Here is a 57,671-nt window from a genome sequence, read left to right on the forward strand (position 1 = left end):
CATATTTTGTGCATTTGTTGCTTTTATTAGACTTGAATTAAGGAGGTTTAAAGATGGCATTACTTGGTATCAACAAAAATGGGATATCGTTAGAGACTCAGTAAGAAATCATCTTGCTATGTCAACTGCGTAAGATATCTAGGTGTAAACCTTAAGCTGCAATAGCCAGTTCTGGGATATAAATCTGTCCTTTATGGCTTTACAATCTTTTGTCGAACGTTATCCCAGATTCTCCGAATGTTTACTTTAGAACCTCAGAAAATCCTAATGTGTCAATAATGTTTTCAGAAACCTTGTGCAGTATCTCTTCATTAATAATTCCAACTTTCTTTATAAGGTTTAATTTATCAACGGTATAAACATGCCACCATACCACATAACTTTCTTTTATTAAATTATTATTCTTGTTTGGAATTATTTTAATTTCAAGTTCAGACTTCTGTCTTTTTGAAGACAATGGAACAATTACAATTGTAGGTAATATTTTATTTGCTTCATTGGCTTGAATAACTATACATGGTCTATTATTTTTGCCTAATTCTCCCCTTCTGGAAGGGTTTAAATTAACTAGCCAAATATCCCCTTTTTCAATATTTTTTTTAATCAAGCTCTTTGTTTAACTCCAATTGAGCTTTTTCAAATTCTAGAAATTCGTTTGCATCATAATTTTCAGCTATTTTTTTATAAGCATTAATTAAAGCTTCTTTTCTTTTAATGAGAGATTCCTTTTTTCTTTGAGAAGCTAATGCAAAAGAAACAACTTTGCTAATAGGGGCATTTAAAAGTTTTGCTTTCTTTTTTACATAGGAAGCAAGCTCCGGAACTAATGTTATTGAAAACTTTTCTGCTGTATTTTTTTTCATGTCCTTATCCTACCATAATCCTACTGCTATCCTACCGTAAATTATACCCATTTTAATTAAGATTATGTAAATGCCGAGAAAACCAGTTAAATAATAAAATTAAGATTCTTTATTTGTCATTGTAATTTTAGTTGACGCTCTTAACTTTAAGATTAAATCATTATAAATGTTTTTTATATGCCGCAAGACAAGCTTGCGGCTCTCGCTGCTAACCCTTACAGGGGACCGGTTTTGGTGAATAAATCACACAAAGCCTATATTTGTTTTACAAAATTAACAATCTTTTTATTTTTAGCTTAAATAGATTTAATGTAAGTGCCTTGACTTTGACGTAATGAATTTGATATATAAATAGTATACTTTAGAAAGTTGAGATATGTGATGTTCATTGGAAGAAGTGGAATGCTCGGATTAAATAAAGATAGTAAACAACCAAGAACACTTATTGGAGAAATATCAGAAATTGGCAGATTAGCAGGACCAAAACCTAATGGAGTTGAACTAAATGATTGGATGTTTAACTTTACACCTGATAAAAAGAGATATGGAGATTTTCTTAGAGGGCTTTTTCATCTCGCGGTTTCGTATCCAATTAAATTTTATATTGACATCACCGAAAGATAAACATGTCCTTTATGGTTTATAATCTTTTGTCGAACTCGTTGTCCACGATTTTCATGGTATTATTTAATCTAATTATATCTAAAAATATTCTTGGAGGAAAATTATGAGCTTAAGAACTACTTTCTATACAATTATGGCTGGAGCTTTGGTTGGTACTGGAAGTATGCCTTTTATTGCTAAGGCTGATCAAGCTGAAAGACCTGCACAAGTACATAAAGAACTAACAGAAAAAGAAAAGATAAATGAAGAGATTGAAAGAGCAAGAAAAATTGTTGAAGAGATGCAAAAAGGAGGACTTTCACATGAAGAGATTCAGGAAAGAGCAAGATTATTAGTTCATATCTTTGACAAAAACTTAGCCAAATTAGAAAAAGGAGAAGAGATAAAGGTGCTTACTAGAAAAGAGGTAGAAGAACTTACTAACAAAATGAAACAAATTTATTTAGCACTTGGAACTCTTGCTTTAGGAGCATTTGGTGTCTATGGCATAACATGGTATAAACGCATGAAAAGATTGACAACAGGAAACAATGTAAGTTAGTTTTACACCACTTGCATACTACTCAAACCAATTAGTATAATAAAATCTTGTGTTAATTTAATCTCTATCAAATCATGAAAAAGAATTTATTTATAATTTTAATTTTGCTAACTATAGTTTCTTTTGTTTGCCCTGCTAAAGCTACAATAATTGATAAAGAAACTATTGAAACAACTTCTAAACAAATTACAGGAATTACTACTGGCTGTGTTTTAGGTCCAGTATTTGCTATACCAAGAGGACTTATTAGTGGAATTGATAAAGGTTCAAAATCATTTGCCACCTTTCTTGGTGGAGAAGAAGTTTTAACTTATAGAATATTAGGCGCTCTGACTTATGGTGTAATTGAAGGTACAGCAGGTGGAATTATAAGTATTTTTAAGTCAGAAAAAGATGCAATTCAATATGGAATCAGCGATCCTTGGACTAAAGAAAACTTTAGTTTATCTGGTAATAGTTTTATAGATTATGATCCATTTACTTGGGATTAGCAAAACATTAGCTAAGTAGATATAAGTAAAGTAATGGATCAAATATTAATAAAAAAATTAAACGATATAGAAAAAACTTACAATGAGCTTGGCAAAAAGCTCGCAGACCCTGCTATTTATGGAGACCAGGAACAACTTAAAAAAACATCTAAAGCAAAAAAATCATTACAGGAAACTTATGACTTATATCAGAAATTTAAATCTTTTAATAAAGAATTAGAAGGTGCAAAGGAAATTATAAAAAATGAAGTGGATGCTTCATTAATAGAGCTTGCACAAAGTGAGATTAATGAAATTACAAAAGAACTAATAAATATAGAAAATCGTTTAAGAATTTTACTTTTACCAAAAGATCCAAATGATGAAAAAAATATTATGCTTGAAATTCGTGCTGCAGCTGGCGGTGAAGAATCATCAATATTTGCAGGAGATCTTCTTAGAATGTATACAAAATATGCTGACAAGCAAGCCTGGCATACAAAAATTGTTGATTCAAATCCTGGTGATATTGGAGGTTATAAGATAGTAATTTTTGAAATTACAGGTGAAAATGTTTATAGCAAACTTAAATATGAATCAGGTGTTCATAGAGTTCAAAGAGTACCTGTTACAGAAGCTTCAGGACGGGTACACACAAGCACTGTTACAGTTGCTGTAATGCCTGAAGTAGATGAAGTAGATATAAAAATTGATCCAAACGATCTTGAAATTACAACAGCTCGTTCTGGTGGTGCTGGTGGTCAAAATGTAAATAAAGTAGAAACAGCTGTTCGTATTGTTCACAAACCAACAGGAACTATGGTGCATTGTACTGAAGAGAGAAGCCAAAAACAAAACAGAGAAAGAGCTATGCAAATTCTAAGAGCAAAACTTTATGATATGGAATTACAAAAACAACAAAAAGAAATTTATGAAAAAAGAAAAATGCAAGTTGGTACTGGTGATCGCTCTGAAAAAATAAGGACATATAATTTTAAAGATAATAGAATTACAGATCATAGATTAAATCAAAATTTTAATTTAAATACTGCTTTAGAAGGTGAATTAGAACCTGTTATTGAAGCCTGTATAGCAGAAGATCAAAAACAACAATTGCAAGCCTTGGTTTAAATTCCAAATCTTCTTTGCCTTCTACTAAATTCTTCAATTGCTTTATCCAGCTCATTTTGATTAAAATCAGGCCATAATGTTTCAGTAGAATAAAACTCAGTATAAGCACATTGCCAGAGAAGATAATTACTTATTCTTTGTTCTCCACCTGTTCTAATTAAAAGCTCTGGATCAGGAATATCTTTTGTAAGCAATTTTGAACTTATTAATTCAGGAGTAATATTACCAATTTTAATTTCATTAGCTAACACTTTTTTTGTAATTTCTTTTACTGCATAAGCAATTTCTGCTCTACTTCCATAATTAAGTGCAACATTAAGATTTATTCCTGTATTATTTTTTGTTTTTTCCATTGCATCATTTAAAACTTCTGGAAGTGGAAGTGGAAGTTCATTATAAAATCCAATAAATTTAATTCTTACATTTCTCCTACACAGCTCATCAATTTCTTTTTGAAGTGCATCTTGGACCAAAAACATTAAAAAATCAACTTCATCTTTTTTTCTATTCCAGTTTTCAGTTGAAAAAGCATAAACAGTCAGATACTTCACACCTAAATAATCATTTGCATATCTTGTAATTTTCTTTAAAGCTTGAACACCTTCTCTGTGTCCAAACATTGTTGGTAAATTTTTACTTTTAGCCCAACGCCTGTTGCCATCCATAATAATGGCAATATGCTTAGGAATTATCTTTTGCTTAAACTCTGTGTCTTCTTTTTTTGTAAGAAGATTTTTCATATGCTATATTTTATCAGGTCATGAAAGAAGAAAAATGTAAAAAAGTTGTCCTAGCATATTCAGGTGGACTTGATACATCGGTTGCTATTAGGTGGTTACTTGAAAATAAAGCAGACAAAGTTATTGCACTTGCAATTGATTTAGGGCAAGGAAGAGAACTTAAATCAATCCAGGAAAAAGCCTTAAAAATTGGTGCTTCTGAGTCTCTTGTAATTGATGCTAAAAAAGAATTTATAAGTGAATATATTTGGCCAGCATTATTTGCAAACGCAATCTACGGTGATTATCCTTTAGCAACAGCACTTGCAAGACCACTTATTGCTAAGCTCTTAGTTAAAGTAGCTTTATCAAAAAAAGCAGATGCAATTGCACATGGCAGTACAGGTAAAGGAAATGATCAAGTTCGTTTTGATGTTTCGATCATGGCTCTTGCACCACATTTAAAAATAATTGCACCAGCACGTGAGTGGAAAATGACAAGAGAAAAATCTATTAAATATGCCAAGGAACATTTTATTCCAGTGCCTCTAAATAAAAAATCTATTTATAGTGTTGATTTGAATCTTTGGGGAAGATCAGTGGAATGTGGAATCTTAGAAGATGCCTGGAAAGAACCACCAGAAGATGCTTATGCATTGACAAAAAACATAAACTCTTCACTATCAAAACCTACTTATATAAATATCGGATTTAAAGATGGGATTCCAGTTACTTTAAATAAGAAAAAATACAACGACATAAATTTTATTCAAAGATTAAATCAAATTGCAGGAAATCACGGAGTAGGCAGAATTGATCAAATTGAAAATAGAGTAGTAGGAATTAAAAGTAGAGAAATATATGAAGCTCCAGCAGCAATAGTTTTATTAAAAGCACATAAAGACTTAGAATCACTTGTTCATACAAGAGAAACAATTTTATTTAAATCTTTGTTGGATCAAAAATATTCACAATTAATCTATGATGGTCGCTGGTTTAATCCTTTAAGAGAAGCAATTGATGAGTTTAATAAATATATTCAAAAAAGAGTAACAGGAATAATTAGAGTAAAACTTTTTAAGGGAAATGTAACAATTGTTGGGCGAAAATCCCCATTTTCACTTTATAAACAAAAACTTGCAACTTATGGGAAGGGTGATTTATTTGATCAGAGCTCAGCAGAAGGATTTATAAAATTATTTGGGCTGGATTTAAAATCTATTTAAGCTAAAGCATTTAGTTGACTTTTCAATTTATCATTTTCAATTGCAGTAATTCCTGCACCGCTATGGCAAGAATCAAAAATTGTTACTGCTTCTATGTCCTTTAAATATTTGTTATATAGTTCTTTAATTTGCTCTTCAGTTAAATTATTATTTTTGTTTAAACCAAAAAGAAATCTTTCTGCTCCCTGTTTTTTACTATTTTCAACAGAAACTCCTTCTTGCAATCCATCGCTACCACCATGTCCGTTGTAAACAATATAAAGCTTTCCAATATTATTCTCTTTTAATCTTGTAGAAATTTCTTTTAACTTGTTTTCAAGCTCTTCAAAAGTTGGTGTAGTCAAACTGCTGATTTGCTTACAGTGATTATTAGATGTTTCATTAATTGCTTTAGTTAAAACTTTTTCATTTTTTGCAAATTGCTCCTGCTCTTTGACCGTGTTAGCATCTCCATGAATAAACAGAACTTCAAAGTTAACATTTTTATCCTTTGTTGAGTCTGTACTTAATCTGTGAGTCAATGCTTGTGGGAGCACACCATTACCATGATACTCACTTTCAGATTTTAGGAAAGCATTTTCTATTGAAGAACCGTTGTTGACTTTGTCTGCAATGAATTTGCTTACACCTGGAGGAGCTTCAGATTCTTGAACTGTAGAGGCAAAAAAACTATGTTTTTCAGGATAGCGTTTTGTTCCACTTTCTGAAAGTTGAAGAATGTTTTTACTGGATGTTGCAAGATGCTTTTGTGTTAAAGGATAAATCAAAGGTAGGAGTGTACTGACTAAACGCAATTTTTCAAAAACTGTGTTTGATTTTTTAGAAGCTGTTTCTAGTTCATCAATACTTTTTGCGTTCTTGATTTCATTCGACAAGCTCTTGGTACTCTCAACACCTTGGAGAAATACTTCTTTTAGATCATTTTGGATTTTAATTAAAGATTCTGCTGAATCTCCTTTGTTTAATAGTAACTTATGTAAGCTATTACAAATATTTTTTAACTCACTATCTTTTTCACACTTTTCTGTTAGATTTGATACAGCAAGTAATAATTTCTCTCGAATTTGCTCTTTTGTAGTAGCACCATTAAAAATACTAGCTACTCCACTCTTATTAGCTAGTATTGGTTTATCATCTTTATCTGTAACAGTTTCTCTTCCACTCTTGGCTAGTACTGGTTTATCATCTTTATCTGTAACAGTTTCTCTTCCATTATTGGTTGGTGTTGATCCAAAAGAAGATATCGAAATATTGTTAATTTCTGTCATGTTTTTGAGGCTATTATCTCAGCTTAAAATTATGAGTAGGTTAACGATTTGCAACTTATGGAAAAGGTGATTTATTTGATCAGAGCTCAGCAGAAGGGTTTATAAAATTATTTGGGCTGGATTTAAAGTTAACTAGCCCACTTCACGGTACATCCAATAGCTTGTGTCTCTGAACTTTTAATTTCTTTATTAGCAAGAACTGCTTCAATAGCTTCTTTTAAGTCTTGCTTGGTAACTTTCTTGGGTTCTTTGTAATTATCATCAATTCTGCCATGATACTTTAAAACTTTGTTTTGATCAAAGACAAAAACTTCTGGCGTATAACTTGCACCAAACTTTTTTACAATTTCCTGGGTTTGATCTCTAAGATAAGGAAAGTTATATCCTTTTTCTTTAGCTCTTTTAATCATATTTTCAAAGCTGTCTTCAGGATAATTTATTTCATTGTTAGAATTTATTGCTACAAAAGAAACTAATTTATCTTTAAAAAAACTTTGTAAATCAATAAGTCTTTGTTCATATGCTTGAACATAAGGACAATGATTACAAGTAAACATTACTACTAATACTTTACTGTCTTTAAATAAGCTTGGTGTATAGTTCTTGCCATCAATGCCTGGTAAGTTAAAATCAGGTAATTTAGAACCTATTTTTAAGTGATTTTGTGTAAGCATTTTTAAATCCCCTTTTTATTTTAGTATAACTTTTGGAATTTGATTATTCTGAATAAGCATCAATGCTTCACCTACTAAGTAAAGTGAACCAGTTATAGCAATTAAATCATGACTGGTTTTATAAGCAATTTCCAATGCACTGGATAAATCGTTTGCTATTTCAGAATATGAACTATTAGTTAAGACTGCCTGTTGTAAGAGTTCTTTTCTTGTTGCTCTCTTTGATTTTGGTTCTGTACATATTACATAACTATTTTGAGGAATTAAATTTTTAACAAAATTTAAATAATCTTTATCTAATATTCCTAGAATATAAGTTATTTTTTTATTATGAAATTCTTTGTTTAAAATATTTCTTAGTTCAATTGCACCAGCTACATTATGTGCACCATCTAAAAGTAAATCGTGTTCTTTGATAAATTGAAAACGTCCTTGGAATTGTAATGATTTTAAAAATTCTCTCTTGTTTAAATTAGCTACTTTAACTTTTAGTTGAGAAGAAATTACACTCCAAGCTGCTAGCGTAATTTCTATATCTTTATCTATGTATGTAAGATCTTTTTCATGCTTTACGTGAATAAATTTTGAATTTAAAGTTTTTGCTTGATTTTTTATTATTTCAAATGTGCTGTTAGTTGCTGCAGTAACTATAAAATTATTTTGTTTTATGATTCCTGCTTTTTCATATGATATTTCTTCAATGGTACTACCTAAGTAATCCATATGATCGTATGAGATATTTGTAATAATTGAACATAAAACATTTTCACTTGGTACAACATTTATAGCATCAAATCTTCCTCCCATACCAATTTCTAAAAATGCAATATCAACTTCTTCTTTTGCAAATAATAAAAATGCAATTACTGCATATACTTCAAAAGGGGTTAGTCTTTCACTTACTAATTTTTTATTTTCAAATTTTTCAATTTCATGCAAAACTTCAAAAGCAAATTTGTCAAGTTTTTCTTCACTTATACTTTTTTCATTAATGACATATCTTTCTTTCCATGAAATCAAGTGAGGGCTTATATGTCTGCCAATTTTGTAATTAGTTAACTTGCAAGCTAGGTTTGAAAGGTAATAAGTTACAGAACCTTTTCCATTTGTACCTCCAATTAAAACTGATTTAAATTTATTTTGTGGGCCTCCCAAATAATTTAAACAAGCACTAATTCTTTCTAGGCCAGGCTTTACTACTAGTCCACGTTTTTCTTCTAAGACTTGATTAAACACCGTTTATTTATTATTTATTCACGTTCTTCAGATTCTTTTGGTGTAAGAGTAAAAACACCTGAGACATCATCTGGCTTTACACTGTACTTTGCTTTTTGAGCAAACTTTGAGGAGAAATCATCTTCTTTTTCTTCGTCGTCTTCTGATATTTCAGATTCTAAATTACCTTCTCCTTCAAACTCACTTTCAAATTCACTTTCTAAAACTTCATTGTTATCATCCACAGCTTCTTCCATTTCATTTATTTCTTCAATTTCAGTTTCAGATGTATCTTCAAGTGACTGGATATCTTGTGCCTCACTATCAGGACTTGTTCTTATACTTCGTTCATCCTCAGATACAGATCCTGTTTGTCTTCTTTGCTCATATCTTCTCTGCATGTGGCCTCTACGACCTCTTTGCCCTCGCCAGTCACTACGATCTTGCTTATGTTCTTCTTGCCCTTCTTGTCTTTGCCTTCTTAATTCACCATCCAATACAATGTCAAAAATTAAGCCTGAACCACTGCAACTTTGGCAAGTATGCCCAAATATTTCTTGAAGACTTTGCCCTTGTCGTCTTCTTGTTAATTCCACTAATCCAAGATCGCTTAACTGACCAATTTGTGGTTTAGCTCTGTCAAACATAAGTGCATTTTCAAATGCTTCTAGTACAGTGATTTGATCTTTTCTATCATCCATATCAATAAAATCAACAACAATAACTCCACCAATATTCCTAAGTTTTAATTGTCTGCCTACTTCATGAGCTGCTTCAAGATTGGTTTTTAAAACTGTTTCTTGTAATGTACGGGAACTAGTAAACCTTCCAGAATTTACATCAATAACAGTTAAAGCTTCTGTTGTTTGGATAAATAAATATCCACCACTTGGTAGCTCAACCTTTGTTTGAAGTGAATTTAAAATTTCTCTCTCAACACCACGAGCAGACAAGATATTACTTTCTTTATGAATGGTTACTTCAACGTCCTTCCCCGTCCAGTTTTTTAAGATTTGTTTTGCTCTAACTTGACCTTGCACACTGTCTAACACTACTTCATCAATCTCAGAAGTGTAGGCATCTCTAATTACTCTGTAAATAAAATCTTGATCTCTATATACAAGCCCAGGATATTTATGGTTTTCATGCTTGTCTGCAATTTCTTTCCACAGATCCCATAGCATTTTAAAATCTTCTTCAAGATCATATTCATCCTTACCTTCTGCTTCTGTTCTGACTACAATTCCAATCGATGGTGGTTTTAATAACGAAACCATTGCTTTTAGTCTATTTCTTTCTTGGTAGTCTACTATTTTTCTGCTAACAGAAACATTTGTATTTTCTGTAGTAAGGACTAAAAATCTTCCAGGCAAGCTTATTGCAGTGTTAACTCTTGGACCTTTATTGCTTGTTGGTTCCTTGACTATTTGAATTAAGAGTTTTTGATTTGGTTGCACCCTGTCGTACAAATTACCTTGACCTGGAATATCACTAGCATGTAAAAATCCCATCCTATTGTTTCCTAAATTAACAAACACTGCATCTATGCTTGGCATTATATTTTCAACTCGTGCTGTATAAATATCACCTAACAATAGATCTCCTCTATGTATAAAAAATTCAATAGCTTTATCTTCTTCCATGATTGCTGCTATTTTGTCTTTTTCAGATATAATTAATGATTTCATTTTTCCCTTCCTTTTCTATAACCATTTTTTTTGTTATTTTCCAATTTAATGGCCAATTATTTGGCTCAATTTGAAAATCTTTGATCTTGTAAAGTTGCCCCATAAGATAACTTAAAACTATTTCTGCTCTAGTATTTCCCAAAAGCTCTAACTTAAATTCCAGTGGTTTAAAATTTAAAATTTCTATCAGTTCAACATTTCTTCTAATATCAATTTCTTTTGTAGTCTGAACCAAAGAGTTTTGAGCTTGAAAACTTTCTATTGCAGTTTTTGTCTCACATATATATTTTTCCCATAGATCGGGCTTAGTAGTCAAAACTTTATATAAAAATTTAATATTTGCAACATTAGGCATTTTTTTACTTAAATTTATAGATTTTACAGATTTTAACTGAATTTCAGGAGGTAATTGCTTGTTTAACATAATCTGTAAGTCCAAATCACTTATTTTTTCCACTAACTCAAGATACATAATTTCATAATTACTTTCATAAAAAAGTGGTAAGGGTAGTAACCACTGCATTTTAACCCTTGGATTAAAACCACAAGTATAAGCTACTGGTATGTCATCTCTCCTTAAAGCTCTTTCAAATAATCTTTGAACATCTAAGTGAGAAATAAAACGGAGGTCGCCGGTTTTGGTATGGATTATTTCTACTTTAGAGCTTTGAGCTTGGAGCTTTAAGCTTGGACGTATGAACTCTAAGCCCTGAGTCCTATTTATTGTTCTTACAAATTTATTATTATCTGATTTATTTTCTGTTACTTCATTTACTAGATTTAATTTAAAACAAACTCCACAAGCATGGCATTTGTTTTCTGTACATGGCAATGTCTCAACTGTATTTAAAGCTTTGTTATATTCTTCTATTAAGAATTCTTTTAAAAGTCCGGTGTCTATTATATCCCATGGACATGTTGAACCTACTTCTCTATATTTAGTTGCTTCATAATTTAAATCAAAATTAATTTCTTTTGCTGCTTTATGCCAAGTATCAATATTTAAACATTCATCCCAGGCATCAAACTTTGCACCTTTTTTATATGCTGCATAAATTAGTTTTGAAACTTCTCTATCTCCACGACTCATTACGGCTTCAAGCAAGGCAACTTTTGGATCAGTATAATTTAATTTTACTGTTCTTAGTTTATGTTCTCTTACTTTTTGTTTTAAGTAATTTATTTTTTCTTGAAACTCATTTGTAGAGTTCTGACTAAACCATTGAAATGGAGTAAACGCTTTTGGTACAAATGTAGAAATGGTACATGTAATATTAAGGGGTTTTTTGTTTTTTTCTTTTGAAAGATTTTGTGCCCACTTAAGTAAGTCAATAATTCCATCTAAATCTTTTGTTGTTTCAGTTGGAAGCCCAATCATAAAATAAAGTTTTACATGATGAAAACCACTATCATAAACATTTTCTATTGCTTTTTTAATATCTTCTTCTTTAAGTCCCTTGTTTATTACTTTCCTAAGTCTTTCTGTACCAGCTTCAGGTGCTAAGGTAATTCCTGATTTTCTAATTGTATTTAACTCATTTGCAATTCTTAGATCAAATCTGTCTATCCTTTGTGAAGGCATCGATAATGAAATCCCTTTTGGTGCATGGCAGGAATTTAAACTTATTGTTAACTCATGTAATTTTGTATAATCACTTGCTGATAATGAAAGTAAAGAATACTCATCATAGCCTGAATTTTTCAATGCATCTCTTGAAAGTTTAATTAGTTCATTAAGTGTTCTTTCTCTAACTGGTAAACAAACATATCCTGCTTGACAAAATCTACATCCACGATCACAACCTCTTCTTATTTCTAATACTTGCCTGTCTTGTATTGATGATAAGTATGATACTGGACCTGTGGTTGGTTGATTAGAATTGGTTAGACTTACAGCTCTTTTTTTAATTTTTTCTGAAACAGGATTTAGTAAGGAAACTGGTTTAGGAAGATAATTTTCATTTGGATCTACTTCGTAAAATTTAGGGACATATATGCCTTGGATTTGAGCTAACCTACAGAGTAATTCATCTTTTGGGCGTACCATTGGTACGCCCCTACATTTTGCTTCCCTTATAATTTCTAAAACTTCAATAATTACTTCTTCTCCATCACCAATAATAAAGAAGTCAATAAAATCTGACATTGGCTCTGGATTAAATGTTGCAGGTCCACCAGCAAAAATAAGAGGAAAAATTTCTTTTCTATCTTTTGAAAATACTTTTAAATGTGAAAGTTCAAGAATATTTAATACATTTGTATAAGAAAGTTCATACGATAGTGAAAAACCTAATAAGTCAAAATTATTTAATGGTTCAAAACTTTCCCAACCCCAAAGAGAGAGCTTTTCAGCTCTAAGCAGCTTTTCCATATCTTTCATTGGAGCATAAGCTCTGTCACATAAAAAATCAGGATGACTATTTATGACTTGATATAAAATCTTTGTACCAAAGGTAGACATGCCTAATTCATATAAATCCGGATAAATCAAAGCTGTTCTAACCTTAGCTTCTGCCCACTTTTTTAATTCCTTTTTTTGTTCTCTCCTTCCATTCCCGGCTCCGAGTCTCCCTGTCTCATTTTCTACTAAATGCCCTAACTCAATTCCTAAATACTGCCCTGGTTTTTGGACTCTAAGTAAAAGATTATTAACTAAATTAAAATAAGTATTTGAGCTTGTATTTAGTTCTTCTAGATTGTTTAAAGTTTTTAATTCCATTTTGATATTATGATGTAAGATATAAGCTTAAGGAATTAATTATATGAGTAACTTAAATCTACCAATTGTACTTGCAATTTCAGGAGCTAGTGGAACTATTTACGGACTTAGAACTTTACAAGTTCTTCTAGAGAATAATTATAATGTTGAATTAATTATTTCAGAAAATGCTATTAAAGTGGCTAAAGATGAACTTGACTTAAATCTTTCAACAAATCCAGAATTCTTAAAAGAACAAGTATTATCTTATTTGAAGCTTTCAGCTTTCAGCTCTCAGCTACAAGCTTATTCACATAATGATATCTCAGCATCAATCTCTAGTGGCTCATATAAAACAAATGGAATGATTATTATCCCTGCATCAATGGGAACAATCGGTGCAATTGCATCTTGTACATCTCATAATCTCATAACAAGAGCAGCTGATGTATGTTTAAAGGAGAAAAGAAAATTAGTGCTTGTACCAAGAGAAATGCCTTTAAGTTCAATACACCTAGAAAATCTTTTAAAGTTAAGTAGGGTAGGTGCAGTCGTTGCACCTGCTTGTGGTGCTTTTTATCAAAATCCAAAATCTTTAGATGACATGATTAGTTTTATTGTTGGAAAAGTATTGGATCAATTTGAGGTTAACCATAACATCTTTAAAAGATGGACAAGTAAGTCACTTGTATATGAATAATTTATCATTTATTGATGAAGAGCTTGAGTTACTAGTAAGTGCTGGTTTAAAACGAGAGCTTAAGACTGTTCTAACAGCATCTGGGCCTTGGGTTGAAATTAGTGGTGGAAAAAGAGTTCTACAGTTTGGATCTAATAATTATTTAGGACTTTCTAACCATCCAGAAGTTATAAATGCAAGCAAAGCTGCAGTAAGTAAGTATGGTGCAGGTAGCACTGGTTCAAGATTACTTAGTGGTACTACTGAATTACATACCTTACTTGAAAAAGCACTAGCTCTTTTTGAACATTCAGAAAGTGCTCTTTTTTTTAGTTCTGGTTATTCAGCTAATGTAGGGTTACTTTCAGCTCTTATTGGTAAAGAAGATATTGTTTACTCAGATGAATTAAATCATGCTTCTATTATTGATGGAATAAGGCTTTCAGGAGCTTCTAAGTTTATTTACAATCATAATGATATTAGTCACTTAGAGAAACTCATTAATGAAAGTATGGAAACGTATAATAGAAGAAGTTTTATTGTTACTGATACAGTTTTTAGTATGGATGGAGATATAGCACCATTAAAAGAAATTGGACTTGTTGCTGAAAAATATAACCTTATAACTATTGTTGATGAAGCTCATGCAACAGGAGTTTTTGGAAAAAAAGGAAATGGAGTTATAGAAGAATTAAATCTAGAAAATTATTTTCCTATTAAGATAGGTACATGTTCAAAAGCAATGGGAGTAGAAGGTGGATTTTGTTGTGGCCCAAAGAATTTAATTGAGCTTTTACAGAACAAAGCTAGATCATTTATGTTTTCAACTAGTCCAAGTCCACAAGTTACAGGCGCAGTATTAAAATCACTTGAATTAGTCATAGATAGTGAATGGAGAAGAGAAAGATTATGGAACAATGCTAAATTATTATATTCTGGTTTAAAAAAGATTTATAAACTAAAGCTAGGTAAATTTCAATCTCCAATTATTTCAGTTTATTTCAATAATATTGAAGAAGCCATTTTAATTTCAAATAAACTTTTTAATGAATGTCATATTTGGGCTCCAGTAATTCGCCCACCTACTGTTAAACAACCAAGAATTAGGCTAACTCCAATATCTCCACATAGTGAAGAAGATATTAAATATGTTGTTAAAGCATTTGAATATTTAGCAAAAGACATAAAAGCTGAACCACTTGGAATTCTTAATTAATGACAAATTTGCAGATTAAAAATCTCTCAAAGTCTTTTGGAAGTAGTAAGGTGCTTGATGATATTAATTTAAAAGTTTCTGAGGGTGAATTTGTTGTCTTAGTAGGTCCTTCTGGCTCTGGTAAGTCAACAATACTTAGAACAATTGCAGGTTTAGAACAGCCAGACTCAGGTAATATCGAGATAAATAATATTGTTGTTAATAATTTGCCTCCCAAAGATCGTGACATAGCGATGGTCTTTCAAAATTATGCATTGTATCCACATTTAAATGTCTATGAAAATTTAGCTTTCCCCTTAAAAATGAAAGGTATAAATAAAAATGAAACTAAAATAAGAGTTAAAGATACAGCAGGGTTATTAGGTATAGAAAATTATTTAAAGAAAAAACCAAAAGAACTTTCTGGTGGCGAAAGACAAAGAGTTGCACTTGGTAGAGCAATAATTCGAAAACCAAAATTATTTTTAATGGATGAACCTTTAAGTAATTTAGATGCAAAACTTAGAACACAAATGAGAGCAGAGCTTTTAAAGCTACATAAGACTTTAGCAACTACTGTAATTTATGTTACTCATGATCAAATTGAAGCATTAACAATGGGGAGTAAAATAGTTGTTTTAAATAAAGGCAGGATCCAACAAATTGGCGAACCTCAATATGTTTATAATTTTCCAGCTAATACTTTTGTAGCTGGTTTTATTGGAAGTCCTTCTATGAATTTTTTTAACTTTAGATTTGTAAATAGTTCAAGTGTTTTTCTTGAAGATAAAGAGTATAAGGTTAATTTTAAAAAAGAATTCCTGGAGATGATTAATAAACACTGCTTATACAATAAAAAAATTATTTTAGGAGTCAGGCCAGAAAACTTAAATCTTTTAAATTCTTTTAACCAGGATTTTATAGCTTTTGATGCATTTGTAAACTTTGTTGAAATTTTAGGAAGTGAATGTCTCCTTTATATAAATATTAAAAACACTCAAGTTAAAAATAATTATGTTCTAAGACTTGTTGAAAATTGTGATATTAAAGCAGGTGAACAAATTAAAGTTTCAATTGATTTAAATAAAACTCATTTCTTTGATGTTAATTCAGGAAACAGGTTTAATAATGATTGAGATTTTTGTATTTGTTATTGGAGCATGTTTTGGTAGTTTTTTTAAACTTGTTGTTGACAGATATGGAACAAGTGATTCGTTTATATTTAAACCTTCATTTTGTCTAAAATGCAACACAAATCTATATTGGTGGCAGAACATTCCAATAATTAGTTACTTGCTTTTAGGTGGTAAATGTTATTTTTGTAAAAGTAAGATTAATGTGTATTCTTTTTATGCTGAATTGATTACTGCTTCAATACTACTATTAATTTACTTGTCTCTTATAAAAACAAGTATAAGTTATTTTGAAATTATGCTTTTTGTTTTTTTTGCTTTAATTTTAATTATCCTTTCCATGTTTGATATTAAACATAGAATTGTTCCACATTTAATTACTTATTCAGGAATATTAATCTTAATTTTAATCCAGTTAATTCAAACACAATTTAAATTATTTGTATTTTTAAATTTAGGCATTGCTTTTATTTTTATGGATATTTTATATTTTTTTGTTACTCTTTTAAAAAAGTACAAACCCGAAATAAATAATATTGTTGTTCCTATACTTTTTTGGTTAGGATTTTCATTTTATAGTACAAATATTAAATTTTTAATTTTTGCTTGTGTGTTTTACTTTATATTTTTAGGATTTAAATTTTCGACTAGGCTTTATATTTCTTCTTGGTTTTTTATTTTTATTTTTATTTTAATAAATTTTTACAAAAGTCTTTTAATTGCCTTTAATCAAGCAAGACTTATAAAAATCTTTGAAGGAATTGGAGTAATATATTTTATTTGTGAGATTTTATTTTACTTTCTTGCAGTTTTATTTTTAGAGAGATTTTTTAGCAGCAAGACTAGTCACTTAAAAGAAAATTTAAATATTTCAACAGTCTTAGGAGGCGGAGATATAACGCTTTTTGCTTTAATTAGTGTATTTTTAAGTTTTAAGCTAGCTTTTTTGTCTTTATTTATTGCATCTTTATTAGCCCTAATCAGTCATTTCATTATGAGAGGTATAAAACTTTTTAAGGGTTATAAAACTTCATTGCAAGAAGAAAAAGTTTTAACACAATATATCCCATTTATACCTTATTTAGCAGGTGCTTGTTTAATCGTTATACTGTTTGTCAAATAATCAATGGAAATAAAATTAAAAAAGAATCATAAATATAACAAACTAATTTCAATTGAATTATCAGAAAATAATTTAATTGCTACTGAAGTGCAGTTTGTTAAAAATAAAATTTACATTACAGGTACATTTACTTTAAACATCCCTATACTTCAAGATATCAATCAAACAATAAGTTTAATAAAAGAAGGTATAAAAAAATCAAATATAAAAACTAAAGATACTGTTATTGGTCTTTCAATGCAATATTTTAAACTTTTTCCAGTTCCACTTCCCGCAACAATTCCTCTTGATGAAATTGATCAAATTATTTTACAAGAAGGCAATATTGATTTAAATAATAATTGTGTTTCCTGGTTGCCTTTAAAGAATACTCAGAGACAAGAAACTGATGGCATAACACGTTACGATGTGCTTGGCATCTCAGCTCAAAAAGCAATAATAAATATTGCTTTTAACATAGCTAAAAAATGTGGATTAAAATTAGTTTCTGTCACTCCATCGTTTTTAGGAGTTGGTGCTTTCTTAAGTGAAACTATTACCAGCAATTTAACAGCAACTCTTTGGGTATCTCAAATTAGATCAGAGCTTGTTATATGGACAGGACAAGAACCAATATATGAGCACTTATTTTTAACACATCAATTAAATGAACAAGTTTTTCAATCAATTAATCTTATAGAAACTCAGCTTATTGGTACTAAAGTTGCTGCTGTTTATGTTTATGGCCCTAATTTTTCTGGCATTGATAAAACTAAAGTTCCATATAACTTACAATCGTTTACTTTACCTCCAGATATAGTAGACTCTGGAAAAATTTTACAAAAAAACAATATAAACGAAATCATAGCCTCATTAGGATTAGCATTAGCGGCAAGTAATAATACACCTTATCTTGTCCCTAATTTACTTATTCCTATTAAAAGCAAAACAAAAATTGATACTATTCAGAATTTAAAAAATGTTTTCAAGGATCTTTCTAAATCTCAAAAAAATCCTAAAAAAGGATTTAAACTACCTTTTAAAATTGATTCTAAGTATCTTGATCCTCAGTTAACTAAATATATTACTTGCGCATTTGTTGTTTTCTTCTTTTCTTTTTTGATTAGTTTTTTTATACAAAGTTTCTTAATGCCTGGTGTAGTTGCTACTCAATCTCTTTATGAAAACAAAATTACTCTTGCTCAAATTCATTTAAACAAACTTTTAAATTTTGAAAAAGCAAACAAGATATTTAAAATAAAAAATGATTACTTCTCAAGCTTAATTGATAAAAGAATGCCATGGTCAAGGATATTACAGGAAGTTGCAAAAATGACACCAAAAGAATTGTGGATAGATAGACTTGAAATTAAAAATAATAATATTGATATTTTTGGCAGAGCATTGAATGTTGATGCTGTTGCTAACTTTTCTATTAACTTAAACTACACTGCAATGTTACTTGGCAAAGCTCAAATTATTGCACTAAAGAAATTTGATGAAGAAGGAATTGAAATTATCGAATTTCAGGTTTCAAGCAGAGTTAATGAAAAGGAAAAACCTTACAAGAAAAACAATTCAGATGTTATCTCTGATGCTAGTAAAAAAACATAATTTTTTAAATTTTAATTTAACTATCTTTATGGTGTGTTTGAGTATTTTATTCTTAGCACCTTTACTTTGGATGATTTCAACCTCACTAAAGACACCAGAACAAATTTTTTTACCTTATATAAAATGGATACCAAACCCAATTGCTTGGGATAATTACATTAAAGTATTTGATTCTGTAAATCTCGTTCAAGCAATTCTAAACACAACGTTTATTTCAATTTTAAACGTAATTGGTGTTTTAATTTCATCATCACTGGCTGCTTATGCTTTTAGTGTTTTAAAGTGGAGATTTAGGGATTTATTTTTTTATGTAACTCTTTCAACAATGATGTTGCCTGAAATGGTTACACTAGTTCCTCAATTTATTTTATTTCAAAAGCTTGGGTGGTATGGAACATATTTACCTTTAATTGCACCAAGTTTTTGTGGCAATGCATTTTATATATTTTTACTAAGACAATTTTTTCTGACAATTCCACGTGAGTTACATGAAGCAGCAAGTGTAGATGGTTGTTCAGAATTTAGTATTTATAAAAATATTTATTTAAAACTTTCAATCCCGGCTTTATCAGTAGTAGCACTTTTTCAATTTTTACTTAGCTGGAATGATTTAATGAAACCATCAATATATTTAATTAATCAAAATCAATACACTTTATCATTAGCTCTTCAACAATTTAAAGCTCAACATGGTGGTACTGAATGGGCATTACTTATGGCAGCAAGTACAATTATAGTTCTTCCAATTGTTATTATTTTCTTTTTTGCTCAAAGAACTTTTGTGCAAGGCATTACTATGACAGGAATAAAAGAATAATTGACAATTAATAATTGACAATTGATAATAAGGGGTGTAAGTTTAAGTGGGTTAATGAGTCTCTGATTTTCTAGAAGGCCCTCATCGTCTAGTGGCCTAGGACATCGCCCTTTCACGGCGGTAACACCGGTTCAAATCCGGTTGGGGGTATAATTTGGAGCTTTAGCCATAAACTACATTCCATAACAAACTCCAAGAATTGGAATTCCAAGATTAAATATCATCTGAGCACACATTTAACTCCCGCGCTCTTCTTGCAATGAGTTCTGCATATTGTGAGCCAAAATCTAAAACTGCGACAAAATCATGAAACTCTAAATTGCTATCTTTAGTTTGCTGAAGTAATTCATTGCTTGATATGCTCATCTTTTAATTGTTTGTAGGGAGTTCAACTACAGTTAGCCAAAAATCTTCAATTGATTTTACAACAGAAAGGAATCTCTCAAAATCAAATGGTTTTAAAACATAACAGTTTGCATGTAGGTTATAACTTTTAAAAATATCTTCCTCAGCTTTTGAAGTGGTTAAAATAATTACAGGGATTCTTTTTAGACTGTCATTAGCTTTTATTTCCTCTAAGACTTCACGCCCATCTTTTTTAGGAAGATTTAAATCAAGCAAAATGATATCCGGTGTTGCAACGTTTTCATATTTACCTCTTTTTAAAAGATAATCCATGGCTTCAACACCATCTTGCACCACTATAATTTTATTTTTTACCTTGGATTCCTTAAATGCTTCAATAGTGAGTTTCGCGTCTCCAAGATTATCTTCAACAAGTAATATCTCAGTAATTTTATGGTTATTTAAATTCATGTTTTTCTTTTGTTGGCAGTGTAAAATAAAATGTACTTCCTTTACCTGGTTCTGAATCTACCCATATTTTTCCAGCATGTTGTTCTACAATCTTCTTGCAGATTGCAAGCCCAATACCAGTTCCTGGGTATTCTTGTCTAGTGTGTAATCGTTGAAAAATTACAAAAATGCGATGGGCAAATTGTTTATCAAAACCAATACCATTATCTTGTACACTAAATAAGTATTCTCCCTCTTTCTTCTCATATGAAATATTAATTTGAGGTGTTTCTTCCTTTTTTCCATATTTAATTGCATTTGCTATTAGATTTTGAAATAGTTGAGTAAGTTGAACTTTATCACCTGTGATTTCAGGAAGCTCACTAAAAGTCACTTTAGTACCAGTTTCATTAATTGTTAATTTCATGTCTTTAAGTATTGTGTCTATTATTTCTTTACAACTTATTATCTCGGGAGATTTTCTTTGTGTTCCAATTCTTGAATATTTAAGCAAATCATCAATAAGTTGTTGCATTCTTTTTACTCCATCTACTGCGAAGCTAATATACTCTCTGGCATTATCATCCAGTTCGTCAGAATATTTTTTAGCTAGAAGTTGTGTATAGCTTGCGACCATTCTAAGTGGTTCTTGAAGGTCATGGGAAGCTACATATGCAAAATGTTCTAGTTCTTTATTGGATTTTTCAAGTTCAATACTCTTAGTTTTTATTATTTCTTCTGCTTTTTTTCGTGCAGTAATGTCAACAACAGATGCAAGTACAGATATCCCTTCAGTTGTTTTAATTGGATTTAGACCAATCTCAATTGGAACTTCAGTACCATCTTTTTTACGACCAGAGAGATCCCGATTTGTACCCAGTGCTCTGGTTTTTGGTTCAAGAAAGAAATTATTTCTATATACAACATGTTTGGTTCTAAAACGTTCAGGTATAAGTATTTCAATTGGTTGACCAAGTAATTCACTCTGAGTATATCCAAAGAGAATTTCAGCTTGAGAGTTAACAAGACTAATCTCCCCTCCTTTCTCGACCATAATTAGTGCAGTGGTAGCAGATTCAGTAACGAGGTGGAAATTCTCTTCAGCTTTAACCTGCTTTATTCCAATAATGGTAATGAACCAAATTGCAACAATTGATAATACCCTGTTAAAGACAGCCTTCCAAACCTCTATACCTGGTGGTGACAAAAAGAACCCTACGACTGTAGCTATGGTCCCAATAACTGCATATAACAAAATCAATTTTATATCTCTTGAAATCAAAAGAAGAGATATTACTAGTATGTAAGTAATGCCTACAGCCATACCAAGTGGTGTGATGGTGTCTAGAAGAAAAAAAGCAATCATCAATAGAGTGCTGTAAAATATGATTTTTATCTTGTTTTTTGTAATGCTATTCATTTGCGTTTTGTATGCGGGGAATCTTTTAGGCTAACGGTTCTGGACAAATGATTTATAGAGTTCTTAACTTAAGTAACAATACCACGATTTTAAATCTTTCCCAAGGTTCTTTTTTTTTTATAAAATGTGATATTCAAAAGATTAGAAAAATGTTGCATTGAAGAACACAATAATTCATGTTATAATTTAAGGAAAAAACAGGGAGAATAGTATGATCGACATACTTCTTCTGGAAGATAATCTTGGTGACGAGAAGCTAGTTGAAGAAATGCTATTAGAAAATAACAATGATTTTCATCTAACATGCGCTAGAAAACTTTCAGAAGGAATAAAATATTTAGAGAAAAATGCTTTTGATGTTATTTTATTAGATTTAACACTGCCAGATAGTACTGGTTTTAACTCACTTACAGAAATAAAAATTAAAGCTCCAGAAACCCCAATAATTATTCTTACAGGGAGTATTGTAAAACGTCCCGAATTAAAGAAGTGTTTAGATAATGTTGACACTTATTTAGTAAAGGGAGAAATAGATAGTAATTCTTTAGTAAGTGCCATTACTAATGCTGTTCAAAATTTTACTTCATGATATTACATGTAATTTTATGAAAAGATTACTTGCGTGGTCTATGTAGACATACCGCTCATAGCTGGAGGAGTGTTTATACTTTCAGGGACAGTATCCATAGTTGGAGGGTTTTCAGAACTACCCATTGCAAATGGTGGTGGGCCGTTCATTTCAGTTCCACTACCTTCTTCATTACCAGTCATACTAGGTTCTTCAGGTCCAGTCATTGATGGTCCACCTTCTATAGATGGTGTTGGTTTTGGAGGAGTATCCATTGATGGCTGAACAGTTCCAGAGCTATTGTTGTTTGGTTCACTCATGGTTGGACCACCCATCACTGCTCCCCCACTTGGAGTTGGTTCAATGCTTGATCCTTTCGGCCCCTTGGGTCCTTTTCCTGGTGCTAGACATCCTCTATTTTCATTTAACTTTCTTCCTTCTGAAGTATGCCCATCAGTAAACATTACCTGGAACTGCCTATCACCTGTTAGTTTCAATTTTATTTTTGTAGTTTTACTGTCTTGTGACAGAGCAGTAAGTTCAACTTCATTCTCAGAAATTATTGTTTGCCCTGTTATAACACCATTTAAAAATGCACCGCCTTGATGGACAGTACCTTCAAGTTTTCCTTCTTTCACGCATAGCTTAAAAGTAATTATATTTGAGCTTGGTGAATCATCTGTTATATGAGCCAGCAACTTTCTTGCGGGAGTTTTAGAAGTCAAGGTTGGTGTCGGAGAAGAAACAATGACCGGACAAAGAATATTTTGATCAGCATTAGTATTACTCTCTGTGCAATCGTTGTTAGTATTTTTGGTGCATCCTTTATATACGCTAGTGAATTTGTCAAAGCAGACGTTATCATATCCGTTATCTGAGCAGATATTAAAATAAGATGTTTGGCTGGACTCTAATTCTGTACAAGTTTTTGCAGTTGTGGCAGTAGGTATTGGGGTTGGCTCACTTACTGGCTTTTTAACTTTTACTTTCCAGATACCTGTAAATTTTGAATTTAAAGTAACTGCTACATCACTTGAGTTTGTAGTTTGTCCAATTACCACATCATTTCCTACAATTAAAAAACTAAAACATATAATTAATAAAAATAAAATTCCAACTACAAAATTAACTTTTTTCATTTGCATATCTCTTTTTTTTACTTCTTACTTTTATTATATAGAGATTAAATTTCAAGATTATTAAAGATTGTTAGAACTAAGTCCGTTAATGGTTTTAAACTAATTTAATAGCTCCACTGTGGGTTTAGTACTACTCTCCACCCCTATCACGGGACTTTCCTGCAGTATTTTGTTTCTGCAAAAAGGGGAGATCCAAAACATGATGGCATATACAACATAAATAAAATCAGATATGATAGTCACTGAGTAATCAAAGTGCGATTTATTGTTTATAATGCAATGACAGCTGAGATAAAAAATTTAGACACGCAAAAAATTTCTTTTAAGGGAGGAAAAATTATAGTACCTCCTAAGGTTGCAATACCCTTTATTGAAGGTGATGGTACTGGTCCAGATATTTGGAAGGCAACTAAAAGAGTATTAGAGGCTTCAGTAAAAATTGCTTATAAAGGTGAAAAAGAAATTTCCTGGGTAGAAGTTTTAGCAGGACAAAAGGCCTTTGATCAAACAAATAATTGGTTGCCAGAAGAAACTTTAAATAAAATCCGTGAATATAAGGTAGCAATTAAAGGTCCATTAACTACTCCTACTGGTGGTGGTATTAGAAGTTTAAATGTAACTTTAAGACAAATATTTGACTTATATGCATGTATAAGGCCTGTTAAATATTTTGAAGGAATTTCAACTCCTGTAAAATCTCCTGAAAAAGTTGACTTAGTCATATTTCGTGAAAACACAGAAGATGTTTATAGTGGCATTGAATTTCAATGGAGCTCAAAAGAAGCGAGTAAAGTACAAGAGTTTCTAGCTTCTTTAGGACATAAAATTCGTTCAAATTCAGGCATAGGTATAAAACCAATTTCTGAATTTGCAAGTAAAAGGCTTGTTAGAAAGGCCATTGATTTTGCTATTAAAAATAAAAAACCATCAGTAACTTTAGTCCATAAAGGCAACATCATGAAATACACAGAAGGTGCTTTTTGTAAATGGGGTTATGAAGTTGCATTAAATGAGTTTAGAGACAATGTTATTACTGAGGAAGAAATAACAAAAAGTAAAAATAAAGATTTTAAAGATGAAAAAGTTTTAATTAAAGATCGTATTGCTGACAATATGTTTCAGCAGCTTTTAACAAGACCAGATGAATACTCAATTATTGCAACTACAAATTTAAATGGTGATTATTTATCTGATGCTTGTGCTGCTCAGGTTGGAGGATTAGGTATTGCTCCTGGAGCAAATATTGGGGATGAAATTGCAATATTTGAAGCTACACATGGAACTGCACCAAAATACGCAAACCAAGATAAAGTAAACCCAGGTTCAATGATTTTATCTGGTGTTATGATGCTTGATTATATGGGCTGGTTAGAAGCATCTGCTTTAATTTTAAATGCATTTTCTAAAACAATAAAACAAAAAAAGGTAACTTATGATCTTGCCAGGCAAATGACAGAATCTGTCCTTTTAAAAACCAGTGAATTTGCTTCTGCAATTATTCAAAACATGAACTAGCTTTATACTTTTAGTATGAACAACTTTTTTATAAAACAAATGCAAGTTGGACCAATGGAAAATTTTATTTATTTTATTGGAGATAAAACTACAAATGAAGTTGTAGTAATGGATCCAGCATGGGATGTTAATTTCTTAATTGACGAGACTAAAAAAAATAATTTAATTATTAAAGCTGCTTTACTAACACATGGGCATTTTGATCATACTAATGGTGTAGAGGAATTATTAAAGCATTTTGATATTCCTGTTTATATAAATAAACACGAAGTAGATTTTTTTAAGCTTAATTCTGGAAAGGAAAATTTAAAGGAAGTAGAATCTGGTGAAAAATTAAAAGTTGGGAATATTGAAATTTGCTTTGTTCATACTCCTGGACATACACCAGGTTCTCAATGTTTTTTAATTCAAAACAATTTGATATCTGGGGATACATTGTTTATTGATGGTTGTGGTAGGTGTGATTTACCAGGTGGGGATGTAAATCAAATGTTTGACACTATTTATAATAAACTTATGAAAATGAGAGATGATACAATAATCTTCCCTGGACACAATTATGCTAAAAAGAAATATGACTCTTTGTTAAATCAAAAAAAAACAAACCCATATATGCAGTACGATAACTTAATGACATTTATAGGAAAAAGATTACCAACTTAGCTATTTCACTGTTCTACTACAAACAAACCACCAGTTATTTGATCTCTTAAACCAAAACTTGGATGAATAGGATCTAATTTGTCTCCTGTAAAAACTATATTTCTAGGACCTGGTGATGTACCACTAGCACATGTAATGTCTACTATGATTCCTGGCAATTGATCTGGTTCTTTTGTTATTTCTTCAGTTGACGAACATCTTGGATCTCTCTTACAAGGCTTATCAGGAGAATCTTCACATTCCTCACATTCGACATAAGGAGAGATTGGTACACTTGCATCCATTACATTACTTATAGTAATTCCTGGTCCGCTTATTGACAATGTTCCAAAATTGTTACTAATATTGTCACCCCAAAATTGAACACTTGTTAATGTTTCACCAGGCATAATTTTAATTGGTAGTAAAGCTGCACCAACCACATTGTTTATTTCTTCTTCTTTAAGTACATTAGTTAAGTAATTAATATTAAATGCTGAAGCTGAAAGTTCTTTAACATTAAGAGTGATTTTTGTAGTTTCTTTATTAGTTATTTCTATGGGAGTTGAAGTAGTACCAGTTGTAAAATTTAAATCAGGAACAAAACCAAAGAAGTTTCTCATTAAACCATTTTTTCTTACTGGACCATCTAATGGTTCAGCATAGGTATTGTAAGTACCAGAAGGAACTGAATCTATTGTAAATTTCCCATCTATATCAGTTATTGTGCTACAAACAGGTTCTCCAGTATTGGTGTCTTCTAGGACTACATGAGCTCCTTTTACTGGTTTTTTATTTAGTAAAACTTTTCCTGAAACACTTCCATGATTTGTTAGGGTTTCATTGTTTGGGTAAATATTTGAAAGCCCAATTTTATCATCATTAGTTAAAGCATATCTTTCCATGGATATGGGAAGCCCTGTGTCAGCAGCACTTGCTGTTGCTGAGAATTCTAAACCTAATAAGTTTCCAATATTCCTAACTGCAAAATCAGTTAAGTCAGCTCTCGAGATAAACTCACAGTTTTCAAGATCATTTGCTGTAACAGAAGGATCAATTCCTCCTTCAAGAATTGTTGCTTGATCATTGCCTCCAGTTAAAAAATCACCACCAGTTGTATGAAATGCTAAGCATGGATCATTTGTAGGATCAAAGACAATGTCAGCATCTAAAATAGTACCTGGTTTAACCATAATTAAATTATTCATGTAGGTTACTAAATCAGTTCTTGCATAGTTAATGATGCTAACTGAGACAGTTTTATCTGGGATGCCTTCAATATCTTTTGCTGAGCGGAAGGTGATTATATTTCTTCCATCTTCAGCATTAACAGGACCTGAAGCAAACTCTAAAGGTGTAAATTTGATATCTGCAATGTCAACACTTTCCCATAAGTTAGCAGCTTCAGCTACAGAATCTAAAAATGCTTTGTTTGAAATTGGTTTTTGAATATCTTTATCTGATCTTACAAGTAATTGTGATGTGTCAATCTCAAGTTTAATGTTTTTTGAATCATTATGCTTTGCACTAACTGTAAATAATTTATCTGGTTTTATTTTTCTTGGATTTTTATTTTTGCTGTTTTTAAGTTTATTTTTTTTAATTGTGTTTAGTACTTCTTGTAATTTATCAGGTTCTACTGGTTCTCCATCAAATACTAAACCAACAATTCTAGTAAAGGAGAAAGATTTAAGTGGTATGTAGAACATAAATATTATTTGGCAAATAATTAGCAATAGTATTTTCTTTGACATTTATAACTCCTTAATTCCGTCTTTAGACAAAGTAAAAGTATTTTTCTCTTTTTTTTTTGTATTTTCAAGTAAAAAAATCGCCTCTTTTTTAATGGGTATAAATTGAGGTGAAACTGAAGATCTTATAATTAGCCCTTTCTTGGGTAATTCTCCACCTAATACTTTTAATGTTATATATTTTGATTTAGGTAATTCGTTTTTTTTAAATAAATACTTTTTTATTTTTAATTTATATTCGGTTACATAGTAGCCATTAAGTTCTTTAAATTCTTTTTTTATAATTTTTCCTAAAACTATAGCTTGATAATTTTGAGGAATTATTGCATAAGCAATAGTTGTACAAATACATTCAAAAACTATAAGTGTTATTAAGTACTTAAATTTTAAAAAAACATATTTTCTTATCAACATGTCAAAATAATATGACTAGTAGTAATGTTTTTTTGTTGCATGTTCAACAATATTGATGAGTCTTCTTTTACATCACTACAATTAAAAGTTAAATTTTAATTAAACGAGCAATATCCCTTTTTAGCCATATTAGGCTCTTAAAACTCAATCTTGACAAATCATTCAAGATTAAATGTATAATTAACATTGAAAGGTTGCTAATTATGAAAATAACCTCACAAGAAGAATATGGTCTAAGGTGTTTGTTGCAAGTGGCCCAATTAACTTTAAGAAATGAGCTTGCTTCTTTAGAAGACATAGCTAAAGCTGAACACATTACTCCTGATTATGCTGCAAAATTATTAACTCTTTTAAGGCAAGCTAATTTTGTTGAAAGTATACGTGGTAGTAGAGGTGGTTATAAATTAAAGAGAGAATCAGAAAAAATACTTCTTGATGAAGTTGTTAAAGCATTAAGTGGTGAACTATTTGAGACTGAGTCATGTGAGCAGTTTCCTGGAAATAATTTAAAGTGTATTCATATTGGTTGTTGCTCAATTAGATCTGTTTGGTTTTCAATATCAGGTATTCTTTTTAAGATTTTAAAGAAAGTAAGTTTAAAAGATTTACTTCAAAAAGAAGAAACTTTATCAGATTACTTACAAAAACAACTAACTACAGTGACATAAAGAAAGAGAAAGATTATATGACAGAGTTATTAAAAATAAATAATTTAAAAGTAGAAATTGATGGGAAAGAGATCTTACATGGATTAGATCTAACAATAAATAGTGGTGAAATCCATGTATTAATGGGAAGAAATGGCTCTGGTAAAAGTACTTTTTCAAACACATTAATGGGGCACCCTGCTTATAAGATTTTAAATGGACAAATAATTTTTTATGGATCTATAATAAATAATTTCAAACCAGATGAAAGAGCAAAATCAGGTTTGTTTTTAGCTTTTCAATATCCATTAAGTATTCCTGGGGTTACAATTGCTAACTTTTTAAGACAAGCAAATAAAGCTTTAAAAGGTGATTCTATTTCACCTGGAGATTTTAGAAAGTTACTTTATGAAAAAATGGATGAACTTGAAATTGAACATTCATTTGCTAGTCGTTATCTTAATGATGGTTTTTCAGGTGGTGAAAAAAAGAGAATGGAAATCTTACAAATGGCAATTCTTGAGCCTAAGCTTGCAATTTTAGATGAGCCTGACTCTGGTCTAGATATTGATTCATTGAAACTTGTTGCAAGCAGTGTAAATAAGTACAAGGAAAAAAATCCACAAGTTTCAATTCTCTTAATAACACACTATCAACGATTATTAGACTACATTAAACCTGACAAGGTTCATGTACTTATTGATGGAAATATTTTAGAGTCTGGCGGTCCTAAGCTAGCTCTAGAGTTAGAAAAGAAAGGCTATGATTGGCTTGTTGGAAAGGAAGAAAAGGTTTATGGCTGTTGAAATAAATCAAGAATATCAATATGGATTTAGTGATCCAGAAAACTACTTCTTTAAATCTAAGAAAGGACTTACAAAAGAAATTGTCTTAAGTATTTCAGAAATGAAAAAAGAACCTGAATGGATGAGGGAATTTAGGTTAAAAGCTCTAGATGTGTTTTATAAAAAACCAATGCCAAAGTGGGGAGATACAAAGCTTTTAAGTGAAATTGATTTTGAAAATATTTATTACTATGTAAAACCAACTGACAAGCAAGGTAAAACCTGGGAAGAAGTACCAAGGGATATTAAAAATACTTTTGACAGATTAGGTATTCCTGAGGCAGAAAGAAAATTCTTGGCTGGTGTTTCTGCTCAGTATGAGTCAGAAGTTGTTTATCATTCCATAAGAAAAGATCTTGAAAAACTAGGTGTAATCTTCCTTGATATGGATAGTGGTTTACGTGAGTATCCTAGTATTGTAAAAAAATATTTTGCTACAGTTATCCCGATTGAGGATAATAAATTTGCAGCGTTAAATAGTGCGGTTTGGTCTGGCGGATCTTTTATTTATGTTCCTCCAAATACAAATATTGAAATACCTTTACAAGCATACTTTAGAATAAACACTGAAAATATGGGGCAGTTTGAAAGGACATTGATTATTGCAGATGAAGGTAGTTCAGTTCATTATATTGAAGGCTGCACTGCACCAACTTATAGTTCTGATTCATTGCACTCAGCTGTTGTAGAACTTATAGCTCTTAAAGGTGCAAAAATCAGATACACTACAATTCAAAACTGGTCTAAAAATGTTTATAACTTAGTAACAAAAAGAGCTGTAGCTCATGAAGGTGCAGTAGTTGAATGGCTTGATGGAAATATAGGATCAAAGCTTACAATGAAATACCCCTCAATTTACTTGGTTGGTGAGAAAGCTCATGGTGAGGTTGTTTCAGTAGCACTAGCTAGTGGTTCAAATCAACATCAAGATGCAGGAGCAAAAATTATTCATGCTGCATCAAATACTACATCAGTTATAACTTCTAAGTCCATTTCATGTAATGGAGGAAGAGCAAGTTATAGAGGATTACTTAAAGTTTATAAGGATGTAAAAAATGTTAAGTCAAAAATTAAGTGTGATGCACTAATGCTTGATGAAAAATCTCGTTCAGATACTTATCCAACAATGGAAGTGAATGAAAAAGAAGTTCAAATAGAACATGAAGCCACTGTAAGTAAAATTGAAGATGAAAAACTTTTTTACTTAATGAGTCGAGGTATCTCTGAAGAACAAGCGAAGCTAATGATAGTTAATGGTTTTATGGAACCGTTTGTTAAAGAACTTCCTATGGAGTATGCAGTAGAACTAAATAGATTAATTGAACTTGAGATGGAAGGAAGAATAGGATAAGAAGTGAAAACTGTAGAGAAAAAAAATGAACCTGAATGGTTAATTAAAGAAAGAAAATATGCTAAAAATGTAATAATTGATGAACCTCTTATATCAAAACTTACCTTAGAAGGAAGAAAAAAAGATGAAGCAGTCAAAATTTTAATTGTTTTAGAAGAAAATTCAAGTGTAAATTTAATTGATGAAATTACATCAAACTATTCGGATGATTTGCAAACTAATATAGTAGTGGAAATATTTTTAGCTAAAGGTTCAAGATTAAATTATTTAAATCTTCAAACGCTTGATACACAGACTGTCCATCATTTAATTCAAAAAGTACAAATTGAAGAAAAAGCTGAGTTTACAAATTTAATTGTTGCATTAGGTTCTGGAATTTCAAGAGTAACTCATAATATTGATTTGACTGGCAAAAATTCAAGTGCAATTACTTATGGCATTGTTTTAGGCAGTGGATTACAAATATTTGATCATCACACTCAAATAAATCATATTGCTCCATATACCAAGTCTCATCTAGATTTTAGAGTTGCCTTGAAAGATAAAGCACAATCTGCATATACTGGAAATCTTATGATTTCTAAAGAAGCAATTAAGAGTGATGCACTTCAGGAAAACAGGAATTTACTTTTATCAAAAGATGCAAAAGCTGAATCTATTCCTGAGCTAGAGATACTAACAAATGATGTAGTAAAGTGTAATCATGGCGTGACTATTGGTCAAGTAGATAAAGAACAAATCTATTATTTAATGACTAGAGGTTTAAGTGAAAAAGATGCTGAAAAAATTGTAGTAGAAGGATTTCTTGAACCTACAATTTTTAAAATCCCATGTGAGAATATGAGAGAAAAAATAATAGAGAAAATTCAAAACAAGTTGGAGGTTATATAAAAATCAATGTTGACAGTTATAAAAATAAAAAAATCAGACGTTAAAGAAGGGCAAACTAAATCTTTTCAACTTGGTAATAAAAAAGTAGTTGTTTGTAATGTTAGTGGTAGTTATTATGCTATTGAGGATATTTGTTCTCATGATAATGCTGAACTTGTTGAGACTAAAGGACAACTCGTTGATGCTTACCAAATAGAATGCCCAAGACATGGTGCAAGATTTGATGTTAGAACTGGTGAAGCAAAGAAAATGCCTGCAACAAGTCCAATTAAAACCTATAACGTTAAAGTGTTAAATAATAATGAACTGGAGATTGAAATTGTTTGATGTTAATAAAATACGAAAAGATTTTCCTGTCTTAGAAAGAAAAATTTGGGATGGCAAGCCTCTTATATATTTTGATAATGCAGCTACTACTCAAAAACCAAAACCTGTTATTGAATCTTTAGTTCAATATTATGAAAGCTATAATGCAAATATTCATAGAGGAGTTCACAAATTAGCAGAAGAAGCTACAAATGCTTATGAAAATGTTAGAGAAAAAGTAAAAAGTTTTTTAAATGTGCCTGAAGGATATGAAGTAATATTTACTAGAAATACAACAGAATCAATAAATCTTTTAGCTTATTGTTTAGATGAATGTTTTATTAACCAAGGTGAAGAAGTATTGCTTACTGAAATGGAACATCATTCTAATATTGTGCCTTGGTTTTTATTAAAAGAAAGAAAAAATATAAAAATTAATTTTATTCCCATTACGCAGGACTATAAATTAGATTATAAAAGTTTTAATAAGATAGTTAATAAATCTACAAAGATTATCTCTGTTACACATAAATCCAACGTTTTAGGAACAGTTAACAATATAGCTGAAATAACTAAAATTGCTAAAGCTAACAATTCAATTTTTATTGTAGATGCAGCACAAAGTATACCTCACCTGAAAATTAATTTCAGAAATTTAAATTGTGATTTTCTTGTTTTTTCTTCACATAAAATTTGTGGGCCAACAGGTGTAGGAATCTTAATTGGCAAGAAAGAAATCTTAGAAAAAATTCCTCCTTTTTTAGGAGGTGGGGAAATGATAAAAAAAGTAACATTTGATGCTTTTACACCAAATGACTTACCTTGGAAATTTGAAGCAGGTACACCAAATATTGCTGATGTAATTGCTTTTGGCAGTGCGATAGATTATGTAGAAAAAATTGGTTTAGAAAATATTTGTAACTATGAAACAGAATTAACTAAATATGCATTAGGTAAGCTAAAACAGTTTGAGTTCTTGCAAATTTATGGACCACAAGAAGTAAAAGATAGAGCAGGAATTATAACTTTTAGCAATCCATTAATTCATCCACATGATATTGCAACTATTGTAGATCAATACGGGGTAGCAATTAGAGCAGGACATCATTGTGCTCAACCGCTTATGCAAAGGCTTAATGTTATTGCTACTTGTAGAGCAAGTTTTTATTTTTATAATACTAAAGAAGAAGTTGATGTATTTGTAGATGCTTTAGAGAAAGCTTTTAATTATTTTAAGGTCGGAGCATGTAAAAAATTAGAGTTAAGTGAGGTGAGAAAATAATAATGCAAAGTCAGGTTTCATCTCCGTCATCTCCGTCATCTCCGTCATCTTCGTTACCTCACTTAGATGAATTATATAAGGAAATAATTCTAGAACATTACAGAAAACCTCATGGGCGGATTCCTGTAGATAGAGTTGATTGCTGTGCTCTTGGTGTGAATCCTTTATGTGGTGATGAAGTTAAATTATGTTTAAAGTTAAATACTAATAAGATAGAGAACATCCATGTTGAAAGTCATGGTTGTTCAATTAGTGTTGCCTCAGGTTCAATATTAGCTGATATTTTAAAAAGTAAAACTCTAGATGAAGCAAAACTACTTTCAAGTTATTTTAAAAGTATGATGCATGATGAAACCTCAAAACCTCAAAACTCAGTTATAGACATTGGTGATTTAGAAGCATTAGCAGGTGTAAAAAAATTTCCAGTTCGTATAAAATGTGCACTGCTACCTTGGATGACTTTTGAAGAAGCACTCATTGGTCATGACCATATTGAGATTTCATAAAGGTGATAAAAATTTATGCTAACTAAAGAAGATATAATGCAAGCACTTAAACCAATTCAAGATCCTGAATTAGGTGTTGGTATTGTAGACTTAGGGTTAATTTATAACGTAGAGCTTCAAAATGATGGTAAAAAAGTGTTCGTAGAAATGACTTTAACAAGTCCTGCTTGTCCTATTGGACCACAACTTATGTCTCTTGTTCATACTAAAGCAGCTGGTTTAACAGGTGTTGAAGATGCTGAGGTTAAACTAGTCTGGACTCCAAGATGGGATCCAAAAGCAATGGCATCTGAGGAAGCAAAAGATCAATTAGGAATCTTTTGACATTACATTATTACAAATTTTAAGAATATTTTATTTAGTTAGTATAATTAGTTGAAGTAAAAAGAGGTAAAAATAAAATTAAGCAAGGATAGAAATATGAGACTTACAATAAAAATTGGTGGACAGGCAGGTCAAGGTATAGAGTCAGGTGGTGCTGGATTAACTAAGGCTTTAATGCATGCTGGGCTTCATGTCTATGGGTTTGGAGATTATATGTCCCGAATTAGAGGTGGTCATAATTTTTATATATTAACCATGGATGATACACATGAAGTATGGTCAAACTCAGAGTCCATATATATTTTAGTAGCTCTTGATCAGGATACTTTGAAAGAACATATAAGCGAAGTAATAACTGGTGGCAGTATTTTAGTTGATGATGATTTTCACTTAAAAGAACAAGACATAAAAACAATTGAAAAAAATAAGTTAAACTTATGCAAACTCCCAATAAATAAAATTGCAGGTGACATTGGTGGAAATAAAATATATGCAAATACTGCATTACTTGGTGCTACTGCAGCACTACTTGATTTGGATTTTGAGTTTTTAAATGAAGTTATTAAACAAAACTTTGAGAAAAAGAGCAGTGAAATTGCAGATAAAAATGTTCAAGTAGCATTTGAATCATATGTGATGACAAAGAAAAAATATTTAAGTGGATTTAAGTGGAAGTTAAGTTATAGGCCTCATAAAAAACAAAGAATGCTTATTCATGGAAATGACTGTTTTTCAATGGGTGCATTTGCTGCTGGTTGTAGATTTGTTTCTGCTTATCCAATGACTCCAGCTACAACAATTATTGAATGGTTTGCAAAACATCATAAATATGGTATTGTAACAAAACATGTTGAAGATGAGATTAGTGCAGTGTGCATGGCTATTGGTGCCAATCATGCTGGTGTAAGAGCATTAACTGCAACAAGTGGTGGTGGCTTTTGTCTAATGGTTGAAGCATTAGGGTTTGCTGGGATGACTGAAACGCCAGTAGTAGTTATGAATGTTCAAAGAGGAGGTCCATCAACAGGACTTCCTACAAGGAATGAACAATCAGATTTATTATTTCTTTTAAATGCAGGTCATGGTGAATTTCCAAGAATATTGCTAGCTCCAGGTACACATGAAGATTGCTATCTGACTGGAATAAAAGCAATGAACATGGCAGAAAAATATCAGACACCTGTACTTGTTCTTTCTGACCTGCAACAATCTAGTGCACTAAAAGATATTGATTCAGACTTTTTTAATTTAAATAAAGTAGTTATTGACAGGGGAAAACTTTTAACTAAAAAAGAATTAGAAGACATGACTGAGCCTTATTTAAGATTTAAATTTACTGAAGATGGAATTTCACCAAGAGCATTCCCTGGACATCCTAAAACTGTTTATTCTTGTACAACAGATGAACATGATGAAAAAGGGCATATTACTGAAGATAAAGAAAATAGAAATAAAATGCAGAGTAAAAGAATGAAAAAAGAAATTACAGCCTTAAAAGATATGAAACTGCCTGTTATTTATGGTACTGAAGATGCTGATACTACGCTTGTTTGCTGGGGTGGGAATTATGGGGTTTGCAAGGATACAGTTGATGCGAATAATCATGGGGCAATGAATCTTCTTTATTTTCAAGATATGTGGCCATTTCCAAAAGAGCAAGTTAAAACACTTCTCTCGAAAATTAAAAAACCTGTATTAGTTGAAAGTAATTATTCTTCGCAACTTGGGAAGTTTTTAACGATGACAACAGGATTTGAAATTAAAAATAAAATTTTAAGATCAGATGGACGTTCTTTTTATCCTGAAGAAATTAAAAGAGAGTTAGAAAGGATAGGATAATGATTGTGGCAGAAATGGTTAAATCTAGTGAAGTTACCTTACAGAATTATAAGAGTGAGCAAAAACCTACATGGTGTGCAGGATGTGGAGACTTTGGAATTCTTAATGCAATTCAGATGGCTCTTCTTGCTTTAAATATTCCACCTTATAAAGCACTTATAGCTTCTGGTATTGGATGTGGAAGTAAATTGCCAGATTATATAAATGCTAATGGTTATTTAACAATCCATGGAAGAGCATTACCAGTGTTAACAGGTATACATTTAGCAAATCATGAACTTGTAACTATAGCTGTTACTGGTGACGGAGATGGATATGGAATTGGTGGTAATCACTTTATGCATGCAATGAGACGGAATATAAATATTACTCACATTGTTGAAAACAATCAAATTTATGGACTTACTAAAGGACAATATTCACCAACAACAGATAAAGGAATGATTACAAGTACATCGCCGGAAGGTGCTATAGAATATGCAGTAAATCCAATTACATGGGCACTTGCAGCAGGTGCAACGTTTATAGCTAGAGGATTTGCAAATGATCCTAAAAAACTTACAAACTTAATTCAAGCAGCAATTAAACATAAAGGATATGCATTAATTGATGTTCTTCAACCATGTGTTACTTATAATAAACAAAATACAAAAGAATGGTATGAGGAAAGAATTTATTATGTAGATAAAATTCCTGACTATAATCCAAAAGATATAAAGAAAGCATTTAGTATAGGACTTGAATGGGGTGAAAAAATTCCATGTGGGGTTATTTATCAAACAGAGAAAGAAACATATGAGGATAATCTTTTTCAAATTACAGAAGAACCATTAGTGGAGCAAGTTGTTTCTCCTTCCTTAGAAGATTTTGAAAAAATTAAATCAAAATATTATTAAATCATCATTATTCCAACAATACATCCTGAAATGCAGGAAGTTAAAGCCCCACAAATCATTGACTTAAAACCTAATTCAGCAAGATCACTTTTTCTTTCTGGTGCCATTTGTGAAAGACCACCAACTTGAATGGCAATGCTTCCAAAATTTGCAAAACCACATAGTATAAAAGTAGTTATTGCAGTGCTTTTAACTTGGAGTGAGTTTGTGGAAATTAGTTTAACTAAATCTAAGTAAGCTATAAATTCATTTAAAGAAATCTTAGTGCCAAAAAGTTGTGCAACTGTACTTATGTCTTCTTTTGGAACACCAAGAATTGAAATAAGAGGAGTAAAAATTATACCTAAAATAAATTTTAAACTTAAAGCGGGATTTATTGTCATTAATAATTTATCTGTCATTGCTACAAGGCTTATAAAAGCAATTAACATAGCTATTATCCCAATGCTTATTTTTGCTCCACTAAATGCACCATCTAAAATTGATTCAATTAAATTCTTTTCACTTGCTTTAAAATCTATGTTTACAATGTTCTTGGTAACAGGAGTAGAGGCTTCAGGATAAAACATTTTAGAAATAACAAAACTTCCTGGTATTGCCATAAAGCTACTAGCAAGTAAGTATTCAGGTTTTATTCCAAGTCCACTATATATAGCCATAAGTGAACCAGAAATACAAGCCATTCCTCCAGTCATAATTGTTAATAGTTCTGATTTAGTCATTAAAGAAAGATATGGCTGAATAATAATTGCTGATTCAACTTGCCCAACAATTGACACTGTAGTATTTGCAAGTGCTTCAGCTCCGCTAACTCCAAGAAGTTTATTAAATATCCAAGCAAATATTTTAGTTATATTTTGAAGAATACCAAAATAATATAAAACTGAAACTAATGCACAAATAAATATTATTGTTGGAACTATTTGAATAATAAATATGAAACTATTTTTACTTCCAAATATATTTTCTAAGAGAGTTTGACTTGCAAGTGGACCAAAAACAAACTTACCACCTTCTCTTGAAAGTTCTAAAATTGTTGTAATTCCTTTTGCTAAAAGCTCAAAAATAGATTTTCCAACAGGTACCTTTAAGATGAAAAAACCTATTAATGCTTGAAGTAAAATGCCTATAATTATAAGTTTAAAATTAATTATTTTTTTGTTATTTGAGAAAATATAAGCAATTAATAATATTGAAATTATTCCAAGTATACCTGTATATTTTTCCATGTTTGTAGATATTTATAGCATGATAGGAACGTATCTTTATTTGTATCTTCTATAAAGTTTATATGATGGATCGCTTTACTCAAGAAGAGTTAAACAAAGAATTTGATCTTATTGTTATTGGTGGAGGGATTAATGGTTGTGGAATTGTAAGAGATGCGGCTGAACGAGGTTTAAAGGTACTGCTTTTAGAAAAAAATGATTTTTCTTCAGCTTGTACTGGTGCTTCAACCAGATTAATCCATGGAGGACTACGTTATTTAGAACATTTTGAGTTTGATTTAGTTAGAGAATCTTTACGTGAGAGAGAATTGTTATTAAAAAATGCAAATCATTTAGTTAAACCAATTAAATTTTCATTACCTGTTTATAAAAATGATAAACGTAATTTTTTTATTATTTTACTTGGAATGGCTTTATATGACTTATTGTCATTTGATAAATCATTGCCTTCTTATAAAGCTATATTAGGACAAAGATTTAAAGATGTTGAACCACGAGTAAAAGATGAAGATTTAGTAGGTGGATTTGTTTTTTATGATTCTCAAATAGCATTTCCTGAAAGGATTTGTATTGAAAATATTTTAATGGCAAAAAAGTCAGGGGCTTTAGTTTTAAATCATGCTGAAGTAACTATGCTAAGTGTTAATAATTCAAATATTAAACATGTGGAATTTTTTGATAAGTTAAATAATAAAAAATATGTTTGTAAAGGTAAATTAATAGTTAATGTCTCTGGAGCATGGGTTGATGCACTTTGTGGATTAACAAATAAAAATATTCCCAGGAAAATTGGTGGTACAAAGGGTAGTCATATAATTATAAAAAAGTTTAAAGGCATGCCAGAAAATGCACTACTACTTACAGCAAGTGATAATAGACCATTTTTTATAATTCCATGGCAAAATTATTATTTAATTGGCACAACAGATATAGTTTATGAAGGTGATTTGAATAAAGTTAAAGCTGAACAAAGTGAAATCCAGTACTTGCTTAATGAAACAAATAAAAAGCTTAAAAATACACAAATTAAAAAAGAAGATATTTTGTTTACATATTCAGGAGTTAGGCCACTTCCATACTGTCACAAGTCAAGTCCTACTTTAATAACTAGAAGACATATCATAGTTGATCATATTGAAAATGGATTAAAGAACTTTATATCAATTATTGGTGGAAAATTAACAACTTATCGTGAACTTTCTTGTCAAGTTGTTAATTTAGCATTTAAAAAACTTAAATATAATTTTGTGTATTCTAAAACTAATGAAATACCTTTAATTGGTGCATTTCAAGATTATTCTTTTGATTTTATAAAAGCTGAAATAAAAAAAGCAAAAACAAAATATAGGATAGATTTAGATATAATCTCACATCTTGTAAATTTATATGGAAAAAGATATAAAGCAGTTTTAGATTTAACATTAACTCACAAGGAGCTTGGATATTTGCTTAGTTCTAATTCATTAGACATTCGAGCACAAGTAAAATATGCAATAGAAAGTGAGCTTGCTTATACAGCCACTGATATTTTAGTTCGTAGACTTACAATTGGATTATCAAAAGGCTTAGGTGTAGATACAATCGACTATGTTTTATTGCAATTAAAAAATTATTATCAATATAGTGACTGGGAAATAGAGAAGCAAAAGCAAGAATATTATAGTGATTTTGTAAATCTAAGAGTTATTTAATCAGGGTTTACTCCTTCAAATCCAAAACCCAATTAGAACTAATCGGAATATGAAAAAAATCAGTTTAATTTTTAAAAATTGTTATGCGTTTGCTAAATGTAATATTTAATAATTCAAAGAAATTTAACCTTCCAAGAAGTGGTGGTATATTCTCTTGATCTAGAAATCCAACAGGAACTTTTCTTTTCCAATTCCCAAGCTTAATAAGTAAGCCTTTATGCAAGTACACAGTTTTACTTCCGCCAATTCCCAATGAAGCTTCACGAAAACAATCCTTATTAACATTGATGCCTAGTAATGATGAGTAATTCTTTGGAAGTAATGTATAGTCAGCACCTGTATCTATTACCATTTCAATTGGGATCCATGTATCTTCATTTAGGACTTTAAACTCACAAAGTGCATAAGGTCTCCATATCAAACCTAAATAACCTTTAGTAATATAAGTAAATGGAAATCTTGTAATTAACTTAGACATAATAAAAGAATATATGAAACTCCTTTTTTTGGAACAAACATTAGGATTGGTTTGTGACCATACTTTTTTTCTAAAGACTTGAAGTCTTTAATAGAATCTTTCCCTTTTTTAAAAGGAATAACTTTATCTTTTATTACAAAAACGTGTTTACCAACATATTTATTATAAATTGATGCTTTGCCTGATAAAAGGAGGCGCAATGTTTTTTTTGTGGCTTTCTGATTCATTCTTTATTCACAATATTATTATACGACCCGTTAGTTAAATTTAACAGGACAAATATGTAGTTTTACATAGATTTCAACTTTTAACGACTTGTTAATCTAAGAATTGTTTAGTTAAATCCTCGTATGATTCTCTTTCAATAATAATTTTTGAATCCCCGTCATTTACTAATATACAAGCAGGTCTTGGAGTCATATTATAGTTAGATGACATGCTGTAGTTATAAGCACCAGTTGAAAAAACTACAATTAAATCTCCACTTTCTATTTTAGGAAGATTAATATCATTTATTAGAATGTCTCCTGTTTCACAATATCTTCCAGCAATTGTAACTGTCTCATATGGTGTTTCATTGGCTTTATTAGCAACAAGTGCAGTGTATTTAGCTTGATATGTTATAGGTCTTGGATTGTCTGCCATTCCTCCGTCTACTGAAATAAATTTTCTTCCATTTGGAACTTGCTTAATACTACCAACTTTGTAGATGGTTATTCCACTAGGTCCAATCAGGCTTCTTCCTGGTTCACAGATTAGTTTTGGTAAGGATATATTTAACTTATTGCATTTTGTTTTTATTGTGTTTGCAATCTCTTTACACCAGTTTTCAATAGTCATTGGATCGTCACAAGGCGTATATGAAATGCCTATTCCACCACCAATATCTAGTTCGGTTAAATTTAAATTATAGTTTTCTTTAGCTATTTTAAAATAGGCTAATAATATTTCAGCGGTATCAAGAAATGGCTTAATTTCAAATATTTGAGATCCAATATGTGCATGAAATCCTTTTAGTGAGAGGTTTCGACAGTTTTTAACTATATGACTAATAACACTATTAAAATATTCTAAGTCAAAACCAAACTTACTGTCTAAGTGCCCGGTTTTTATATATTCATGAGTGTGACACTCAATTCCTGGTGTAAGTCTAATTAAGATATTGACAGTTTTATTTTTTTTCTTTGCGATTTTGTCTAGTAATTCAATCTCATAAAAGTTGTCACATACTATTTTGCCAATATTATGCTCAAGAGCCATTTGTAATTCATCTTCTGATTTATTGTTTCCATGGAAATAAATATTTTGGCTATTGAAATTACTTTTAATTGCCAAATAAAGCTCGCCACCAGATACAACATCTAATCCTAAGCCAAGATTGTTTGCTAACTTAAAAACTGCTGGTGTTGATAAAGCTTTTGCCGCGTATAAAACTAAAAAATCAGGATATTCTTTTTTTAAGCTATTTATATAATCCTTTGATTTTTCTTTAAATGTAACCTCATCAATTACATATAAAGGAGTTCCATAAGTATTTGCTAAGTCAACAATATCTAACTTGCCAATAGTTAAATGCCCTGCTTTATTTATGCTAATAGTCTTAGGATATAAATTTAAGTTTAAGGTGCTCATGTTACTGCCTACCTAGAGTAACATTTTAGAGCAATCTATTTACACAGTAAAATTTTATCCGATTTATTCGGTAAAATTTGAAGCATGTTAGGTACAGCATACCGGAGAGCACTTTGCAAAGCCTGACGAGCGAGGAATGAGCAAGGAAGGCGGTAGGCAAAAACGTGCTCATTTCTTTGATTATGTATTTAAGTAACGACAAACTTTAACTCAGTTAACTCAATTAACTCAGCATATTATACTTGATTTCGTTTTTTATAGATGAAAAGATGAAAAATAAAGCAAAGTTATTTTTACTTATACCAATTATATTTTTTTCTGTAAGTGGCGGACCATATGGACTTGAAGAAATTGTTTCTTCAGTAGGTCCTTTTTTTACATTATTATTTATATTAATATTGCCAATAATATGGACTATTCCTGAAAGCATGATTGTTGCTGAACTTTCAAGTTCATATCCACTTCAAGGTGGTTATTACAAGTGGGTTCAAATAGGTCTTGGAAGATTTTGGGGATTTATGGAAGGTTGGTGGAGTGTCTTATATACATTAATAGATCTTTCTATTTATCCTATTTTATTTACTTTATATTTAAAATATTTAATTCCAGATTTAAATTTTTGGTCAATTTATAGTATTCAACTTTTAATGATATGGTCTTGTGCAGTTATAAACATCTTAGGCGTAAGATTTGTTGGGTATGTTTTAGTTATATTTAAAATATTTATTTTAATTTCTTTTTTGTTATTTATATTTTTTTGTATAGTTCATAGCTCTTTTAATTTAAATTCAATAACTTCTTTTCCATGCAAATGGGATACAGAAAAGTTTTTGTTTGGTGTTTCACTAGCTTTTTGGAATTTTATTGGATGGGATAATGGTTCAACAATTTTAGGAGAAGTTGAAAAACCAGACAGTAATTACCATAAGGCTTTATTTATTACTATTCCAATTGTAGTCTTTTTTTATTTTTTCCCTGTTCTTGTTGGACTTGGTATTCATCAGGATGCATATAGTTGGAAGTTTGGTGAATTTTCATTTATTGCAAAATCAATGAATCATTCTTATTTAGCAATTATTTTAGCAATTGGTGGAATGATTGCTACTTTAGGTTTATTTAATTCTCTTCTTTTATCTTCTTCAAGAATATTTTTAATGCTGGCTAAAGATAAATTGTTTCCAGATGTCTTTTCAAAAATTCATAAGACACAAATGACTCCATATATTGTAATTATTTTTCTTGCAATAGTATATAGTTTATTGGTCTTACTTAGTATAGAAAAACTAATTGTTTATGATGTTTTCTTATATTTAAGTGCTATGTTACTAGAAGCAATAGCTTTATTAGTACTTAGAAAAAGATCACCAAATATAAAGTCAGATTTTAAAATCCCGTTTGGAGATCTAGGATTATATTTTGTAGTTAGTTTAGCAATAAGCATAATTTTACTTATGATAGGAATAAATATTTTGGGATTTAATGGGTTAAATTTTGGTTCTATAATTAGTCTGGGCTTGATTTTTAGTGGTATTCCTGTTTATTTTTATTTTACTACTCAATCTGATATTTCACGAGTATAATCACCTACTATCCAGATATGAGGTTCTGTAATTTTAGCTAATATTTCTTTTGTTAATGATTCTCTAAAAAATAAGAATTTATTCCTGTTTAATGATTCTCCTATTACTATATAGTGTGGTTTAATTTTCTTTTCTGCATTAATTACCTCATCGATAATATTCTTACTTTCAACCAGCCGGAAATCACCTCCAAGTTCAACTATTAATTGTTCTAGTTCAATGATTGCTAATTTTCTTTCCTCGCTTAATTTTTTAGTACTTTTGGTTATGTGCATAATTATAAGCTCTGCTTGTAATTTGTTTGCTATTCTTGCTGATTTTCTAACAAGTCTTAATGTATCAGGATTAATATCAATTAAACTAAGAATTTTAGTTTTTTTTATTTTTGGAAACATTTCATGTTCAACACTTTCAGCTACTTCTCTTAATGAAAGTTCTCTTAGGGCAATTAAATTTTTCTTTTGAAAAAAATGTGTTAATGCTTGCTCTATTTTATCTAACGAATAAACTTTCCCGGCTTTTAGTCTTTCTTGTAATGTTTCAGGACTTAGGTCAATTAAAACTATTTCACTGGCATGGGAAATAACCCAGTCAGGGACTGTTTCTCTGACTTTAATTCCTGTTACTTCTTCAACAATATTGTTTAAGCTTTCTATGTGTTGTATGTTAACTGTGGATACTACATTAATACCAGCTCTCAATAGGTATTGAACATCTTGATATCTTTTTTTGTTTATTGAGCCTGGTACATTAGTGTGTGCTAATTCATCTACTAAAATTAAATCTGGTTTAGCTAATATTGCAGCTTCTAAATCAAATTCTTGTAAGTATTTTTCTTTATGTTCAATAAGCTTTAAAGGTAAGGTAGGTAAGCCCTCCATAAGCTTTGCTGTTTCAGGTCTTCCATGAGTATCTATAACCCCTAATAAGATTTTTATACCTTGTTTGTATAGCTCTTCAGCATCTTGAAGCATTTTGTATGTTTTGCCAACCCCAGGAGCCATCCCAATGTAAATTTTTAATTTTCCATATTTTATTTGTTCTTGTGTTGTGCTGGTTTTACTCTTTTGCATTTCTGCTGTTTGTAAAATATTTTCATCAGTTTTATTGCCTATCAGTAAAAAATCTATATTTGTTGTTTTTTCAAGTAGTTTAAAAATGGATGGCTTTGAAAAAGAACGTTGTATTGCTATATGAGTTATTCTGTTTAATTTAGCAAAATGTATGATCTCCTCTTCTATGTCTTTCTTGATATCTTTTATTGGGAATAAATTCCCTTTGTTTAACTTTGCAGTTTCTCTTAACTTATTAATTACTTTATCTTTTGCCCCGTTTACTCCGCTTACCTCGCTATATGGTTCTTTTAATATACATAAGATATCAAGATCTGCATGAAAACTTTTTCTCATATCTCCTACCTGATTAATTACTGTTAATGAGCTTTCTTCTGGAGCAATTGAGACTAGTATTCTTTCTTTTATTTTTGCTTTTAATTTTTCACTAACAACTTCAATATCTACCCTTTCAGCTAAAATACTTAGTGCCAAATCTCTTAAAAGATTTAAATTGTTTCTTTTAAAAAAATTCTTTAATGCATGTTTTAATTGTTCTTTGCTGTAGATTCGTTTTGAATTTAATCTGCTATAAAGTTCATCTATTGGTATATCTACTAATACGATCTCATCAGCTTGATTAATAACCCAATCAGGTACTGTTTCACTGATTTTTATCCCAAGATTTTTTTCTACTATTGGAGTAATACTTTCTAATTGATGTACGTTTAATGTTGAAAATACACTAATACCAGCTTTTAACAGCTCTTGAACATCTTGATATCTTTTTTGATTTAATGAACCTGGTATATTGTGATGTGCTAATTCATCAATTATTACTGTTATAGGTTTTCTTTCTATTATGGTCTCTAAATCTAAGTCATAAAAATTTGTATTATTTATTTTATATGGTTTCCTTGGAATAATTTCAAATGATTCAAGTAATCGCTGGTTTTCCGGCCTGTTTTGAAATTCAATATAACCAATTACTATATCCGCACCTTTTTTCTTTAACTCATTTGCTTCCTCTAACATTCTGTACGTTTTACCTACACCGGGCGCCATCCCAAGAAATATTTTGTGTCTTCCTGAAGAAAGCTTGACTATTTGTTTTAAGATTTCATCTGGTTCTAATCGTTTAGGCATGTCATTTTACAAGGCCTCCAAGTATTATATTTATTATTTTTATAGCAAATAAAGGTATTATTAGTCCTAAAAATCCAAATAGAAGAAGATTGTTTCTTAGTTTAATGCCTCTTAATGCTAGTGGTGTCATAAGAAGAATAATCATTGCATTAAATATTAGAACTGAAAATATTGATGTAAGTCCAAGATGTAAATGCATTATGTTTATAGGCAAAAGACTTATAAAAATACTAGGCAATATTAAAAAATATTTACTTATGTCAGTAATTATTGAAAATGTTGTTAATGCTTTTTTAGTAGTTAATTGTTGAATACCTGTTTTTATTACATTTATTATTTTTGTTGGATCTGATTCAAGATCTATCATGTTTGATGCTTCTTTTGCTGCTACTGTACCATTATTCATACAAATACCAATATCTGCCTGGGCAAGTGCTGGTGCATCATTTGTTCCGTCTCCAATCATTGCAACAATCATTCCTTGTGATTGATAGTCTCTTATCATTTGTATTTTTCCTTCTGGTTTTGCTTGTGCAATATAGTTATCAATGCCAGCTTCTTTTGCAATTACTTTTGCTGTAAGGTTATTATCACCTGTACACATTATTGTTTTAATGCCCCAGTTTTTTATTTCTTGAAATTTATCTTTAATATTAGGTTTAACCATATCTTTTAAATGTATTATTCCTGTAACTTCGTTATTCTTAGAAAGTAAAAGTGGTGTACCACCTTGAATTGCGATATTTTCTACTAGCTGTTCAGTATTTTCCAATAACTTTCCATTTCTTTTTAGTATGAATTTTTTTATTGCATCAGGAGCTCCTTTTCGTAATATTTCTCCATTTTCTAAATCAATTCCACTCATTCTAGTTGAGGCAGAAAATTCATGTGTTGTTCCTTTAATTTCTTTAATATCCATTTCAGTAATATATCTTTTAATTAGTGAAATAATTGATCTGCCTTCTACTGTCCCATCAAAATAACTTGTTAAAAATGCTAATTTTGCAACTTCAATTAGTGAGTTGTTTCCAAGTGGTATTAATTCAATAGCTATCCTATTTCCAAATGTAAGTGTTCCTGTTTTATCAATAAAAAGGATATTAATATTTCCTGTAATTTCAATTGCATCTCTTGAAATTGCTAAAATGTTTAATGAGTTAAATTTATTAAACCCAGATATTCCAATTGATTTTAGTAATCCACTAGTTGTTGTTGGTATTAAACAAGCAACTAGTGCAATTAAATAAGCAGGCTCTAGTTTTATGTTTAAGTAATTCACCAGTAGCAAAAATGAAATTACAGTAAGTAAGAATGACATTGTTGTGATTCTAAGCAATGTGTTTAATTTAATTTCATTAGGTGTTTTATGTCTTTCTGTATCTTCTACAAGATTAATCATTTGATCTAGATATGTTTGACCTTGCTCAGATATAATTTTTATTAAAAGCCAGTCTGTTAGTACTCTTGTACCACCAGTTACAGATCTTGAGATATCAATCCCTGAGTCTTTTAATACTGGTGAAGATTCTCCTGTTATTGCAGATTCATCTATAGTTGCAACTCCTTCAATAACTTCTCCATCAAGAGGAATCAGATCACCTTCCTGTACCTTGATTATGTCTCCCTTTTTTAATTGGGATGTAAAAACATACTCTATTTCTCCGTTAGGTAAAATCTTTTTTACTTCTATATCGCCATGAATAATTTTTAAGCTTTCAACCTGGGATTTCCCAATTTGCCTTGCTAAGTTCTCAATAAAATTTGCAGACAATATTGTAAAAAGTATTAATGTTGAAATAATTATATTTGTTTCTCTCGTTAAACTTGTTATTCCAAACAAGTCTGGTTTTATGCTAAGAATAACCATAACCATAAATAATATTTCAGCTATGAACATGATTGGATTTTTAATCATAACGAGTGGATTTAATTGTTTTATAGAACCTATTATTGATTCCTTAAAAATATGAAATATCTCAGATCTATTTCTTGATTGATCTCTTGTTATTGCCATTTTGAAATATTACAATTGAAACTTATACCAATTTTCTTTTAGCTTTCTAATTAGCTTTAGTAAGTATAGAATATGTCTTATACTCACCTACAAAGATGTCATTTTTATATTGTATTACAATGCTTTCTGAATGCATAATATTATTTTCATCTAATTTCAAATGATCAATCAAAATTGCTTTCCATTTATTGTTGTTATTTGTTTTAAATTTTGTAACTCTTTCAGTAACAGCTTCTTTTTCGTTTAATAATTTAATTAAGCTTTGACTTTTAGTCCATTTCCCACCTTTCCAAAGAGCTCTTAAAGAAATATTCTGTGGTGAGTTGTTAATCACATCTTTTATTTCAAGTTGAGATTCTGTTGTACTTCCAACTATTACATATGGGCATTTAGAATTAGTTACCACTGTTTGCATATTCCATTTTCCAATAAATCCACTTTTAGTTAAATCATTGTTCTCTTTTAGAATAATAATTCCACGTGCAATGTTTGTAGTTAGAAAACAAAAACTTAATAATAAAATTAGAACAAACTTTTTCTTAATATCCATATAAATGGATATTCGGTTGATTAAGAGAAATATTAAATGGCTTGTAGGATGTCCCTAAAGATCGTCACTCGTAAAATCTGAATCAGCATCAATTAGGTAGCCATTAAAATTTGAATAAAAAGTAAGTTTTTTGTTTAATTTTTCATATGTATCTTTTAAAGTATCTTCATCTTGAGAAGTAGCTCTTTTAGTTAAGTTAATATTATAAGGACATGTAATTTTATTCCATTCTATTTTTTCTTTGTCTAAATCATCAATTCTTTCTGGTTTATCTATTAAAAAAACTATTTTGTCTGCATAACTACATACATCTTCTGAAAATATTTTAAAAGGTCCTTTAAAATCACTAAACCAAAAAGGAAATTCTGCAATAAAGCTTTTATTTCTTTTTTTAGCTTCCTTGTATATGACTGAATATCCATCAAGCATTAAATTAAGTATTTGTGTTTTAATTGAAGCATCTTCTTTCCATACATTTGATTTATTTGGTTCTACTCTTAAAACAATTCCATCAATATATTTCTCGTATAAGTTATATGCTTCTATTGCATTATCTACTGCTCTTCTGCCAAACCAAAAATTCTTACCTATTACTAGATAAAATTTTGTATTAGTTTTTTTTGTAACCTTTCTTAGTTTTTTTAATAAGTTCTTATTCTCAGGTTCAAATAATAACCATTGCTCTAAGTAAACTGCTTTTGGTCTTTTTTCATGAATTAGTTTTTTAATATAATTTTTCTTTTTTAATGAAGACTTTGTAATGTTAATGTGTGTTAGATCAGTCAATAAATAGTTTTTGTCTGTATTAGATTTAAATTTCCCATAAGCATAGTTATTAAATAACAATGCTTGAATTAAAAGCAAGGGGAGAATTAAATTTTTATATTCCATGTAAATTTATTATTTGAGAGGTCTTTAATTTCAATATTAGAATTATTTAGTACACTTCTAATCTTATCACTGCTTTTAAAATCCATATTTTTTTTACAGCTTGCTCTCCAGTCAAGTAATTCATTTATTAGATTTGACATAATTGTATTTAATAAGCTTGGATTAATTTTATTTTTAAGTAAATTAAAACCTAAAATGTTTAATAAATGTAATAATGTTTGTTGCAGTTCATTTTTTTTATTTTTGTTTTTTTCTAAATTAATATTATCAGCTAGTTTAAACATAACTGCTAATGCTTGTGGGCTGTTAAAATCATCAGACATTGCACAAGTAAAATTTTCTGTGTATTCATCCTGGATTTTAATTGTGTTTGTATTGGTATTAATTTCAATATCTGATATAGCTTCTAATAGTCTGTTTATGCCATTTTGTGCAGATAGAATCCCATCTTTTGTGTAATTTAATGGCATTTTATAGTGGCTATTTAATACAAAAAGGCGAAGTGCATTTCCTGTAGTTAGTTTTAATGTATCTTTTATAGTTAAGTAATTACCTTCTGATTTTGCCATTTTTTTTCTATTAACCATAATCATACCGTTATGAATCCAATATCTTGCAAACGGACAATCTAAAGCCATTTCAGATTGTGCTATTTCATTTTCATGATGAGGAAAAATTAAATCATCTCCTCCACCATGAATATCAATCTTCTTATTGTTTATAACAAAGTTCATTGTTGAACATTCAAGGTGCCAACCTGGTCTTCCTTTTCCCCAGGGGCTTTCAAAGCCATATTCATTAGCTTCGGTGATACCTTTCCATAATGCAAAATCTAGTGGATGTCTTTTATTTGGATTTGGTTCTATTCTTCCAAAACCTTTTTCTAATTCTTCAAATGATTGCCCTTTTAACTGACCATAATTTTTAAATGATTTGACAGAAAAATATACATCATTATTAATTTGATATGCTGCATTTTTATTTATTAATTTTTTTATAAAATCATACATCTCATGTAAATGTTGTGTTGCTTTTGGTTCAAAATCAGGCCATTCAATATTTAGCGAGAGCATATCCTCGTGAAATGAAAATGTATAAATCCTAGCTACTTTATCTGGATGGATATTTAATTCTTTAGCTTTATTAATTATTTTGTCATCTATGTCTGTAATATTTCTTGTCCAGATTACGTCGTAATCTAAAAACCTTAGATATCTGACTATAAAATCCCATGTTATTGCAGATCTTGCATGACCTATATGAGAGTCATCGTATACTGTTGGACCGCAAGTATAAATGTTGATTGTTTTTGAGCCTTTAGGATCATATGTTTCTTTTTTTTTAGTTAAGTTATTGTATATGGTGAACTTCTTCATTTTTTTTATTATATGATACCTTAGTTTTGAAGTTTCAAGGTTGCAAGGTTACAAGGTTGCGAAGTTACTAGGTCTTGAGGTTTCGAAGTTACTTATTGCTCTTGGCTAGTACACTGAATAATTTTATCTTGCACCCTAAACATTTGTTTTTTTTCTTTAGGTAATTTGTGATCATAGCCTAAAAGATGTAAGTAACCATGTGTTAGTAGTGTAATTAGTTCAGTTTCAAGAGTTATGTTTTTCTTTAATGCTTGTTCTTTTGCCTTTTGAATTGAAATTACAATGTCCCCAAGATGCTCTTTTATTGTTGAAGAAAATGACAAAACATCAGTTGGCATATTAATTTTGCGGAATTTTTTATTTAAATTTTTAATTTCTTTGTTAGTGGTAATTAAGATATTTACATTTGATTTGTTTTTTGATAAATATTTTTTTAGTGCTTGGTATAAAGCCTTTGTGACTTTTAACCACCACTGTCTAGACTTAATTCTTGCATTTGACCGTATAATAATTTCTGTAGCCATAATAGTATATTAGTTATATCTCATGTTAAAGGAAACTAGAAAAAAACAGTTAATTCAATTAATCACTTTGTTACAGATTAATATAAGAGATTTTGATTTGTTAAATATAGCTTTAACACATAGTTCTTATAAAAAAGGAAGTGCTTATGCCAGCAACAATGAGAGACTGGAATTTTTTGGAGATGCAGTATTAAAACTTTATGTTAGTGAATATTTAATGCAGATGTATTCTAACTATTCTGAAGGACAGTTAAGTAAGCTAAGAGCATATGTAGTGAGTGAAAAAGTACTTGTAAGTATTGCAGATAAATTAAATTTAACAAAGTATCTAATGGTTGGAAAAAATGAATTTAAAAGCCTGCCTCCTTCAATATTAGCTGATTCACTTGAAGCATTAATTGCTGTTATTTATTATGATGCAGGACCAATATTTGCCAGGGACTTTATATTAAAACACTGGAAAAATCAAATAGGACAAGCAAGTAAGATAAATGATATTGAAAATTTTAAAGCTATTTTACAAGAATATCTTCAAGGTTGTAAACTAGGACTGCCTGTTTATAAAACAATTTCTGAAACAGGACCTGATCATAACAAGGTTTTTGATGTAGCAGTTTATTTAAAAGATGAAAAACTTGCAGGTGGAAGAGGTAAAACAAAAAAAGAAGCTAGCCAGGATGCAGCAAAAAATGCATTAATAGTGCTTAAACATAAGCTATGATAAAAAGAAAACAAATAAATAACTCAGAAGCAAGAGTAGAAATTCTTTCTCAAGCGTTACCTTATATACAAAAATTTCATAGCAAGATTTTTGTAATAAAGTATGGTGGAGCTGCAATGGAAGTTCCAGAAATTAAAAAACAAACCATTAAAGATTTTGTACTTTTAAGTTGTGTTGGTATTAAATTAATTATTGTTCATGGAGGTGGTCCTGAAATTAATTTAATGTCAAAAAAATTAAATTTACCTGTTAAATTTGTTTCTGGATACAGAGTAACTGATGCTAAAACCATGGAAGTTGTAGAAATGGTTTTAGTTGGAAAGATTCAAAAAGAATTAGTTAATTTAATTAATATTTCTGGTGGAAAATCTATAGGCTTATGTGGAAAAGACGGAAATTTATTTACTGCTAAACCAATTAAAAACATGAAAAAATATGGTTTTGTTGGTGAAGTAGAGCATATTAATACTTCAATTTTAATTACTCTTTTAGAAAAAGGTTTTATACCAGTTATTAGTTCAGTAGGTGCTAATAGCCATGGTCAAAACTATAATATAAATGCTGATAATGTAGCATCAAGAGTTGCATCCTCACTTAAGGCTTCAAAGCTAATATTAATGACTGATACACGAGGAGTGTTAAAAAATCCTAGTGATCAGAATTCTCTACTATCAAGATTTTCTGTTAAGGATGCAACAAGTTATATAAAGAAAAAAATAATTTATGGTGGAATGATACCTAAAGTAAATGCTGCAATAGATGCACTAAAGCATAATGTAGATTCAGTGCATATTATTAATGGTGGCTTAAAACATTCAATTTTACTTGAGGTCTTAACTGATAAAGGTATAGGTACAATGATAACTTTATAATGTTTATATGGTGGATCAAAAAAAACAAATAAAAGAATTAATAGATTATAAAAGTACTTTAAATTTACCAAGTACAAACTTTCCAATGAAAGGAGATGGACCTAAAAGAGAACCTGAAATTCAAAAATTTTGGTTTGAAAATAATATCTATGAAAAAGCTTTAGAAAAAAGAAAAGTAAAAAATAAAGGCAGCTTTTTACTTCATGATGGACCACCATACTTAAGTTCTCCAGACATTCATATTGGTACTGCATTAAATAAAATACTTAAGGATATTGTTGTTAAATATAAAACATTACAGGGGTATTATTCGCCATACTTGCCTGGTTTTGATTGTCATGGGCTTCCTATTGAAAGTGCAGTTTTAAAAGATAAGAAAAGTAATTCTTTAAAAGAAATATCACCTTTAGAAATACGTAAACAATGTACAGAGTTTGTAATAAAAAACAAAAAATTTCAAGAAGAAAAATTTAAAAGACTTGGTATTTTAGGAGATTGGGATAATGCATATATGACTATTCATCCCAAGTTTGAAGCTAAACAACTTAAGCTCTTTAGTCAAATGGTTGAAAAAGGGTACATATATAGAGGACTTAAACCTGTTTATTGGTGTAGCACTTGTCAAACTGCACTTGCAGAAGCTGAAGTTGAGTATGTGGAAAATTATAAATCTCCAAGCATTTATGTAAGTTTTGAGGTTGTTAAATCTTCTTGTCCACGCCTTGAAAAATATAAAGATTTAAAAGTTATTATTTGGACAACTACACCATGGACTATTCCAGGTAATTTAGCAATTGCAGTAAATGAATCTTTTGAGTATGTTGTTGTTTATTCTAAAAAATTTGGTCATATGTTAATTGCAAGTGGACTTTTATCTGAATTTAATAAAAAAATTTCTGAAGAAACAACTGTTCTTGAAAAATTAAAAGGGAAAGAGCTTGAAAAAAGTATTTGCCAACATCCTTTATATGCCAAAGAAATCCCAGTCATACTTGGTGAACATGTAACTTTAGAAACTGGTACAGGATGTGTTCATACTGCTCCTGGACATGGCTTTGAAGATTTTGCAATTGGTTTTAAATATGGACTTGGTATTTTATCTCCAGTAGATTCTAAAGGTTTATTTACTGAAGAAGCTTGTAATGATTTAAAAGGATTGTATGTTCATAAGGCTGGAAATCAAAAAGTTATTGAACTTTTATTACAAAAAAATGCTTTAATAAGTCAAGAAGAATATTTTCATAGTTATCCTCATTGCTGGAGATCTAAAACACCAATTATTTTTAGAGCTACAAAACAATGGTTTTGCAGTGTTGAAAAATTTAAAGATAAAGCATTAAAAGAAATTGATAAAGTTCAATGGATTCCACCTGTTGGGAGAAATCGGATTTATTCAATGGTTGAATCCAGGACTGATTGGTGTATTAGCAGGCAGAGGGTTTGGGGTGTACCAATACCAGCAGTTTATTGTAATACTTGTAAAGAAAATAATGAACATTTAAATAAACAAATTATAGAACATGTAGCAAAAATTGTTGAGGAAAACGGAAAAAACGGAGAAAGAGGAACTAATGCATGGTGGGAATTAGACATAAAAGAGCTCTTACCACCTACTTATAAATGTGACAAATGTGGTAATGATTCTTTTACAAAAGAAACTGACACTATGGATGTTTGGTTTGATTCTGGTTCTACACACTTTGCAGTTATTGATGAAAGAAAAGAATTAAAAGATATTAAAGATGTAATGTATCTCGAAGGAAGTGATCAACATCGCGGCTGGTTTCAATCTTCACTTTTAACTTCAGTAGCTATTAAAGAAAAAGCACCATACAAGTATGTTCTTACTCATGGTTTTGTCTTGGATGAAAATGGGCGAAAAATGTCAAAGTCCTTAGGTAATGTAATAGATCCCCAAAAAGTTATAAATGAATATGGAGCAGATATTTTAAGGCTTTGGGTTAGTAGTACTGATTATTCTTCAGATATGAGGATAGGTCAGACAATGCTTAAACAACTAGCAGAAGTCTATAGAAATATTAGAAATACTGCAAGATTTATTCTTAGTAACTTATATGATTTTGACAATAAAAATATTGTTCAATATGAAGAGTTGTGGTTTATAGATAAATTTATTTTATCAAGTTTGGAAGAATTAAAAAAATCTATTAATAGTTGCTTTAATGATTATCAGTTTTACAAATATTATCAATTAATTCAAAATTTTTGTACGACTGATCTTTCTAGTTTTTATTTTGATATAGTAAAGGACAGATTATATACTGCAGGAAAAAATTCCAAGTCAAGAAAATCTGTCCAGTTTGTTTTAAATGAAATTTTAAACTTCCTTGTAAGAGTTTTATGTCCTGTACTACCACATTTGGCTCAGGATATATGGGATTATTTACCCGCTAATTTTTCTAAATCTACAGAGTCACCAATTTGTTTAGAGTGGATTGAAAGTAATCCAAAATTTGAAAGTGAAAGTAAAACCTCAGAAAAAATATTGACTGATGTCAGAGCAATTGTAAATAAGGCTCTTGAAATTGCAAGAGCTGAAAAAAAAATAGGAAAGTCACTTGAGGCAAAAGTACATATTTACTTAAAAAAAGATGACTATTATGCATTCTTTAGGGCATTTAATAAAACTGAGCTGGAAGCTCTTTTTATTGTTTCTCAGGCTGAAATTTATAATAAGGATAAAACTTATAAACAAGATGGTTTTGAAGAATATTCATCTGTGGATGATGGGTCATGCTTAGTAGTTGTTACTGGTGCAGATGGTAGTAAGTGTCCAAGATGTTGGAAGTATTCAACTGATATTGGCAGTGATGCTGACTATAAGGATATTTGTATCTTATGTGTACAGGCTGTTAATGAGTATAAAGCTTTATTACTTTGACTTCCTATATTCACCAGCAATAGCTACATTTAACTTATTAGGATAAATATATTTTTTTATTGCACTATTTACGTCTTCTAATTTAAGTGAATTAATTGTTTGTGGATATTTGTTTATGTAATCACTTCCTAGTGAATAAAATTCCATTTTAATTAATGTATCTCCTATATTTTTATATGTAGATAAGTATTTTGAAATAAATGAATTAATAACTGACTTTTTTGCTTTTTTTAATTCTGCATCTGTTATACCAACTTTTACAAAATTATTAATTTCTTCTTTAATAAGATTTATTCCTTTATCAACATTTTCATTGTTAGATCCAAAATAAATACCAAACTCTCCTTTACCATGTGTAGCATTTATATAAGAAAAAATTGTATAAACTAAACCTGCATTATCCCTGACTTTTTTAGCTAAAGTACTTGAAAGTGAACTGCCACCTAAAATGTAATTTGCAATATGGAGCTTATAAAAATCAGGATCAGTTCTTTTTACATTCCCAGCATGACCAAGAAATACATCTGATTGCATTTTATCTTTTACATAGACAGTTTCTAATTTAGGGATATCCCTGACTAATGTATCTGGAATGTGGATTCTGTCTTCGTCATCTTTGTCTTTGTTATTTGTTTTAGTTAAATATTGTTCTAATAAATTAGTAAAATCATTTAATTGTTTTTTATCAATGTTACTTACAAGTGAAATTGTAATTTTATGATTTTTAATTATCTTTTTGTGAGTGTCTTGAAGAGATTTCATTGTTATTCCTTTAATAATTTTTATGTCTTCTTTAAAATCATTTGAATAATAAGGATGTTCTTTATTATAGATTGTTTGACTAAATTTTCTTTCGGCTATTTCTCTGGTATCGTCTTTTGATTCAATAATTTCTGCAATCATTTTTTCTTTTTCTTTTTTTACTTCGTCTTTTGAAAAATTAGGATTTAATAATATGTCCATAAGTAAGGTTATTGATTTAGTTAGATTTTCATTTAGTGTAGTGAGGCTGAATTTAAAAGATTCTTCATCACATGAAAATTCAATAGATGTTCCAGTACTGTCTAAAAGTTTTTCAATGTTTTCTTTCTTATAATTCTTACTGCCTTTTTCTAAAATTTGTGAAATTAAAATGCAATCTGATTCATTCTTTTTAGGTACTAAGCTACTTCCTCCACTTATTACTCCTGAAATATAAGTTACAGGAATGTCTATTTTGTCATATATTAATAATTTAGAACCATCAGTAAATTTCTTAGTTTTATAAGAAAAAGTTTTAAATAAATTTTCTAAAGAAGTTGCATTATTAATATTAGTAGATCTATAGTGAGGAGTTCTACTTAAGTTAATATTTTGAACCTCATATCTTCCTTCGTTTTCTCTGTTTTGTATTATTGGCTGGAAATAACCAACAGTTTTATTTTTTGTTTGAAAATATTTTTTCAATGCATTTATAATTTCATCCTTGGTTACTTTTTTTATTTCATTTAACCAGTAAGTTGATTGTTTCCAGTCATTTGCAATTTCAAAATAACCAATGTTAAATGCTTGGTTAGAGGTGCCGTCAAGTGAAAATAAATAGTTTGCTTTAATTCTGTTTTTTGCAGCTTGTATTTCTTCGTCAGATGGTGGATTTTGAATAAGTTTATTAATCTCATTTGTTATTATGTTCTCAACTCGTTTGTGGCTTGCTTTTTGGGTAAGTGGTATTAAAATATAAAATAGTCCTGGATCTTTATTAACTTCAGCACCACCAGAAACCTCAGTTGTTAAGCTTTTTTCAACTAGTTCTTTTTGTAGTGGGCTGTTTCTTCCTTTAATTAAAATTTCTTCAATTAAGTTTAAGGGATATATGTCTTTGTTATTTGTTTCTACAATGTGATAAGCAATTTCTAGTAATTTAAATGTACCAGATCGCTTTATTGAAAATCTGTTTTCTTTATCTTGAGGTTTGTCTTTTTTTATTTCTTCATTTGAATAACTAGTTATTTCATTTTTAATATTGCCAAAATGGTTATCAATTAAATTAAGAGCATTTTTTTCATTAAAATAACCAACAAGAATTATTGTGGAATTGTTTGGATTATAAAATTGTGAGTAAAATTTGTGCATTATTTCGGAATTGATTTTTTTTATGTCAGGAGTGTAGCCAATTACTGGATTTTTGTATGGACTTTCTTTGTAAGCAGCCATTCTGACATTTTGATCCAAGAATGTTTCTGGAT

53 protein-coding genes, 1 tRNA gene and 1 pseudogene (1 of these 55 running past the window's edge) are annotated in these 57,671 nt (G+C 30.0%); 30 read left to right on the forward strand and 25 right to left on the reverse strand.

Going from position 1 to position 57,671, the window contains the following annotated elements; all coding sequences use genetic code 11:
* Window positions 1–241: 241 nt before the first annotated feature.
* Together HYY52_07870 and HYY52_07875 are read right to left on the reverse strand one after the other, a co-directional pair.
* Complete coding sequence (locus tag HYY52_07870) at window positions 242–607, reverse strand: type II toxin-antitoxin system PemK/MazF family toxin (protein MBI2996601.1); 366 nt, start codon at window positions 605–607, stop codon at window positions 242–244.
* Complete coding sequence (locus HYY52_07875; GenBank protein MBI2996602.1) at window positions 600–863, reverse strand: hypothetical protein; 264 nt, start codon at window positions 861–863, stop codon at window positions 600–602. Before HYY52_07875 ends, HYY52_07870 begins: the two co-directional genes overlap by 8 nt.
* 378 nt (window positions 864–1,241) lie before the next feature.
* On the opposite strand from HYY52_07875, the gene HYY52_07880 reads away from it, so the two are divergent.
* The 4 genes from HYY52_07880 (at window position 1,242) to prfA (ending at window position 3,629) form a co-directional block, all read left to right on the forward strand.
* Window positions 1,242–1,487 (forward strand): hypothetical protein, encoded by a 246-nt coding sequence (locus HYY52_07880; protein ID MBI2996603.1) that lies wholly within the window; start codon window positions 1,242–1,244, stop codon window positions 1,485–1,487.
* Window positions 1,488–1,590: 103 nt separating this feature from the next.
* Window positions 1,591–2,028, forward strand: a complete 438-nt coding sequence (locus HYY52_07885; GenBank protein MBI2996604.1) for a hypothetical protein — start codon at window positions 1,591–1,593, stop codon at window positions 2,026–2,028.
* A 74-nt stretch (window positions 2,029–2,102) separates the two neighbouring features.
* Window positions 2,103–2,519, forward strand: a complete 417-nt coding sequence (locus HYY52_07890) for a hypothetical protein (GenBank protein ID MBI2996605.1) — start codon at window positions 2,103–2,105, stop codon at window positions 2,517–2,519.
* 33 nt (window positions 2,520–2,552) lie between these two features.
* A complete protein-coding gene (gene prfA, locus HYY52_07895) occupies window positions 2,553–3,629 on the forward strand; it encodes a peptide chain release factor 1 (protein MBI2996606.1) in 1,077 nt (358 codons plus the stop codon).
* On the opposite strand, the gene HYY52_07900 is transcribed toward prfA, so the two are convergent.
* Window positions 3,626–4,369 (reverse strand): isoprenyl transferase, encoded by a 744-nt coding sequence (locus HYY52_07900; protein MBI2996607.1) that lies wholly within the window; start codon window positions 4,367–4,369, stop codon window positions 3,626–3,628. The genes prfA and HYY52_07900 overlap by 4 nt on opposite strands.
* A 20-nt stretch (window positions 4,370–4,389) precedes the next feature.
* Between HYY52_07900 and HYY52_07905 the strand changes: the two genes are divergently transcribed.
* Window positions 4,390–5,574 (forward strand): argininosuccinate synthase, encoded by a 1,185-nt coding sequence (locus HYY52_07905; protein ID MBI2996608.1) that lies wholly within the window; start codon window positions 4,390–4,392, stop codon window positions 5,572–5,574.
* Here the strand turns inward: HYY52_07905 and HYY52_07910 are convergent.
* From HYY52_07910 to HYY52_07930, 5 genes are all read right to left on the reverse strand, one after another.
* Entirely contained in the window at window positions 5,571–6,842 is a 1,272-nt protein-coding gene (locus HYY52_07910) for a caspase family protein (GenBank protein ID MBI2996609.1), read from the reverse strand. The two genes, HYY52_07905 and HYY52_07910, sit on opposite strands and share 4 nt — an antisense overlap.
* A 128-nt stretch (window positions 6,843–6,970) precedes the next feature.
* Window positions 6,971–7,516, reverse strand: coding sequence for a thioredoxin family protein (locus tag HYY52_07915; protein MBI2996610.1), 546 nt, complete (start codon window positions 7,514–7,516; stop codon window positions 6,971–6,973).
* Window positions 7,517–7,531: 15 nt separating this feature from the next.
* Window positions 7,532–8,752, reverse strand: coding sequence for a hypothetical protein (locus HYY52_07920; protein MBI2996611.1), 1,221 nt, complete (start codon window positions 8,750–8,752; stop codon window positions 7,532–7,534).
* Window positions 8,753–8,766: 14 nt separating this feature from the next.
* The gene (locus HYY52_07925) at window positions 8,767–10,419 is read right to left on the reverse strand and encodes an Rne/Rng family ribonuclease (protein ID MBI2996612.1); all 1,653 of its coding nucleotides are present in this window, start codon (window positions 10,417–10,419) and stop codon (window positions 8,767–8,769) included.
* Complete coding sequence (locus HYY52_07930) at window positions 10,397–13,138, reverse strand: TIGR03960 family B12-binding radical SAM protein (protein ID MBI2996613.1); 2,742 nt, start codon at window positions 13,136–13,138, stop codon at window positions 10,397–10,399. Before HYY52_07930 ends, HYY52_07925 begins: the two co-directional genes overlap by 23 nt.
* A 43-nt stretch (window positions 13,139–13,181) precedes the next feature.
* Between HYY52_07930 and HYY52_07935 the strand changes: the two genes are divergently transcribed.
* From HYY52_07935 to HYY52_07965, 7 genes are all read left to right on the forward strand, one after another.
* Window positions 13,182–13,817, forward strand: coding sequence for a UbiX family flavin prenyltransferase (locus HYY52_07935; protein ID MBI2996614.1), 636 nt, complete (start codon window positions 13,182–13,184; stop codon window positions 13,815–13,817).
* Window positions 13,810–15,012, forward strand: a complete 1,203-nt coding sequence (locus HYY52_07940; protein MBI2996615.1) for a pyridoxal phosphate-dependent aminotransferase family protein — start codon at window positions 13,810–13,812, stop codon at window positions 15,010–15,012. Before HYY52_07935 ends, HYY52_07940 begins: the two co-directional genes overlap by 8 nt.
* Window positions 15,012–16,127: an ABC transporter ATP-binding protein gene (locus tag HYY52_07945; GenBank protein MBI2996616.1), complete on the forward strand. Its 1,116-nt coding sequence runs from the start codon at window positions 15,012–15,014 to the stop codon at window positions 16,125–16,127. The genes HYY52_07940 and HYY52_07945 overlap by 1 nt, the downstream gene beginning before the upstream one ends.
* On the forward strand, window positions 16,120–17,247 hold the full coding sequence (locus tag HYY52_07950) for a prepilin peptidase (protein ID MBI2996617.1): 1,128 nt from the start codon (window positions 16,120–16,122) through the stop codon (window positions 17,245–17,247). Before HYY52_07945 ends, HYY52_07950 begins: the two co-directional genes overlap by 8 nt.
* 3 nt (window positions 17,248–17,250) lie before the next feature.
* A complete protein-coding gene (locus HYY52_07955; GenBank protein ID MBI2996618.1) occupies window positions 17,251–18,840 on the forward strand; it encodes a PilN domain-containing protein in 1,590 nt (529 codons plus the stop codon).
* Between the two features lie 28 nt (window positions 18,841–18,868).
* Complete coding sequence (locus HYY52_07960; GenBank protein ID MBI2996619.1) at window positions 18,869–19,657, forward strand: carbohydrate ABC transporter permease; 789 nt, start codon at window positions 18,869–18,871, stop codon at window positions 19,655–19,657.
* Window positions 19,658–19,734: 77 nt separating this feature from the next.
* Window positions 19,735–19,807 (forward strand) — tRNA-Glu (locus HYY52_07965).
* A 26-nt stretch (window positions 19,808–19,833) separates the two neighbouring features.
* Here HYY52_07965 and HYY52_07970 read toward each other — a convergent pair.
* The 3 genes and pseudogenes from HYY52_07970 to HYY52_07980 all read right to left on the reverse strand — a co-directional run bounded on the left by HYY52_07970 (window position 19,834) and on the right by HYY52_07980 (window position 21,872).
* Window positions 19,834–20,017, reverse strand: a pseudogene (locus tag HYY52_07970) (hypothetical protein).
* 9 nt (window positions 20,018–20,026) lie between these two features.
* Window positions 20,027–20,473 (reverse strand): response regulator, encoded by a 447-nt coding sequence (locus HYY52_07975; protein ID MBI2996620.1) that lies wholly within the window; start codon window positions 20,471–20,473, stop codon window positions 20,027–20,029.
* Entirely contained in the window at window positions 20,460–21,872 is a 1,413-nt protein-coding gene (locus tag HYY52_07980) for a PAS domain S-box protein (GenBank protein MBI2996621.1), read from the reverse strand. Before HYY52_07980 ends, HYY52_07975 begins: the two co-directional genes overlap by 14 nt.
* A 211-nt stretch (window positions 21,873–22,083) precedes the next feature.
* Here HYY52_07980 and HYY52_07985 point away from each other — a divergent pair, with 211 nt between their 5' ends.
* Window positions 22,084–22,461 carry a response regulator gene (locus HYY52_07985; protein ID MBI2996622.1) on the forward strand — a complete coding sequence of 126 codons (378 nt, stop codon included), beginning with the start codon at window positions 22,084–22,086 and terminating at the stop codon, window positions 22,459–22,461.
* A 38-nt stretch (window positions 22,462–22,499) separates the two neighbouring features.
* Here HYY52_07985 and HYY52_07990 read toward each other — a convergent pair whose 3' ends face one another.
* Window positions 22,500–23,579 (reverse strand): hypothetical protein, encoded by a 1,080-nt coding sequence (locus HYY52_07990; protein MBI2996623.1) that lies wholly within the window; start codon window positions 23,577–23,579, stop codon window positions 22,500–22,502.
* A 279-nt stretch (window positions 23,580–23,858) separates the two neighbouring features.
* Here HYY52_07990 and icd point away from each other — a divergent pair, with 279 nt between their 5' ends.
* Window positions 23,859–25,094, forward strand: coding sequence for an isocitrate dehydrogenase (NADP(+)) (gene icd / locus HYY52_07995; GenBank protein ID MBI2996624.1), 1,236 nt, complete (start codon window positions 23,859–23,861; stop codon window positions 25,092–25,094).
* Between the two features lie 15 nt (window positions 25,095–25,109).
* Window positions 25,110–25,757: an MBL fold metallo-hydrolase gene (locus tag HYY52_08000; protein MBI2996625.1), complete on the forward strand. Its 648-nt coding sequence runs from the start codon at window positions 25,110–25,112 to the stop codon at window positions 25,755–25,757.
* A gap of 5 nt (window positions 25,758–25,762) precedes the next feature.
* Here the strand turns inward: HYY52_08000 and HYY52_08005 are convergent, their stop codons facing one another.
* Together HYY52_08005 and HYY52_08010 are read right to left on the reverse strand one after the other, a co-directional pair.
* On the reverse strand, window positions 25,763–27,490 hold the full coding sequence (locus HYY52_08005; GenBank protein MBI2996626.1) for a carboxypeptidase regulatory-like domain-containing protein: 1,728 nt from the start codon (window positions 27,488–27,490) through the stop codon (window positions 25,763–25,765).
* Window positions 27,491–27,901 (reverse strand): hypothetical protein, encoded by a 411-nt coding sequence (locus HYY52_08010; GenBank protein MBI2996627.1) that lies wholly within the window; start codon window positions 27,899–27,901, stop codon window positions 27,491–27,493. It lies immediately after the preceding gene.
* 203 nt (window positions 27,902–28,104) lie between these two features.
* Here HYY52_08010 and HYY52_08015 point away from each other — a divergent pair, with 203 nt between their 5' ends.
* The 10 genes from HYY52_08015 (at window position 28,105) to HYY52_08060 (ending at window position 36,788) form a co-directional block, all read left to right on the forward strand.
* Window positions 28,105–28,569 carry an Rrf2 family transcriptional regulator gene (locus HYY52_08015; protein ID MBI2996628.1) on the forward strand — a complete coding sequence of 155 codons (465 nt, stop codon included), beginning with the start codon at window positions 28,105–28,107 and terminating at the stop codon, window positions 28,567–28,569.
* 17 nt (window positions 28,570–28,586) lie between these two features.
* Window positions 28,587–29,354, forward strand: a complete 768-nt coding sequence (sufC, locus tag HYY52_08020; protein MBI2996629.1) for a Fe-S cluster assembly ATPase SufC — start codon at window positions 28,587–28,589, stop codon at window positions 29,352–29,354.
* Window positions 29,344–30,744, forward strand: coding sequence for a Fe-S cluster assembly protein SufB (gene sufB / locus HYY52_08025; protein MBI2996630.1), 1,401 nt, complete (start codon window positions 29,344–29,346; stop codon window positions 30,742–30,744). Before sufC ends, sufB begins: the two co-directional genes overlap by 11 nt.
* A gap of 3 nt (window positions 30,745–30,747) precedes the next feature.
* Window positions 30,748–31,635: a Fe-S cluster assembly protein SufD gene (sufD, locus tag HYY52_08030; GenBank protein ID MBI2996631.1), complete on the forward strand. Its 888-nt coding sequence runs from the start codon at window positions 30,748–30,750 to the stop codon at window positions 31,633–31,635.
* Between the two features lie 6 nt (window positions 31,636–31,641).
* A complete protein-coding gene (locus tag HYY52_08035; protein MBI2996632.1) occupies window positions 31,642–31,962 on the forward strand; it encodes a non-heme iron oxygenase ferredoxin subunit in 321 nt (106 codons plus the stop codon).
* The gene (locus HYY52_08040; GenBank protein ID MBI2996633.1) at window positions 31,937–33,223 is read left to right on the forward strand and encodes a cysteine desulfurase; all 1,287 of its coding nucleotides are present in this window, start codon (window positions 31,937–31,939) and stop codon (window positions 33,221–33,223) included. The genes HYY52_08035 and HYY52_08040 overlap by 26 nt, the downstream gene beginning before the upstream one ends.
* 2 nt (window positions 33,224–33,225) lie before the next feature.
* Window positions 33,226–33,729: an SUF system NifU family Fe-S cluster assembly protein gene (locus tag HYY52_08045; protein ID MBI2996634.1), complete on the forward strand. Its 504-nt coding sequence runs from the start codon at window positions 33,226–33,228 to the stop codon at window positions 33,727–33,729.
* Window positions 33,730–33,744: 15 nt separating this feature from the next.
* Entirely contained in the window at window positions 33,745–34,053 is a 309-nt protein-coding gene (locus HYY52_08050; protein MBI2996635.1) for a metal-sulfur cluster assembly factor, read from the forward strand.
* Between the two features lie 96 nt (window positions 34,054–34,149).
* Window positions 34,150–35,892, forward strand: a complete 1,743-nt coding sequence (locus HYY52_08055) for a 2-oxoacid:acceptor oxidoreductase subunit alpha (protein ID MBI2996636.1) — start codon at window positions 34,150–34,152, stop codon at window positions 35,890–35,892.
* 14 nt (window positions 35,893–35,906) lie between these two features.
* Window positions 35,907–36,788 carry a 2-oxoacid:ferredoxin oxidoreductase subunit beta gene (locus tag HYY52_08060; GenBank protein MBI2996637.1) on the forward strand — a complete coding sequence of 294 codons (882 nt, stop codon included), beginning with the start codon at window positions 35,907–35,909 and terminating at the stop codon, window positions 36,786–36,788.
* Here HYY52_08060 and HYY52_08065 read toward each other — a convergent pair.
* On the reverse strand, window positions 36,785–38,017 hold the full coding sequence (locus tag HYY52_08065) for a NupC/NupG family nucleoside CNT transporter (protein ID MBI2996638.1): 1,233 nt from the start codon (window positions 38,015–38,017) through the stop codon (window positions 36,785–36,787). The genes HYY52_08060 and HYY52_08065 overlap by 4 nt on opposite strands.
* Before the next feature lie 62 nt (window positions 38,018–38,079).
* Between HYY52_08065 and glpD the strand changes: the two genes are divergently transcribed.
* Window positions 38,080–39,708, forward strand: coding sequence for a glycerol-3-phosphate dehydrogenase (gene glpD, locus HYY52_08070; protein ID MBI2996639.1), 1,629 nt, complete (start codon window positions 38,080–38,082; stop codon window positions 39,706–39,708).
* Window positions 39,709–39,772: 64 nt separating this feature from the next.
* Here the strand turns inward: glpD and HYY52_08075 are convergent, their stop codons facing one another.
* From HYY52_08075 to lysA, 3 genes are all read right to left on the reverse strand, one after another.
* A complete protein-coding gene (locus HYY52_08075; GenBank protein MBI2996640.1) occupies window positions 39,773–40,186 on the reverse strand; it encodes a retroviral-like aspartic protease family protein in 414 nt (137 codons plus the stop codon).
* Window positions 40,174–40,413, reverse strand: a complete 240-nt coding sequence (locus HYY52_08080) for a hypothetical protein (GenBank protein MBI2996641.1) — start codon at window positions 40,411–40,413, stop codon at window positions 40,174–40,176. Before HYY52_08080 ends, HYY52_08075 begins: the two co-directional genes overlap by 13 nt.
* Before the next feature lie 91 nt (window positions 40,414–40,504).
* Window positions 40,505–41,818 carry a diaminopimelate decarboxylase gene (gene lysA / locus HYY52_08085; GenBank protein ID MBI2996642.1) on the reverse strand — a complete coding sequence of 438 codons (1,314 nt, stop codon included), beginning with the start codon at window positions 41,816–41,818 and terminating at the stop codon, window positions 40,505–40,507.
* A gap of 269 nt (window positions 41,819–42,087) precedes the next feature.
* On the opposite strand from lysA, the gene HYY52_08090 reads away from it, so the two are divergent.
* The gene (locus tag HYY52_08090; protein MBI2996643.1) at window positions 42,088–43,398 is read left to right on the forward strand and encodes an amino acid permease; all 1,311 of its coding nucleotides are present in this window, start codon (window positions 42,088–42,090) and stop codon (window positions 43,396–43,398) included.
* On the opposite strand, the gene HYY52_08095 is transcribed toward HYY52_08090, so the two are convergent.
* The 6 genes from HYY52_08095 to ybeY form a co-directional block, all read right to left on the reverse strand.
* On the reverse strand, window positions 43,374–45,596 hold the full coding sequence (locus HYY52_08095) for a hypothetical protein (protein MBI2996644.1): 2,223 nt from the start codon (window positions 45,594–45,596) through the stop codon (window positions 43,374–43,376). The two genes, HYY52_08090 and HYY52_08095, sit on opposite strands and share 25 nt — an antisense overlap.
* A gap of 1 nt (window position 45,597) precedes the next feature.
* A complete protein-coding gene (gene kdpB, locus HYY52_08100) occupies window positions 45,598–47,610 on the reverse strand; it encodes a potassium-transporting ATPase subunit KdpB (protein ID MBI2996645.1) in 2,013 nt (670 codons plus the stop codon).
* Window positions 47,611–47,656: 46 nt separating this feature from the next.
* Window positions 47,657–48,160 carry a hypothetical protein gene (locus HYY52_08105; protein ID MBI2996646.1) on the reverse strand — a complete coding sequence of 168 codons (504 nt, stop codon included), beginning with the start codon at window positions 48,158–48,160 and terminating at the stop codon, window positions 47,657–47,659.
* 54 nt (window positions 48,161–48,214) lie between these two features.
* The gene (locus HYY52_08110) at window positions 48,215–49,051 is read right to left on the reverse strand and encodes a hypothetical protein (GenBank protein ID MBI2996647.1); all 837 of its coding nucleotides are present in this window, start codon (window positions 49,049–49,051) and stop codon (window positions 48,215–48,217) included.
* Window positions 49,033–50,427, reverse strand: coding sequence for a cysteine--tRNA ligase (locus HYY52_08115; protein MBI2996648.1), 1,395 nt, complete (start codon window positions 50,425–50,427; stop codon window positions 49,033–49,035). Before HYY52_08115 ends, HYY52_08110 begins: the two co-directional genes overlap by 19 nt.
* 92 nt (window positions 50,428–50,519) lie before the next feature.
* Complete coding sequence (gene ybeY / locus HYY52_08120) at window positions 50,520–50,951, reverse strand: rRNA maturation RNase YbeY (GenBank protein MBI2996649.1); 432 nt, start codon at window positions 50,949–50,951, stop codon at window positions 50,520–50,522.
* Window positions 50,952–50,973: 22 nt separating this feature from the next.
* On the opposite strand from ybeY, the gene rnc reads away from it, so the two are divergent.
* From rnc to ileS, 3 genes are read left to right on the forward strand one after another with little or no spacing between them, the layout of a single operon-like run.
* A complete protein-coding gene (gene rnc / locus HYY52_08125; protein ID MBI2996650.1) occupies window positions 50,974–51,672 on the forward strand; it encodes a ribonuclease III in 699 nt (232 codons plus the stop codon).
* Complete coding sequence (argB, locus tag HYY52_08130) at window positions 51,669–52,544, forward strand: acetylglutamate kinase (GenBank protein ID MBI2996651.1); 876 nt, start codon at window positions 51,669–51,671, stop codon at window positions 52,542–52,544. The genes rnc and argB overlap by 4 nt, the downstream gene beginning before the upstream one ends.
* Window positions 52,545–52,584: 40 nt before the next feature.
* Window positions 52,585–55,446, forward strand: coding sequence for an isoleucine--tRNA ligase (gene ileS / locus HYY52_08135; GenBank protein MBI2996652.1), 2,862 nt, complete (start codon window positions 52,585–52,587; stop codon window positions 55,444–55,446).
* Here ileS and HYY52_08140 read toward each other — a convergent pair.
* Window positions 55,438–57,671, reverse strand: the 3' portion of a protein-coding gene (locus HYY52_08140; protein ID MBI2996653.1) for an insulinase family protein. 544 nt of this gene lie beyond the right edge of the window; the window shows 2,234 of its 2,778 coding nt (coding positions 545–2,778); the start codon falls outside the window, past its right edge; its stop codon occupies window positions 55,438–55,440. The two genes, ileS and HYY52_08140, sit on opposite strands and share 9 nt — an antisense overlap.

This window comes from Candidatus Melainabacteria bacterium (assembly GCA_016193285.1).
Taxonomy (GTDB): Bacteria; Cyanobacteriota; Vampirovibrionia; order 2-02-FULL-35-15; family 2-02-FULL-35-15; genus JACPSL01.

What these genes read in the sequence shown, in the direction of transcription:
- HYY52_07875 (MBI2996602.1), bottom strand. Translation starts at nt 863, where the DNA reads ATGAAAAAAAATACAGCAGAAAAGTTTTCAATAACATTAGTTCCGGAG.
- HYY52_07885 (MBI2996604.1), top strand. Translation starts at nt 1,591, where the DNA reads ATGAGCTTAAGAACTACTTTCTATACAATTATGGCTGGAGCTTTGGTT.
- HYY52_07890 (MBI2996605.1), top strand. Translation starts at nt 2,103, where the DNA reads ATGAAAAAGAATTTATTTATAATTTTAATTTTGCTAACTATAGTTTCT.
- prfA (MBI2996606.1), top strand. Translation starts at nt 2,553, where the DNA reads ATGGATCAAATATTAATAAAAAAATTAAACGATATAGAAAAAACTTAC.
- HYY52_07900 (MBI2996607.1), bottom strand. Translation starts at nt 4,369, where the DNA reads ATGAAAAATCTTCTTACAAAAAAAGAAGACACAGAGTTTAAGCAAAAG.
- HYY52_07905 (MBI2996608.1), top strand. Translation starts at nt 4,390, where the DNA reads ATGAAAGAAGAAAAATGTAAAAAAGTTGTCCTAGCATATTCAGGTGGA.
- HYY52_07910 (MBI2996609.1), bottom strand. Translation starts at nt 6,842, where the DNA reads ATGACAGAAATTAACAATATTTCGATATCTTCTTTTGGATCAACACCA.
- HYY52_07915 (MBI2996610.1), bottom strand. Translation starts at nt 7,516, where the DNA reads ATGCTTACACAAAATCACTTAAAAATAGGTTCTAAATTACCTGATTTT.
- HYY52_07925 (MBI2996612.1), bottom strand. Translation starts at nt 10,419, where the DNA reads ATGAAATCATTAATTATATCTGAAAAAGACAAAATAGCAGCAATCATG.
- HYY52_07930 (MBI2996613.1), bottom strand. Translation starts at nt 13,138, where the DNA reads ATGGAATTAAAAACTTTAAACAATCTAGAAGAACTAAATACAAGCTCA.
- HYY52_07935 (MBI2996614.1), top strand. Translation starts at nt 13,182, where the DNA reads ATGAGTAACTTAAATCTACCAATTGTACTTGCAATTTCAGGAGCTAGT.
- HYY52_07940 (MBI2996615.1), top strand. Translation starts at nt 13,810, where the DNA reads ATGAATAATTTATCATTTATTGATGAAGAGCTTGAGTTACTAGTAAGT.
- HYY52_07945 (MBI2996616.1), top strand. Translation starts at nt 15,012, where the DNA reads ATGACAAATTTGCAGATTAAAAATCTCTCAAAGTCTTTTGGAAGTAGT.
- HYY52_07950 (MBI2996617.1), top strand. Translation starts at nt 16,120, where the DNA reads ATGATTGAGATTTTTGTATTTGTTATTGGAGCATGTTTTGGTAGTTTT.
- HYY52_07955 (MBI2996618.1), top strand. Translation starts at nt 17,251, where the DNA reads ATGGAAATAAAATTAAAAAAGAATCATAAATATAACAAACTAATTTCA.
- HYY52_07960 (MBI2996619.1), top strand. Translation starts at nt 18,869, where the DNA reads ATGGTGTGTTTGAGTATTTTATTCTTAGCACCTTTACTTTGGATGATT.
- HYY52_07975 (MBI2996620.1), bottom strand. Translation starts at nt 20,473, where the DNA reads ATGAATTTAAATAACCATAAAATTACTGAGATATTACTTGTTGAAGAT.
- HYY52_07980 (MBI2996621.1), bottom strand. Translation starts at nt 21,872, where the DNA reads ATGAATAGCATTACAAAAAACAAGATAAAAATCATATTTTACAGCACT.
- HYY52_07985 (MBI2996622.1), top strand. Translation starts at nt 22,084, where the DNA reads ATGATCGACATACTTCTTCTGGAAGATAATCTTGGTGACGAGAAGCTA.
- HYY52_07990 (MBI2996623.1), bottom strand. Translation starts at nt 23,579, where the DNA reads ATGAAAAAAGTTAATTTTGTAGTTGGAATTTTATTTTTATTAATTATA.
- icd (MBI2996624.1), top strand. Translation starts at nt 23,859, where the DNA reads ATGACAGCTGAGATAAAAAATTTAGACACGCAAAAAATTTCTTTTAAG.
- HYY52_08000 (MBI2996625.1), top strand. Translation starts at nt 25,110, where the DNA reads ATGAACAACTTTTTTATAAAACAAATGCAAGTTGGACCAATGGAAAAT.
- HYY52_08005 (MBI2996626.1), bottom strand. Translation starts at nt 27,490, where the DNA reads ATGTCAAAGAAAATACTATTGCTAATTATTTGCCAAATAATATTTATG.
- HYY52_08010 (MBI2996627.1), bottom strand. Translation starts at nt 27,901, where the DNA reads ATGTTGATAAGAAAATATGTTTTTTTAAAATTTAAGTACTTAATAACA.
- HYY52_08015 (MBI2996628.1), top strand. Translation starts at nt 28,105, where the DNA reads ATGAAAATAACCTCACAAGAAGAATATGGTCTAAGGTGTTTGTTGCAA.
- sufC (MBI2996629.1), top strand. Translation starts at nt 28,587, where the DNA reads ATGACAGAGTTATTAAAAATAAATAATTTAAAAGTAGAAATTGATGGG.
- sufB (MBI2996630.1), top strand. Translation starts at nt 29,344, where the DNA reads ATGGCTGTTGAAATAAATCAAGAATATCAATATGGATTTAGTGATCCA.
- HYY52_08035 (MBI2996632.1), top strand. Translation starts at nt 31,642, where the DNA reads ATGTTGACAGTTATAAAAATAAAAAAATCAGACGTTAAAGAAGGGCAA.
- HYY52_08040 (MBI2996633.1), top strand. Translation starts at nt 31,937, where the DNA reads ATGAACTGGAGATTGAAATTGTTTGATGTTAATAAAATACGAAAAGAT.
- HYY52_08045 (MBI2996634.1), top strand. Translation starts at nt 33,226, where the DNA reads ATGCAAAGTCAGGTTTCATCTCCGTCATCTCCGTCATCTCCGTCATCT.
- HYY52_08050 (MBI2996635.1), top strand. Translation starts at nt 33,745, where the DNA reads ATGCTAACTAAAGAAGATATAATGCAAGCACTTAAACCAATTCAAGAT.
- HYY52_08055 (MBI2996636.1), top strand. Translation starts at nt 34,150, where the DNA reads ATGAGACTTACAATAAAAATTGGTGGACAGGCAGGTCAAGGTATAGAG.
- HYY52_08060 (MBI2996637.1), top strand. Translation starts at nt 35,907, where the DNA reads ATGGTTAAATCTAGTGAAGTTACCTTACAGAATTATAAGAGTGAGCAA.
- HYY52_08065 (MBI2996638.1), bottom strand. Translation starts at nt 38,017, where the DNA reads ATGGAAAAATATACAGGTATACTTGGAATAATTTCAATATTATTAATT.
- glpD (MBI2996639.1), top strand. Translation starts at nt 38,080, where the DNA reads ATGATGGATCGCTTTACTCAAGAAGAGTTAAACAAAGAATTTGATCTT.
- HYY52_08075 (MBI2996640.1), bottom strand. Translation starts at nt 40,186, where the DNA reads ATGTCTAAGTTAATTACAAGATTTCCATTTACTTATATTACTAAAGGT.
- HYY52_08080 (MBI2996641.1), bottom strand. Translation starts at nt 40,413, where the DNA reads ATGAATCAGAAAGCCACAAAAAAAACATTGCGCCTCCTTTTATCAGGC.
- lysA (MBI2996642.1), bottom strand. Translation starts at nt 41,818, where the DNA reads ATGAGCACCTTAAACTTAAATTTATATCCTAAGACTATTAGCATAAAT.
- HYY52_08090 (MBI2996643.1), top strand. Translation starts at nt 42,088, where the DNA reads ATGAAAAATAAAGCAAAGTTATTTTTACTTATACCAATTATATTTTTT.
- HYY52_08095 (MBI2996644.1), bottom strand. Translation starts at nt 45,596, where the DNA reads ATGCCTAAACGATTAGAACCAGATGAAATCTTAAAACAAATAGTCAAG.
- kdpB (MBI2996645.1), bottom strand. Translation starts at nt 47,610, where the DNA reads ATGGCAATAACAAGAGATCAATCAAGAAATAGATCTGAGATATTTCAT.
- HYY52_08105 (MBI2996646.1), bottom strand. Translation starts at nt 48,160, where the DNA reads ATGGATATTAAGAAAAAGTTTGTTCTAATTTTATTATTAAGTTTTTGT.
- HYY52_08110 (MBI2996647.1), bottom strand. Translation starts at nt 49,051, where the DNA reads ATGGAATATAAAAATTTAATTCTCCCCTTGCTTTTAATTCAAGCATTG.
- HYY52_08115 (MBI2996648.1), bottom strand. Translation starts at nt 50,427, where the DNA reads ATGAAGAAGTTCACCATATACAATAACTTAACTAAAAAAAAAGAAACA.
- ybeY (MBI2996649.1), bottom strand. Translation starts at nt 50,951, where the DNA reads ATGGCTACAGAAATTATTATACGGTCAAATGCAAGAATTAAGTCTAGA.
- rnc (MBI2996650.1), top strand. Translation starts at nt 50,974, where the DNA reads ATGTTAAAGGAAACTAGAAAAAAACAGTTAATTCAATTAATCACTTTG.
- argB (MBI2996651.1), top strand. Translation starts at nt 51,669, where the DNA reads ATGATAAAAAGAAAACAAATAAATAACTCAGAAGCAAGAGTAGAAATT.